Origin of the sequence: Galbibacter sp. PAP.153, from assembly GCF_037029175.1 — a bacterium.
GTDB lineage: Bacteria > Bacteroidota > Bacteroidia > Flavobacteriales > Flavobacteriaceae > Galbibacter > Galbibacter pacificus.
This window is the reverse complement of record NZ_JAZEUN010000009.1, coordinates 57,672-115,342: the sequence shown is the minus strand read 5'-3', so window position 1 is coordinate 115,342 and position 57,671 is coordinate 57,672. Positions and strand designations below refer to the sequence as shown.

Here is a 57,671-nt window from a genome sequence, read left to right as displayed (position 1 = left end):
CCCCCGGTTTTTTCAGCATTAAAAAAAGATGGAAAAAGGCTCTACGAATTTGCCCGAGAAGGAAAGGAGGTAGAAATAAAGCCCCGAAAAGTAACCATTTCGACATTTGAAATAACTCAGATAGAGATGCCCAACATCCACTTTAAAGTAATTTGCAGCAAAGGAACTTATATCCGGTCGCTGGCTCATGATTTTGGAAAACACTTAAATTCGGGCGCCTATTTATCTGCCTTGCGAAGAACCAAAATTGGCAATTTCAACGTAAATAATGCTATAAGCCCAGATGCATTTGTAACAACACTGCAATCTTAAAAAGAATATTTTTTATCTTTAGCATCCAAGTCGTTTACAAATTATGAACTTAAAAGAAATAATAACAAAGCTTAATAACGCTAATGATACCATTATTAGCAAAATCAACGAGCTTAACAACAGGCAACTTTCCCTTATTATTACCTGTTGCACCATGGGTATTTTTCTTTTATTTTTATTGAACATACACCTTGCAGGTCAACAAAAAGAAGAATTCTTATACGAATTGAGTTTTGAAGAAGAATTGCCAAAGGATGTAATCCCGATGGAAGAAGAAATGAAGCTTACCGAGCTCGAAACGCATAAAGCATATAATGAAGCCGAAAAAAGTCAGTATGCCGACGAAGTAGACAACTTTAAAACCCTAGAAGAACTGGAACAAGAGGCCCAGGAAGCTGCTAGTGAAAACCCCAATAATTCCTTGGAAGCCAACAACGATCTATCTTTAAACGATGGTTATGCCAGTGAATATGCAAAAAAACTTAAAGAACAACGCGAAAAAATAGAAGCGCTTAAAAGAAAGGGAGATGCCCCCAAAATAAATATAAAAAGGCGTACCACCATTACCTATTCCTTAATAGACAGGATGCATGTTAAGCTTCCAAACCCCGTTTATACATGCGAAAGTTTTGGCAAAGTAGTTATAAACATAAAAGTAGATGGTTATGGCAACGTAACAGACGCCTCATACAACAAGGGCAGCTCCACTACATCCAACGGGTGCTTAATAGACAATGCCATTACATATGCCCTAAAAGCCCGGTTTACTGCCAAAAATGGCACCCCAGAACAGCTGGGAACCATTACTTATTTATTTCAGGGAGAGTAATTTTAACATATCTTCAACGGTATTTCTTCCTTTGTCTTTATTGTACCATACTTGTAGTTCTTGCTTAAATCCGGGTGTTAATTTACCGTGTTCTGCCTTAAAATTTTTTACCATTCCAGTAGCAATTGTTGGTCTTGGCCCCCAACAATCCAACACTTCAGAGACTTGTTCGTCGACCATGATGAGTTTCGGGATGGAACGGCTCCCCCTTGTCAAGAAATTGTCCATTAACTCTTTGTTTTCATCCCTTAAAACAATTTTCAAGGTAATAAACGGCGATGCTTCCGCTATTTTATTTATAATGGGCAATGTTTGTGCAGCGTCCCCACACCAGCTTTCGGTAATTACCAACCAAGTAAGCTTTTTAGCTGTTTTGCTTATTGCCGATAATTCTTCAGCCGATAACTTGGCAGTTTTATCCAGGCGCTTCATACGTTTTGCGTTCAATAAAGTATAGTGGCTCAATGCCTCGCTCTGCTCGTCTCCCGTAGACTTTTCTGCTTCGGCCAACGTATCTGTTAGCTTCCGGTAGGCTTTATATGTATAAGACTTTGAGATTGCATTTTTTATTAATTTCCTTACTGCTTCTTCCATAAAAATTATTTAAAAACTTTTGCTTTGCATAGATTTTATATCTTAGACAGGAAATTAGTATAACCTTACATTTTTGTTATCTATGAAAAGATGCGGCTGGTGCGAAGGCGACCCACTTTATGAGGCATACCATGACGAGGAATGGGGTGTTCCCGTTTATGACGATGACACTATTTTTGAATTCTTGATGCTCGAAACATTTCAGGCCGGCTTGAGCTGGATTACCATTTTAAGGAAACGCGAAAACTTCAGGAAGGCCTTTGATAATTTTGACTATAAAAAAATAGCCAATTATGGCGAAGACAAATTCAACGAGCTTCTTTTAGATGAAGGAATTATAAGGAACAGGTTAAAAATAAGGGCCACTATTGCCAATGCGGGGCTCTTTATGAAAATCCAAAAAGAATTTGGAAGTTTTAGCAATTATATTTGGGGATTTGTTGATGGAGAACCACTCCAGAATAAAGTTGATTATTATAAAGACGCGCCTGCAACCACCGAAATTTCAGATATGCTAAGCAAGGATCTTAAAAAACGTGGATTCAAATTTGTTGGTTCTACGGTAATTTATGCGCATATGCAGGCCACGGGAATGGTAAACGACCATGAAGTAAACTGTTTTAGGTACCAAGAAGTTAAAAGGCTGGCTTAGTTTTTTTTAAAATATCGATAAATTTTTTCCTTGGGATTTCCCGAGCACCCAAGGTATACAAATGGTTTGTATACAATTGGCAATCTAAGAGTTGGTAATTTTCGCGCTCCAGTTTTCTTGCTAAAAAAATAAAAGCTGTTTTGGAGGCATTGCTCATTTTAGAGAACATGCTCTCGCCACAAAATATATGGCCGAGGTCCACGCCATAAAGTCCGCCGACCAATTCATTATTGTGCCAAACCTCTACAGATTTTGCAATTCCCAAACTGTGCAATTTAGTATAAGCCTCGATTATTTCGGTATGTATCCATGTTCCGTTTTCGCCGGGTCGTTCTATTTTTGCACAATTCTTAATAACATCCTTAAAATTGGTGTTGTAAGTGACCTTAAAAATCCCTTTGTTTAAAACATTTCGCATACTTTTAGAAATCTTCACTTTAGAGGGAGGTAAAACCATCCGTGGGTCGGGGCTCCACCATAACAACAGGGAGTTTTCATCGTACCAAGGAAAAATACCTTCCCGGTAGGCTTCTTTCAATCTTTTTATGGATAAATTTCCGCCAACAGCTACAATTCCATCTTCAGAAGCACTTTCAACAGGAGGAAATCTCATGTCATTAGTAAGAAAAAACATCCTTTTTATTGATTTTGATTAACTTTTTTCTAAAAATTAGCATAAAAATAAAATTTAACTTGGTTTTATGTAATAATTATTACAATTTTGAACTTGCCTTTGCAACCAATTATTTTCATCATTGCTTTTTGAGTTTAATGCATTGGCAAACCTAAAACCACAACATTAAGTCCCGGCTAATAAACCGGGGCTTTTTTATTGCCCAAGGTTTAAAGACTAAAAAAGGCCCCGAAAGGCCTTGGTTATTTATTTTTGTTTATCAAACTCGTTCAATTTTTTCCCGTTTTTAAAAAGGTAGATCATCATGATCGTCCTCATTAAAATTGTTTGCCGGTTCAAAGGCATCTTCGGGTGGCATGGGCGGCATTTCTGGGGCACCTCCGTTTTCAACGGCCAAGTTCTCGATACGCCATCCTTGAATAGAGTTAAAATATTTTGTTTCCCCTTGTGGGTTTACCCATTCCCTTCCTCTTAAATTAATGCTCACTTTTACGGGCTGCCCTACTTGGTATGCGTTTAAAAGATCGCATTTATCCTGTATAAACTCAATCATTATATGCTGTGGATACTGCTCTTCCGTAGTAATTACCATTTCGCGTTTTCTAAAACCATTGTTCCCATAAGTTTTAGTTTCATCAATCAACTTAATTTTTCCTTGTATTTCCATGCTTCAAAATTATTAAAATATATCCAATTATTTTGCCAATAAAACTTTCCATGCAGAAAGCACATCATTTTGGGCTATAAATTCTTGTGCTTTTTTATGTATTTGCTCCGTGTCGTCTGTACTTAATACTTCTCGTATTTTAATAGAACCCTCTATATAGGTATTTATTTCTTCTTTTGTGGGTAATTTATCAACATTTCCCAAAATTCCAAGGTCGTTTCCCGTAAGTATTTTACTGTAACGGATGTGCGAAGGGATATTATCGACCCCAATTCCTATAGAAGACAATGGTTTTGGAACTTCAAACATTCCTAGATTGGCCCTACAGTACCAATTACCGCCCATACGGCTTACCAAATCTATTTTATGTTGATCTATTTTCCCGTCGGTTCCCAGAACGGCTTCGTTTATATGCATTTTTAATACTTCGCATACAATTAAGTTTCCGGCACCGCCTTCATCTCCCAAGGCTATCACTTCATTTACTTTACATTCAAACTGTACGGGCGATTCTGCAACCCGAAAAGGCTTTACCGTATCTGATTTTAGCATGGTCAATCCAGACTTTTCAAATTCGTTTACCTCTTTAGGGTATTCGGTGCTGCTTAAAGATGCCTGCTGGACAATTGCAAAATTTACAATATTTACTACAACTTCTTTGGTCTCCAATACATTTTCCAAGGTGTGTTTTGTAGAGTTGTCCCTCACTCTTCTGTTGGCAGAAAAAATCATTACGGGTGGCTTAGAGCTGTACACGTTAAAAAAACTAAAAGGAGAAAGGTTTACGTTCCCGTCTTTGTCCATCGTACTGGCAAAGGCAATTGGTCTGGGAGCCACGGCACTTAATAAAAAACCGTGGAGTTCGGCCGTTGAGACCGTTTTAGGATCTATTGATAACATAGTGTCATTTTAAACAAAAATAGCTTAAATAAAAGAGGTGCAAAAATGTTTTTATCTTTGGTTGAAAATAAGGCGGATTGTTTTTTGAATGAGAAAAAATTATTCTGTTTATAGAAAACAATAAAATTGAAGCATTTACTTTATATTTATGCAACCAACAAAAGCCATGAACCTTTTTCTTAAAAAATGAAAAAAACCACTCGTTGGATATTAATAGCGTCCTCTTTTATTATAGTTATTTCCATTTTGTGGAACACGTATGTTTTTTTTCAGAAATTCAAGGATGAAGAACGTACCAAAATGAAAATATGGGCCGAAGCCCTAGGGGAATTCCTTCAAACCACCGATCTGGACCGCGATCTTGGCAACCTTACCCTGGCCGTAATAAAAAACAACACCAGCACGCCCATGATATATGTTGGAGACGACGGGGAGATTACCTCCAATAATTTACCTGAAAAAAAAGCAAACGATTCTTTATATATCCAGCGCAAAATAAAAAAGTTCAAGGCCGAAAATGCCCCTATTGAAGTAACCTTTAGAAACGATAAATACGGCACCCTGTATTATGGAAATTCTGATGTGCTAAACAATTTAAAGTATTATCCCGTTGCATTAATCCTGATAATAGTTCTTTTTAGCGCGGTAGTTTATTTTTTTTATAAGACTTCCAAAATAGCCGACCAAAACAAACTTTGGGCAGGAATGGCCAAAGAAACGGCCCACCAAATTGGCACACCGCTTTCTTCGCTTTTGGGTTGGGCAGAATTGCTTAAGGCCGAAGATGTAAACCCGACAATTACCAATGAAATAGAAAAAGATATAGACCGTCTTTCTACCATAACGGAAAGGTTCTCCAAAATTGGCTCTATCCCCAAACTGGAATGCCTTGACATTGTAGAAGAAACAAAAAATACGTTTAACTACATACAAGCTAGGAGCTCTAAATTGGTAAATTTCAGTTTTAAGGCACCATCAGAAAAAATATATTGCTTGACAAATGACCAACTCTATAGCTGGACCATTGAAAATCTTATAAAAAATGCCATTGACGCCATGAAAGGAAAAGGAGATTTAACAATTGAAATCCTTTCAGATAAGAAAATAGCAAAGATCAACGTTATAGATACTGGAAAAGGAATACATAAAAGTGATTATATCAAGATATTCGAACCCGGATATACCACTAAAAAAAGAGGTTGGGGACTTGGATTATCATTGGTAAAAAGAATAATAGAAGATTATCACGATGGAAAAGTTAGGGTCTTACAATCTGCAATAGGAAAAGGAAGCATTATACAGATTGCCCTGAAAATAGAAGATTCGTAAATTAGTAAAAAAATAGCCCCTGTGGAAACCGTACAAAAAGAAATTAAAGAAGCCGCATTGACCAACAATTGCCCCGAATGTTTTTCTAATGAAGGCCTAATACTCACTTTTTACCAAAAACACATAAAAAGTGCCTGGTTTAAAAAAGCAACCGGTGAGATTACCGACAAAATTGTATGCAACAATTGCCATACCACTATTTACCCTGTGCGCTGGACAGAAGATATTGAAAGAGTAAGGGAGTTTTACCTAAAAACGGTAGAAAATCCAAAAACCTATTTTAAGCTCACAAAGCTTACTGTCTTTATATTGCTGGGAATTGTTATTGCAGCTATTGTTGTGTTTGTTTTAATGCAAAAACAACTGTTACTAGTTTAAAATGCCGCCCTTATTTTTTTGGCAATACCGTCCAGTTCTTCAGGGGAAAGACTGACTTTATGCTGAAAGGTCATTTCCGACATCGAGTTTAACGGGATTAAATGCACATGCACATGGGGAACTTCCAGGCCAACAACGGCTATTCCAATACGTTTGCAGTCTATTGCTTTTTCTAATGCCTTGGCTACTTTTCTGGAAAAAGCCATCAAGCCCAAATAAGCATCTTCATCTAGGTCGAATAGTTTGTCTGTTTCTTTCTTTGGGATACACAGCGTATGCCCTTCTGCATTAGGGTTAATGTCCAAAAACGCATAAAAGTCGTCGTTTTCTGCAATTTTATAACTTGGAATTTCCCCGCTGACTATTTTGGTGAAAATAGATGCCATTCAGTACATTTTAATGTTACAATACCTCTAAATTAAAAAAGGTTCGGCCAATTGCCAAACCTTTTGTTCAATTGAAAAGTAAAATTATTTTTTACAATAAAGAATCTATTGCTTCAGAATAAGTATTCTTTGGTGCTACGCCCACTTGTCTTCCTACAACTTCTCCATTTTGGAAAACAAGTACGGTTGGTATGTTTCGCACGCCATATTTGGCGGCAAATTCTTGGTTTGCGTCCACGTCTACTTTACCAACAACTGCTTTTCCTTCGTATTCATCGCTTAGTTGCTCTATAATTGGCGCAACCATTCTACATGGCCCGCACCATGCTGCCCAAAAATCTACCAATACAGGTTTTTCGCTCTTTAAAACTACCTCATCAAAAGTAGCATCTGTTATTTCTAAAGCCATTTTATTTTATTTTTAATGTTTGTTCAACGTTATTTAATACTGCAAATTTAGTCAATTATTTTTCCATTCCTTACAGTAGCCGCATTTGTTTTGACTATCAATCCATTAGGTTTTCTGATAGTTTTATGGACATTCTATTTTTGATTTTTTGAAAAGTTGCCACCTTCAACTAAAAAAATTAAATATCGTTAAACACATCTATAAGTACAAAATGTACGTATAAATTATACAGAAATTTTTTATAGATTTAACTAGATGAAAAAATCTATTTGTTTTTTTATACTCTGTTGTACCTGCTTTTTTACTGAAGCACAGCAAATTGTTTTGACAGACGAAGAATTGTTTGATTGGAAACTTTTAAAGGTAAAAGCATCTGCATATAACTCCACCCATAAACAAACCGTTGGAAACCCATCTATTGGCGCATGGGGAGATACTTTAAAGCCCGGGATGAAAGCAGTTGCCATATCCCGCGATTTACTCAAATTGGGCATATCGAGGGGCACTCCCATAAAAATAGAAGGCTATGATGGAATTTATTTTGTAAAAGATAAAATGAATGCCCGTTACCGGATGAAAATCGATATTTATATGGGCACCAACATTCAAAAAGCTAGAAATTTTGGCAATCAGCGGCTATTGATATGGTATGGTGTGCCAAAAAAACTAGAAGATTGATACTACATATAGAAACAAATACCTCATAAAAAACATTTGCTTTTCGACAAAAAACCTCACATTTTTTTTCGCGTAGAAAAAAATTCATACTTTTAATGATACTAACAAAAGCTTAATCATGAAAACAATAATTTATATATTTTCCATCCTTCTTCTTGTTTCTTGTCAAAGTGAAGCGGGCAAAGAAAACAACCTTAAAATAGGAAAATTAACCCTCAATAACGAAAGGCCAACACCCGGTGACAGCTTAAAAATTTCATACTCCGAAACAGCTCTCGACAGCATTGATGCCTATTTTTATTATATGGTAGATATGCAGGCATATCCTGTAGACATTCATTTTAAAAGTACTCCCGAACTCATTGGCAATGCATATATCCCAGACTCTGCCACTGCCATTGCCTTCAATTTTAAAAAAGGGGACACATACGATTTAAACAATAACAAAGGATACATAATTCCATTATACAACAACGAGGGACATATACTTCCGGGAAGCAAGGCTTCCATGGCAGCTTACGCCATATACAAAGGTTCCAATTTTGGTCTGGAAATCGATAAAGATTCCCTTGTAACCACTATTGAGGACGATATAGCGGCCTCTCCTGAAATTAAAGAAAAATGGAATACCTCTTATATAACCTTGACATACAATCAGAACCAGGCCAAAGGAAAAAAGCTTATTAATGAATACGTTAAATCTATCGTTGCCAAAGAAACACTTACCGAAGAAGACTATCAATCCATAGCAAGGATGTACGGGTTATCCCGTGACAAAAAGAAAACGGATTCAATAAAAATTATAGCTGCCGAAAAATTCCCCAACGGATATTTTGCAAAAGAAAGTTATATGGACAGCTTGTTTGCAACCAAAGATCTGGAAGAAAAAACAAAGGTTTACGAAGCATATGCAAAAAAATTCCCCAACGACAATGGCTGGAGCAAGACATGGGCCTTACAAACCATGGCCCGTTTGAATTATAAAAATGGAAATACCGATAAATTTAAGGCATATGCAAGTCAAATAAAATCAAAAGCAGATAAAGCCGGCATGTACAATGATATTGCTTGGAAAAATGTCGAAAAGGGGGAAAACCTTGATTTTTCTGCCGATATTTCAAAATCTTCCTTAGGGCTTGTACAATCATTAAGAGAAAATCCATCGAGTAAACCAAAGTTCTTATCTGTTAACCAATACAACGAAAGATTGGAAAGCACGTACCAAATGTACGCAGACACCTATGCCCTTATTTTATTTAAACAAGGAAACCTACTAGAAGCCATAAAATACCAAAAAGAAGCTATTGGAGATGGAAATTCGGTAGATGTTAATAAAAGGTATATAGAATTTTTAATAGCCGACAAACAATATGCAACCGTTATCAATACAGCAGAAAACTTTATTAAAAAAGGGAAATCCAACCCAGAAATACTCGATTATTACAAAACGGCCTACAAAGAAGTAAATGGTGAGGAAGGACTTGAAAATAAAATTGCTGAATTAAACGCAATGTCGCATAAAATATTAAAAGAAAACATTAAAAATGCACTCATCAACGAAGATGCTCCTCAATTTACATTAAAAGATATAGACAATAACAATATAACCCTTCCTTCATTAAAGGGAAAAGTAGTCATCCTTGATTTTTGGGCAACTTGGTGCGGCCCTTGCAAAGCCTCGTTTCCTGAAATGCAGGAGCTTGTAACAAAATACAAGAACAACGACAATGTGGCAGTTCTTTTTGTAAATACATTCGAGAATACCCCAAAACGCAAAGAAGATGTTCTAAAGTTTATTTCAAAAAATAAATATGACTTTCAAGTGTTGCTGGACAATCCAATAAAAAATTCCCGTGACTTTGAGGTGGCCAACCAATATGGAATTAGGGGAATTCCTACCAAAATAATCATTGGCCCGGATGGGAACATTCATTATCGTTCGGTAGGTTATGAAGGCGATGGCAAACTTATAGAAGAAATGGATATCTTGATTAATCTGTTAAAAGAAAAAAACGTATAATTTTACTTTCAATATACATTTAATTCAACTTATAAATAACGTCTTGCTTTTTTAATTCGGCCAGCAATTCATTTGAAATTTGCACCTTTTGCTTTCGGCTGGGCATGGTAAGCTTAATTTCATTTTCCATTTCGTATACAACAAAGTTAAGGGTATGGTCTCCTTTATGCATGGAAATTACATCTTTTAACGCATCAATACGCTCTTCCAAAACTTCTTCCAGTTTTAAGTGAATGGTCAATTTTCGGGCATATTTTTCCATTACGTCCTGTAACTGTTCCATAGAATTAAACTGCAACCTTGGTTCCCCCCTTTTCCCGGTCTCTCTGTTTACCCAACCTTCCCGTATGTAAGCTTTTATGTAGATAAATGAATTAATCATTAAAAAGTGACGGAATTTAAGGTATTCTTCCCCAAATATCCTAAACTCATAAGAATCGGTATAGTCTTCCACGGTAAAGGCAGCCCAGCCTTTACCATTTTTAGAGACCCGGTGCTGCACGTCCGATATAACTCCTGCAAAAGAAACCTCCCTATTTACAATTTCTTCCAGATTGTTAAAAGCACCCACTGTTCCGTTACAGAATACTCCTATTTCGGTTTTAAAGTCATCCAAAGGATGGCCGGAGATATAAATCCCGACTACTTCTTTTTCCCTTTTTAATTTTTCCATGGTTCCCCAAGTATCGCAAGGCGGTATTTGCGGTTCAGGAATTTGTACTTCACTGGCTTCTCCAAAAAGGCTTACCTGCGAAGAATTTTGATTTTCTTGAAACTTGGCGCCATACTTAATGGCCTTTTCCAAGAAAGTAACGCCGTCGCCCTCATCGTGAAAATACTGCGCACGATGTGTATTTATAAACGAATCGAAGCCCCCGGCCAAAGCTAGGTTTTCAAAGGCTTTTTTATTTGCGGCCCTCAAATCTATACGCTTGGCCAAATCGAAAACCGACCGGTACTTGCCGTCTTTTCTAATATCCACAATAGTATTTACGGCACCCTTTCCAACTCCTTTTATGGCACCCATTCCAAAACGGATTGCACCATCTTGGTTTACGGTAAATTTGTAGTAAGATTCGTTTACATCGGGGCCCAGCACTTCTATTCCCATTCGTTTACATTCTTCCAGGAAAAACGTAACCTGTTTAATGTCGTTCATGTTGTTGGATAGTACGGCCGCCATATATTCTGCGGGATAATTAGCCTTTAAGAATGCTGTTTGGTAACCAATCCAGGCATAACATGTGGAATGCGATTTATTAAATGCATAACTCGCAAAAGCCTCCCAGTCTTTCCAAACCTTTTCCAGAATATCGCGTGAATGGCCGTTTTTTTCGCCTCCGTCCAAGAATTTTGGCTTCAATTGTTCCAAAAGGGCAAAAATCTTTTTCCCCATTGCCTTACGCAGTACATCGGCTTCACCTTTTGTAAACCCGGCCAATTTTTGCGAAAGCAACATTACCTGCTCTTGGTAAACCGTAATCCCATATGTTTCCTTTAAATATTCTTCCATGGCTTCGAGATCGTACTTAATCTCTTCGTCTCCATGTTTCCTTCGGATGAAGCTCGGGATATATTCCAAGGGGCCGGGACGGTACAGTGCATTCATGGCGATAAGATCGGCAAAAACGGTAGGCTTTAAATCCTTCATGTGCTTTTGCATCCCCGCAGATTCATATTGGAATATCCCCACCGTTTCCCCGCGCTGAAAAAGCTCGTATGTTTTTTCGTCGTCCAAAGGAAATTCATCCGGGTTCAAATCTATATTATGCTTGTATTTTACCAGTTTAACGGTATCCTTGATAAGCGTAAGTGTTTTTAATCCCAGGAAATCCATTTTTAACAAACCGGCACTTTCCACTACCGAGTTGTCGAACTGGGTAACGTACAAATCGGAATCCTTGGCGATGGAAACTGGTACAAACTTGGTAATATCATCGGGGGTAATAATCACGCCACAGGCATGAATTCCTGTATTTCTAAGCGACCCTTCCAGCACCCTTGCCTGATTTATGGTAAGCGCTTCCAAGTCGTCGCCTTCGGCAATGTTTTTTAGTTGATGTACTTTTTCCAGTTCTTCCGAGCGCAAGGCTTCTTTTAGTTTGGCATCATCAAAACCAAAAATTTTTGCCAGCTTCATGTTTGGTATCAACTTGGCTATTCTATCGGCATCGTGCAATGGCAAGTCCAAAACCCTAGCCGTATCCCGAATGGAAGACTTGGCCGCCATGGTACCATATGTAATAATTTGAGCCACTTGATTAGCACCATATTTATCGATTACATAATCCATTACACGACTTCTTCCTTCATCATCAAAATCAATATCGATATCGGGCAGCGATACACGGTCGGGATTAAGGAAACGCTCAAATAGCAAATCGTATTCAATGGGATCCAGATTGGTAATCCCCAGACAATAGGCCACTGCCGAACCTGCTGCCGAACCCCTTCCGGGACCAACCGACACGTCCATTTCCCTTGCAGCCGCGATAAAGTCCTGCACAATAAGGAAATATCCGGGATAACCTGTATTTTCAATAACGCTCAACTCAAAGTCGAGGCGTTCTTTTATTTCTTCTGTAATTTCGGGGTAACGCCGTTTTGCCCCTTCATAAGTAAGGTGTTTTAAATATTTATTTTCGCCCCTTTTACCATTGTCATTTTTATCTTCTTCAACCAAAAATTCTTCTGGTATATTAAAGGCGGGCAATAATACGTCTCTTGCCAATTCGTAAGGTGTTACCTTATCAATAACTTCCTGTATGTTAAAAATGGCTTCGGGCAAGTCTTTAAAGAGCGATTTCATGGTATCGCCATCTTTATAGTAATATTCCTGATTGGGCAAGCCGTATCTATAGCCACGACCACGGCCAATGGGTGTGTCTTTCTTTTCGCCATCTTTTACGCACAATAAAATATCGTGTGCGTTGGCATCGTCTTTAGTGATATAATAGGTGTTGTTTGTGGCAATAAGCTTTACATTGTGTTTATTGGCCAGTTGTACCAACTCGGTATTCACACGGTTTTCATCTTCTTGGTCATGGCGCATAATCTCGACATACAGATCGTCACCAAATTGTTTCTTCCACCATAAAAGGGCTTCTTCGGCCTGTATTTCACCTACATTCAGCAATTTGCTAGGAACTTCCCCATATAAATTCCCCGTAAGTACGATAATGTCCTCTTTATATTTTTCAACTATATTTTTATCGATCCTTGGTACGTAATAAAATCCTTTTGTATAAGCAACCGATGACATCTTTGCCAAATTATGATACCCATTTTTATTTTTTGCCAGCATTACCACTTGGTAGCCATTGTCCTTTACCGATTTATCCAAATGATTTTCGCATACATTCAAGGTACAACCCACAATTGGTTTAATTTCTTTTTCGGTAGGAGCTTCGCCTTTGGCAATTGCCGCCTCGTTTTTGGATTTCACGGCTTTGTTATGGTTGCCCACTTCTTTTACAAAATGAAAGGCGCCCATCATGTTTGCCATGTCGGTAAGGGCCACTGCTGGCATTTTTGCCTTAGCCGTTGCCGCTACCAAATCTGCAATGCTCGATGTGGCCTGTAGGATTGAAAATTGAGAATAGTTATGAAGGTGGGCAAACTCTACTTCTTCTAATTCTTTTATGTTTTGATGAAGCTCTTCTTTTGATATTTCTTCTGAAGGTTCTTCTTTTGCCAACTGTTTTCTAATCTCTTCTGAAGCCTTTTTTAAATTGATGTGCCTCAGCCCGATCAATTCTATTGGCTGTGGGTTGGCTTCAGAAAAATTTCTGAAATAGTCGGGGGAAGCATCCAGTTCTTCAGCAGTAAAAACCCCTTTCCTTATTAATTCAAGAAAACAACGCGTTGTCGCCTCCACATCGGCCGTGGCATTATGGGCTTCGGCAAAAGGCTCGTTAAACAGGTATTCGTGAAGCTCGGTTAAGGTTGGAAGTTTAAACTTTCCTCCACGACCTCCAGGTATGCGGCACATTTCGGCAGTTGTTTCGGTACAGGTGTCTAAAACGGGAAGATCGATTAGATTGCTATTAATGCCGGCCCTGTAAAACTCGGCCCCCATAATGTTTACGTCAAAACCTACATTTTGGCCGACTATAAATTTGGATTTTGACAATGCTACATTAAATTTCCCTAATACTTCTTGAAGTTCAATACCTTCTTGTTGCGCCAATTCGGTAGAAATTCCATGTATTTTTTCTGCGTCAAAAGGAACATTAAAGCCTTCCGGCTTAATTAAATAATCCTGATGTTCTATTACGTTCCCCATTGCATCGTGCAATTGCCAGGCAATCTGTACAGCGCGTGGCCAGTTGTCAACATCGCTTATGGGAGCATCCCAACGTTTCGGCAATCCGGTGGTTTCGGTATCAAAAATCAGGTACATAAAATGCTATCGCTTTAGAATTGAAATAGTTAGTCGTAAGCAGACTCAAACCTTAAAATTAAGCATAATTTAAAGGAGATAAAAGGAGAAGTTTTTACGAGTTATTAACTATTTGGCATAAAAAAACCACCCCCACAACAGGAGCGGCTTTTACACAACTATTTTTTTTAATTTATCAAGAAACTATGCTCTCATAGCGCTTGGCATTGTTTACAGAATTTTTAATGGCATTGCGCTGCCTTAACAACATGGCCTCGGTTGAGCGCGGAAAAGAAGTTTCCTTTAAAATTTTGTCGTAATCTTCCAGGCTGGCCTTCTCGCCACGTTGAACTTCTTCCAAAATAGCTTCTTCATCATTCATGGACAACGTAGACTTTATATCCATCCATGCACGGTGTGCATCCCCGGTAAAACTCCCCGATTTTTCGGGTTTCTGCCCAAAAGAAATAATTTCCCGCTTTAGCTCGTCAACATATACATCTCTCTCTGTAGCCTTGCTTTTAAAATAGGTCTTTAAATTGGTGCTTTCTACGTTTTCGCTCGCATTTAAAAACCCTTTTTGGGCATCAATATTTTTCTCGAGCAACTCATTCATTTTTTTGCCAACATCGTCTGTATAACTCATTTTACTATAATTTAAAGTTTATAATTGTTTTTCCTTAAGTTACTGATACGATGCTCCAACCACAAAAATCCATACATGTTTGTGCCTATTTTAACTTAAACTCTTAAAGGAATTGTAATATTAATCTTTCGTCTTATTTTTATTTTACAGGATAAGTAAACATTCATGGATATATATTGACAGAAAAGACTTCAATTAGTGAAAAAATAGAAAATTTCCATAAAATAATTTAAGGGTTTATTTATCTTTGTGCCCACATTAAAAAATCATATTGATGTCAATTTCAGATTTATATTCTTCTGGTTTTAGAAACAGAAACCGCGATCATTTTGCGGCCATTGTTAGGGTTGCCCTTTCTGATGGTGAAATGACAGAAGAAGAAAAAGCATTTTTAGACCGTTTAGCAAGAAATTTAGATATTTCTCAAGAGCTTTACGACCAGATACTGGAAAACCCTTCGGCCTTTCCGGTAAACCCCCCTTCTTTATACGAAGCACGACTTGAAAGATTGTTCGACATAGCACGGATGATCTTTGTCGACCATATTGAAGACGAAGACGAACTGCGCATTATGAGGCGCTTAAGCATTGGACTAGGGTTTAGCCCCGACAATGTAGACCTCATCAATAAAAAGGCAATGGACCTTATCCATACCGGCGCAGACCTTGACACCTTCATGGAAGAAATAAAACGCATGAACCACTAATAAAATAGTGACAAAACAGAAGACTGCCCGAACAAGGCAGTCTTTTTTTATCCAAAGGTTTCCATAAATTCTTCTGCTTTTTCTACCATATTTTTACTTCCGCAGAAAAAGGGGACCCTTTGGTGCAGTTCGCTTGGCTTTATATCGAGGATCGCCTGAAAACCGTCGCTGGCTTTGCCGCCCGCCTGTTCGGCCAAAAAGGCCATGGGATTGCATTCGTACAGCAAACGCAATTTCCCGTTGGCCGCCTTGCTGCTTTTTGGATATAGAAAGATTCCGCCCTTTATCATGTTCCTATGAAAATCGGACACCAAAGACCCTATGTAACGGGACGTATACGGCCTGTCCCCTTCTTCCATCTGGCAATATTTAATGTACTTTTTAACCCCTTCCGGAAAATGTACATAATTCCCTTCGTTTACCGAATAAATAGTTCCGTCTTCCGGGTACTGCATATCGGGATGCGATAAATAAAAAGTCCCGATTGCGGGGTTTAAGGTAAAGCCGTTAACGCCATGCCCCGTTGTGTACACGAGCATTGTAGAGGTGCCGTATATTATATACCCGGCAGCTACTTGTTTTCGGCCGGACTGTAAAAAATCGTCCATGGTAACCGGGGTCCCGATTGGGGTAACACGCCGGTAAATAGAAAAAATCGAACCCACAGAAACATTTACATCTATATTGCTGGAACCGTCCAGTGGATCGAACAACACCACATATTTATTTTGGTGATTATTGTCCTGACTGTTAATTACCACAAAATCATTTTCTTCTTCAGATGCAATGCCGCATACAATCTCCCTATTGGTCAACGATTGGATAAACTTTGCATTAGCCAGCACATCCAGTTTTTGTTGATTCTCGCCTTGGGCATTAATATCGCCACTTTCACCTAAAATATCTATGAGACCCGCCTTGTTTACCTCATGGTTAACCACTTTAGCCGCTAAGCGGATGGCATTAATAAGCTTGGATAATTCTCCTGTAGAATATGGGAAAGCTTTCTGGTTTTCTATTATGAACTCTCCCAGGGTCTTGTTTTTCTTGGTCATGGTATTTTTTGTGTTTTTTGAGTCACAAATATCGACATTTTTGTGAAACTACAACGTTTTCGTTAAATTTCATTTTTAAATATTTATAACTATAAGTTATATTTGTAACACATATGAAGCATACAATTAGAATAGCAGTAAAAGAAGACATGAAGCAGGTACTGGAACTTATCCAGGAACTCGCAGATTTTGAAAAAGAATCCAATGCCGTGGAGATTACCGTTGAAGATTTAATTGCTGACGGTTTTGGGCCCCGGCCGCTGTTTAAATGTTTTGTGGCCGAAATGGACGGAAAGATTGACGGCATTGCCCTTTTTTACCAAAGGTACTCTACTTGGAAAGGAAAAACCATCCATTTGGAGGACCTTGTAGTTAGGCACACGTCCAGAGGATCTGGAATTGGAAGCGCCCTCTTTGCCGAAGTTATAAAACAAGGCCACAAAGAAGGTGTAAAACGCATAGAATGGGTTGTTTTGGACTGGAACACGCCGGCAGTGGAATTTTATAAAAAAAACGGTGCGATCATTCTAAGAGACTGGGACACGGTACAATTGGACGATCAAGGAATTAAGAATTTTATAGCAAAACATAATTAATGAGAATTTTTAAGTTTGGAGGCGCATCGGTTAAAGATGCCGAAAGCATAAAAAATGTAGTGAACGTATTACAGGTCGTTGGCCATGAAAATACTTTGTTGGTGGTTTCGGCTATGGGAAAGACCACCAATGCCATGGAAGTAGTTGTAAAAAATTACTTTGAAAACAAAGCCGAAATCCATACAGCTTTTGAAGAAATAATAAGCTACCACAATAATATTCTTAACGATTTGTTCCCCAATACCAAGCACCCCATTTACGCAAAGGTAAAAGGGCTTATAGAGCAGGTTCAAGGTTTTTTGGCCTGGAACAAATCTCCCAAATATAGTTTTGTCTACGATCAAGTAGTAGGCTATGGAGAATTGATCTCGACTACCATCCTTAGTGCCTATTTTGAAGAAGTGGGCATCAAAAATAAATGGCTGGATGTAAGAGATTACATTAAGACCAATGACAATTACAGGGAAGGAACCGTTAATTGGGAACAGACGCAAAAAAATATTTCAGAAAAAATAGACCAGAAAAGCCTTAACATTACACAGGGCTTTTTAGGCAGCGACGAGAACAACTTTACCACTACTTTAGGAAGAGAAGGCTCGGATTATACCGCCGCTATCTTTGCTTATTGCCTCAATGCAGATTCGGTAACCATATGGAAAGATGTGCCCGGTGTACTAAATGCAGACCCGCGATACTTTAAAAATGCCGAGCTCCTTAACACTATATCGTACCGGGAAGCCATAGAACTTGCCTTTTACGGGGCTTCGGTAATTCACCCAAAAACCCTTCAACCGTTACAAAGAAAAGAAATACCATTGTACGTAAAATCTTTTGTCAACCCAACCGAAGAGGGTACCGCGGTAATGAAGTGCAAAGGGATTTCCCCTAATATTCCGTGCTTTATTGTAAAAAAAGACCAAATTTTAATGAGACTTTCTTCTTTGGACTTTTCTTTTATTGTTGAAGAAAACATCAGCGAGATATTTAAATTGTTTCACGACAACCGTATGAAGGTAGACCTCATTCAAAATTCGGCCATCAGTTTTTCGGTCTGCGTTGATAATAAATTCAACAAACTTGACGATCTTTTAAAGGTATTAAAGTCTAAATTTAAAGTAACCCATTATGAAGATGTATCGCTTTATACCATACGTCATTTTAATGAAAAGGCAATTGCTTCACTGCAAAACGGAAGAGAGGTTTTATTAGAGCAGCGCACTCAAGAAACCGTTCAGTTGGTAGTAAAATAAAACCAAGGCTAAGTTTAGTTTTTCTATATTTGTATTGATGAGACCAATACAGTTTTAAATGGGATTAGTTACTGCAAAAGAAGTTGCACAAGTAATTAAGGCAGATAAATATGGGTTTCTGGGCACACTGAGCGGTTGGGCCCTCATGAAAATACTCAACATATCTGCACTTAATAAAATTTACGACAAGCACAAGGATAAATCCGACCTTGATTTTTTAAATTCTATATTAGAAGAATTTGAAATTAATTTCGAGATTCCCCAAGAAGATTTTAAAAGGCTCCCAAAAGACGGGGCCTATATTACCATTTCAAACCACCCGCTAGGTGGCATTGACGGAATTTTACTTTTAAAACTGCTTCTTGAACAGCGTCCCGACTATAAAATTATAGCCAATTTTTTACTGCACCGCATTAAACCATTGGTTCCTTTTATCATGCCCGTAAATCCCTTCGAAGAACACAAGGATGCCAAAAGCAGCATTACAGGGTTTAAACAATCGCTAAAACATTTACGTGATGGACATCCGCTGGGCATTTTTCCCGCAGGTGAAGTTTCGACATACCGCGATGGAAAATTAATTGTAGACCGTCCTTGGGAAGAGGCAGCCATGAAACTTATAAAAAGGGCAGAGGTACCTGTTGTCCCCATATATTTTCATGCCAAGAACAGTAAATTGTTCTACCGGCTTTCCAAGATGAACGATACGCTACGCACGGCAAAATTACCTTCGGAGCTTTTAACGCAACGTAATCGTGTAATCCGTGTAAGGATTGGTCGGCCCATTAGTGTAGAAGCACAACAGGAGCATGATAACCTAACTGAATTTACAGAGTTTTTAAGAAGAAAAACCTACATGCTCTCCAATGCTTTTGAAGAAGGAAGGTTGTTCGACAAAGTTCCCACAAGTTTTAAGTTTCCGCGATCGCCAAAAGAAATCATTACCCCGGTAAGCAAAAAACTAATGGACCGCGAAGTAACCGAGCTTCGGGAGCTGGACCTGCGCCTGTTGCAAAGTAAAAACTACGAAGTCTTCCTCGCAAAAGCTAAAAAAATGCCTTACATCCTTCGTGAAATTGGCAGGTTGAGAGAAATTACCTTTCGGGAAGTTGGCGAAGGCACCAATCAAGCCATTGATATTGATGAATTTGATGAATATTACCACCACTTATTTTTATGGGATGACGACGCCAAGGCTATTGTAGGCGCATACAGAATGGGAATGGGGTCGGAAATATTTAAAACGAGGGGCATTGACGGTTTTTATATGCAGGACCTCTTTAAGTTTGAGCCCGAACTGTACAAGATGATGAGCGAATCCATAGAAATGGGGCGTGCATTTATTGTAAGCGATTACCAACAAAAACCCATGCCGCTTTTTCTTTTATGGAAAGGAATCGTGCATACTACACTTAGATATCCCAATCATAAATACCTTATTGGTGGCGTGAGCATAAGCAACCAATTTTCAAACTTTTCTAAGTCACTGATGATAGAGTTTATGAAATCTCATTATTGGGATCCATATGTAGCACAATATATCAGTCCGAAAAAAGAGTTCAAGGTAAAACTCAAAGATGCCGATAAAGAGTTTGTTTTTGATGAAACAGAAGCAGACCTGAACAAGTTCGACCGAATGATAGACGAAGTAGAGCCCGGCAACCTCAGGTTGCCCGTGCTTATTAAAAAATACATCAAACAGAATGCCAAAGTCGTGGCCTTTAATGTAGACCCGCTTTTTAATAATTCTGTGGACGGACTGATGTATATAAAAATAGCCGACCTTCCGGAAAGCACCGTAAAACCTGTTATGGAAGAATTTCAGGCAGAACTGGAACGAAAATTCATGAACGACCAAAACAACGAAGAAGGGGAAAAAGAGCTAGAATAGGTTGCCTGTTTCGGGCAATACGGCAAACCATGGAAAATATCACTGCGTCTCATCAAAAAAAGTAACTACCGACTGTTTAACTTCATATAGCTTATCGATATTGATGTGATAACAGGTTTTTTTCCCTGTATGCTTTCCCTGAATAAGGTCTACTTTCTTTAGTTCGACCAAATGCTGGGATATCGTTGCTTGGGCCAGATCTATGTCCCTAACCAAATCGTTGCATATACAATTGGGATGGTTGCTAATATACTGTAAAATGGAAATCCTGGCAGGATGGCCCAAAGCCTTGAAAATACCGGAAAGTTCATTCTGCTCTAATGTATGTGCCAACTTTTTTGTAAACCCCATGATTTTATTTTTCTTCTTTATGCAATAATAGTAAATAGGGGAATACAGAAAAAGTGCCCAAATGGATATTCAGGCACTTTTTTATGTTAAAACCAAGCTTTTTTACCCACTTGGTATGTGTTGTAAAACTCTTCGTCTGACTTTGTTAAATAGATAATTCCTTCAATCAGGCCAACAATGCCCATCAAACCGGCTCCGGCCCCGCAGGTAAAAGCCCCTAGCACTATACTTACCGCAAGCATTATTACACCTTCTTTGTTGTAGCCTAATATAAATTTATGGATTCCTAAGGCGCCCACTACAATAGCCAAAATACCAGCCAATATTTTTTTATTGTCTTGGTTTAGTGCATCTTTTACGCCTTCTGAAAATTCATTGGCTGTTTTCTTGGCTTCATCTGAAGTTTCTTTGGCAAATTGTTTCGCTTTTCCTTCAAAATCTTTTTCGTTTTCGCTCATTGTATTTTTAAATTGGTTAGTTTGGCTAATTTACTAAAAAAGCAAGATTGATAATAAAATTAATAGCTAAATATAAGGTTTTTCTATTTTCATTTTTGCTTTATATTTTCCTCATATAATGATATCCACTCCGCTACCGTCATTTTAGTTAACAGTGCCGCAACCAGTTTTAATGGTATGCTGTCTATTTTTTTGAACCTGACACAACTTTTCCCCATATCCAGCTTATCGTTGGTGTATAACGGATACTCATTTACAAACCAGCTATAAAGATCCTTATTGGCATAAATCCCCGAGTGGTATAACGCTATAAAATTTTTCTGGCATGCAATGTTAATAAAAGGCAACGGCAAATCGGGATTGCAATGATACCCATTTGGGTATATACTATGCGGAACAACATAGCCTATCATTCCATAACTTATTGTTTCTTCCAGCCCTTCGGGCAAATTATCCAGTATAACACGGCGCAATTCTTTAAATGCGGCTCTTTTATCTACCGGAACGGCATTTATATAATCTTGGACTGTGGCTGCCTGTATTTGCATTTCCTTAAAATTTATGGACATGCATTAACCCCTAACACATGCTTTATAAAGTTAAGAAAAATTCTCCTTAATTTTATCAACAATGGTTTGTGCCAATTTTTCTTTGCTCTCAACGGTCCAACCCGCAATGTGTGGCGTTAACAATACATTACCGGCATGAATTAAATATTTAAACGCATCAGGCATTTCTCCTGTAAATAAATTCTCAAAAGAAGATTTTTCATATTCCAATACATCCAGTCCGGCACCCAGTATTTTTCCAGATTTCAATGCAGCTACCAAATCTTTGGTTACTACGCTTTTACCCCGGGCCGTATTGATAAGCCAAAAAGGTTTCTGAAAACTATTTATAAATTCCATATTGACCATTTCTAAGGTTTCCGGCGTTTGTGGTGTATGCAAACTTACAATATCAGCATTCTTTTTAAATTCCAAAATACCAACTTGCCTTGCATTATCATCGCCTACACCTCCAACTATGTCGTAACAAACAACTTCAACATCAAAACCTTTAAGCTTCTTTGCAAAAGCTTTCCCCATGTTTCCATAACCAATTATACCCACGGTTTTACCTTCTAGCTCCAAGCCTCTGTTTTCTTCTCTTTTCCATATTCCGTTGCGTACTTCCCTGTCAGCACGGTTTAAGTTATTGAACAAAGACAAGAGCATGCCCAATGCCTGCTCTCCCACAGCATTTCTATTACCTTCGGGAGCGTTAAACAGTTTTATGCCGAGTTCTTTGGCTACTTCTGCATCAATATTTTCAAGCCCGGCCCCGACACGGCCTATAAATTTCAAATTAGTGGCTTTTCTTAAAAACTTTTCGTCTATGGGAAAACGGCTCCGGATTATCATCCCGTCATATTGATGTATCTTTTTTTCAATTTCCTCTTTAGGCGAAGTATAATCCGTTTCATTTGTATAACCCGCTTCGTTTAATTGATCTATAAGAAGCTCATGGTTTGTATCTATGTGTAAAATATTCATTTGTGCTATTAACCTGAGTTCGATTATTAATATATTGCTATGCAAAGGTATTATGAAAATTAAAAAACCAAGCCTTTTGGACGCAGTAGTTTACGTAATACAACCTCTTTTTATTGTTGGTCCTTTAAAACTTTTTTAATGGCAGCAATTCGTGTTGCCTGGCTGTCGTGATGATTTTTAAGAATCGGTACAAGGCTCTCGGGCAGGGCACTGGTTTTAAGCAATTTTTTTAAGAGTTCAAAATTGCGCTCTTCCAGTTTTAAAGCTTTTTTAAATAAAAATTTGATTTTATCCTTTTGAAAAATCAATTGAAAAGTAAGGCAACTTATAAAATAGGAAGTCTTTAAATCGGTTAAAAAAAGAACACCTTTGTTCCTAACCTTTAAATAAGAATATAGGTTGTTTGAAAAGTTGTTTTTAGAAAAAAAACTCTTTTCGTAAAATTCCTTTAACTCGGTATGCGACATATAATACTGACATTCGTTGTACACCTCTTTAAGGTTACTGTTTACAGTATATAGTTGCCTGACATACTTCTTAGTAGATATGTTTATTCTTTCTTCTTCTTTCATCTCAAAACCTAAAGAAGCCTAAACGCTCCTTTTAGGATTTAATTTTACGTAAAAATAATATATGCCCCTAAATGTGAGAATATTTTTATTAATATTTAACATTTATCTAGATATTTTTAAGTGTTATAAGTACAAAAAATACGTTAAGGGGATTGTATATAAAAAAAACGGGGGATTTAATATTTATTTTAGGGATAGAATGTTAAATTTTAAAAACCTAAAATAATCTTTGCAATGGTAAAGTAAATCAATATACCAAATACATCGTTGCTGGTGGTTATAAAAGGCCCAGTAGCAACCGCGGGGTCTATTCCCTTTTTATCAAGGAATATGGGTACAAAGGTACCAATAATAGCGGCAATAATTATAACGGTAATTAAGGCAACGCCAATGGTAGCCGAAACCAAATAAGGGGTTTTAAACAAAAAATGGCTTATAATTAAAACTACAAAGGCAATGGCAATACCATTAATAAGCCCCAACATGAACTCTTTTGCCAAACGTTTTAAAAGTTCGCCCCGAATACTATCGTTGGCCAAGGCCTGCACTACAATTGCAGACGATTGCACGCCCATGTTTCCTGCCGTTGCCTGAATAAGCGGCACAAAGCTCAACAAAATCGGGAATTTATTCATGGCTCCCTGAAAGCTCCCAATAATACTGGCCGCACCCAGACCGCCCAACATCCCGATGAGCAACCACGGGAGCCTAGCGCGTGTAAGTTCCCAAATACCGTCATCGGCTTCTACATCTTGTGTAATACCTGCTGCCAACTGGTAATCTTTTTCGGCTTCTTCCCTAATAACGTCCACGATATCGTCAATCGTAATACGCCCAACCAATCTGCCAAGTTCGTCTATTACCGGAATGGCCTCCAAGTCGTATTTCGACATCAAGCGGGCCACATCCTCGGCCTTGTCATTTACTGTAACATAGTCTACTTTTGGTATGTACACACTGCTAATTTCGGCTTTGGTAGAAGTGGTCAATAAATCTTTTAAGGAAAGCCTTCCCTTAAGTTTTTCATCATTGTCCACCACGTAAATAGAATGCACCCGGGTAACATTCTCGGCCTGGCGGCGCATTTCCTTGACACAGGTAAGAACATTCCAGTTTTCATTAACCTTTACCAGTTCCTTTGCCATTAGCCCACCAGCAGAATTTTCGTCGTAACGCAAAAGCTCCACGATATCCCGGGCATGCTCCTTATCGTCTATCTGGGCAATAATTTCATTAACGCGCTCTTCCGGAAGCTCGGCAATAATATCGGCAGCATCATCGGTATCCAGTTTACTAATCTCCTCTGCGATTTCCTTGGCCGAAAGATTGCCTAAAATCTGCTCTCTTATATCTTCATCCAGCTCTGTAAGTACATCCGAAGTTTTTTCACTATCGAGCAGCTTAATAATATACGTAGCTTCGTCCAGGTTCAGTTCATGGATAATCTCAGCAACATCGGCATAATGAAATTCCTCCATCATATGCAATAGGGTAGCATCCGCATTGGTTTCAATGAGTTGCTCTATTTGCTCGATAAGCTCGTCGCTAAGTTTAAATGGAACCATACTTACTTTTCTTTTTGGGCGCACAAGCCTGGCTATCCGCTATAGCCCTTGCGCAACTTACGTTATATCTTTTTCAATTCTAACTGAAAGTACTATAAAGTCTTCTACACTCATCTGTTCCGGTCGTCGGTCAAATATAATATCTTCTTTTAAATTATCGGTCAGATTAAATGCTTTTAAACTGTTTCGCAATGTTTTTCTTCTTTGCCCAAATGCAGCTTTCACTACCCTAAAAAACAGTTTCTCGTTGCACGGCAGGGTATAATCTTCCTTTCTTGATAAACGTAAAACCCCCGATTGTACTTTTGGCGGTGGGTTAAATACTTCCGCGGAAACGGTAAACAAATATTCTGCCCGGTAAAACGCCTGTACCAATACCGAAAGTATGCCATAGGTTTTGTTACCTTCTTTTTCGCATATACGTTCGGCCACTTCTTTTTGAAACATCCCGGTAAATTCTGGGACCTGATCACGAAGTTCCAGTGCTTTAAAAACAATTTGCGATGATATATTATAAGGGAAATTCCCGGTAATGGCAAATGCCTCTTTTCCAAAAATTTTGGACACATCGTATTTTAAAAAGTCACCCTCTATTACTTTAAAAACATTTTTAGTATTTGCAGTACCGGCATGCTCCAACATAAAATTCTGTTGTAAATAAGCAATGGACTCGGTATCCAGATCCATTGCATATACGTCTATGTTTTTTTTCAACAGGCATTTTGTCAACACCCCCATCCCGGGGCCTATCTCCAAAACTTGTTTGTAGTTGGCCAATGTTAATGTATCTCCAATTTTTTGAGCTATATTTTCATCTTTTAAAAAATGTTGACCCAGATGTTTTTTTGCACGGACAGCGCCTTCTTGTTGCTTACTGGGCCTATATGCAGCTTTGTGCTCAAATTTCTTCTTCTTTTTCATTCAATTAATATTTCACGGCCACTTCCTAAAAAAGTCATTACAAAATTTACATATATCCGTAGCCGCTTTGCTTCCTATACATTTATTTTAATGCTCGCTTACAATTTCCAGCTCCGTTCTATAAGCAACAAATTTATCAGCAAATTTTTGCAGTGCTTTATTACGCAAATTTTGGGCATCCTCTTTATAATATCGTTGCAGGGTTTCCCTGTCTTTGGTATAATATTGTACAGAATAGGTTATCCCTCCCATTTCTTCTTCAACCAATACCTTTATTATTTTGGCGCTGGTAAATTTTCCGGTAGCAAGCATGTCGGGAATGTGCTCTTTTTGCATCCAATCCAGCCATTCGTTTTGCGCTTGTTCTTCTATATTAACGGTTACGTTGTATATGTACATTTGTAGTTTTTGTTGTTTAAGGTTAAAATATGTTTTAACCAGTTTTAATTTTTGGGGAAACTTATTTCTTTTACCTATTTGTAAATCATCATTCCACTTGGTCCCCTCTTATGGAACGGTATTCTTTTCTTGCGTCTATAAGGTAGATACTATCCTGATGTTCATAAATAATCCGTTCAAGCAATTGCTTTGCCTCATCTGGTTTAGACAATTCGTTTTTATAGAGCATTGCCAATTTATAAAGGGCATCGTCCATTAATATATCGGTAGGGTAAAAGGTTATTATTTTTTGATAATCAAGAACGGCCTTTTCATAATCGCCATGTTTTTCAAAGAGCGAAGCCTGCTTAAACAAAGCTTCATCTTCAATGGGTTCTCCCTTGTGGTCGCTTAAAATGGTGCTTAATATAGCCATGGCCCCATCATCGTTATTTTGATAGGCCAACAAATCGGCTTCGGCGTAAAGTTTCAAGGCAACTTGTGTGGTGTCTCCCAGCTTATTGTCGGATATTAAAAGTTTTAATTGCAGCGCATCGTTTGCTATAAGTTGGGATGTGGACGATTTTAATACTTTTAACTGCGTCTCGGCCCATTCAAAATCGCCCTTATAAAAACTTGTCTGGGCAACTTTAAAGCGTGCTTCTTGCCCCAATACATCATTTTTAAGGTCTTTTTGCACTTGCGAATAATATATTAAAGCCTGATTAAATTTTTCATCGTATACCAAAATATCGGCCAAGGTCATTCTTATCTGTGCTTCTGCATATTTATTTATAGGAAGTTCCAGCGCTTTTTTTAAACGTGCTTCGGCCATATCGGTTTCTGAGAGCTTAAATGCCAGAAAACGTGCATACGCTATTTGGATTGGTAATGTTTGTGTATTCTCGCCATATTCGGCCAAAAGTTGCTTAAATGCCGTTTCGATTTTAGCATTATCTTTTTTGTGTGCATTTGCAAGGTCGATATTTATCAATTCCAGTTTGGAATGAATCAACAATTGTGTGTCGCGGCTTTCGGCTATTATAAATTCGTATATGCTTTTAGCGGTTTCGGCATCGTTATTTTCCAATGCAATTTTGGCAAGGTCAACAATACTGTTCAACGAAGTTTCCGGAGACCTTTTGTAAATGGCTTTTTCTTGGGCATAGGCACTTTTGTATTGTCCCTGCTGAATAAACAACCAGCTAAGCAGTTCGTTCCACAGGACATTTGGGTCGGTCTGGGCACGTTTTAAGAGCAACTTTTTAAACAGCGCGCTGTTTTCGTTTCCTACATTGCTATCTATAAACCTAGATAGATTTCTTTTTATGTTCCCCACCAAATTTGCCCGCTCAACCATAAGGTCGAGATACATTTCATACATATTTTCAATATCTCCTTTTTCGCCATAGATATAAGCCAGGTCGTAATTAAAATTAAATTCAGGATTGAGCTTCATTGCTTTTTTATAGGTGGCAATAGCATTATCCAGTAATGTTTTGCCTTTAAATGCATTTCCAACGGCATAAGCATAATTTGGGTTTTCGTCCAACGTGGCAATGGCCTTGTTGTAATATGTTTCGGCTTTTTGCATTTTCCCCATTAATTGGTAATTATAGCCCGTTTCTACATACAATACCGGATATACATTCCCATTGTCCAATTTTTGCAGCAATACTTTTTCGGCTTCGACATATTTTTCCGATTGTTGGTATGAAGACACCAACCCCATTAGATAACTTCTGTTGTTTGGGTTTTTTGTATATAATTTTTTATAATAAACAATCGCCTTTTCAAATTCCCCTTTTTCAAAATACTGACGTGCTATTGCCTCATCTTGAGCAAAAAGGGCCATACATTGAAATAAAACAAATATGAATAGAATTGAGCGCTTCACCGGTATACTTTTTATGGTTTGCCGTGTTGTTTTAGATAAGGAACGGCTTATTATTCAAAGATAATGCATTAAAACGAAAAAGAAGTTTAGGAGTCAAGGGAGATTTAAAAATACAGGACCCAAAACAGCATTGCCTGGGCCCCGATTTGATGATAATGCTATTAACCAATCTAAAATATAGGATTATTCCTTAATTCCGATTCTATATCACCACACTAAATATACGATTTTTTACACAAAAATTATTATACTCCCCTATTTTTGATTTAATATTAATAAAATTGTAATATTACTACTACATCATGAAATCATGTCAAAACCTGTATACGGTACCAAAACTTCTGGAATTTTAATTCCCTCCGGGGTTTGGCAATTTTCCAATATTCCTGCCAATACTCTTGGCAAGGCCAAGGAGCTTCCGTTTAGTGTATGTGCCAAAACGCTTCTTCCGTTTTCGTCTTTATAACGCAGTTTTAGCCTATTGGCCTGGTAATTTTCGAAGTTTGATACCGAGCTAATTTCCAGCCACCTTTCTTGCGCCGTTGAATATACTTCAAAATCGAATGTCAATGCTGCCGTAAAAGTAAGGTCGCCACCGCATAACCGCAATATTCTAAATGGCAACTTTAGCTCTCGCAAGATTTCTTTTACATGTTCCAACATCCCGTCAAAAGCTTTGTAGGAATTGTCCGGATGCTCAACACGAACAATCTCGACCTTATCAAATTGATGCAACCTATTTAAACCCCTAACGTGGGCCCCATAACTTCCGGCCTCTCTTCTAAAACATGGCGTATAGGCCGTACAACATATTGGAAAATCGGCTTCGTTTAAAATTTCGTCCCGAAAGAAATTGGTCACTGGAACTTCCGCAGTTGGAATCAAGTACAAATCGTCTGCCCCAACATGGTACATTTGCCCTTCTTTGTCGGGCAACTGACCGGTTCCATAACCAGATGCTTCGTTCACCATATGTGGTACTTGATATTCCTTATATCCCGCTTGGGTGTTTTTATCTAAAAAATATGCGATTAAGGCACGCTGCAACCGGGCCCCTTTTCCTTTGTATACGGGAAAACCGGCACCAGTTATTTTTGCGCCTAAATCAAAATCGATAATGTCGTATTTTTTTGCCAGTTCCCAATGCGGCAATGCATCTCCGTGCAATGTTGGCACGTCCCCTTCTTTATATATTTCCTCATTATCTTCGTCTGACTTCCCGTCAGGAACAGACGGATGTGGAACATTGGGGATTTGATACAGCAACGCCGTTAACGCTTCCGTTTTTTCATTAAGCTGTTCATTATATGTTTTTGAAGCTTCTTTTAATTCTCCCGTCTGTGCTTTTAAGGCATTGGCCTTATCGATGGCCCCACTTTTAAAATGTGCCCCTATCTCCTTCGACAATTTATTGGACTCGGCAAGAGTGTTATCCAGTTTTGTTTGGAGCGATCTACGCTCTTCATCCAAAACAATTACCTGTCCTATCAAAAAGGAAGCATCTATGTTCCTTACTTTTAAACGCTTAATAACCTCTTCTTTATTGTCTCTAATAAATTGTACTTGAAGCATGATAATACTTAAAAATTAAATTAAAAAAAGCCTATGGTTTAGCTTTTGTTTAACCAAAAACCAAGCCACAAATTTACGGGTTTACAAGTGATAAAGAAATCTATTTTAAGTCTTTTTTACCAATATCCATGCACTTAATCTTTATTTGAATCCTGCTTATATGGATATATCCAGTCTTCGTGCTTAAAATAGTGCCACGGCTTGTTGGCAATATCGATATCCGGTTTTACAAAATCCTGCCATGGACCACGGTTTACACTAACTTTACTGGTGGAAACATACACAGAAATACTGTCTCCCTTTTTAGCATATTCTTTCTTCAGGTACTGGGCAAATTGCCAAATCATGTCTGGTTTTGTTGCAATTCGTTGACGTTGTTTAGAGGACAAATAATCATCTAGGTTAACTTTGTACCTATTGCCCGTTGTATGATTTAACACCTGAAAGGAGATCATTCCCGATTTTCCCCGGAGCATCATGCGCCAACTCAAGCGGTGCCCCTCTTCTGTCCAGAGCACGTTGTCTTTTATAAGCCAATGGCGGAGCGGGAGTGCAATTTGAACCATGAAGTAAATACTTCCAAAAATTAAAAGCGGTTTCTTATAATTAGGTATTATAACTTCGTGGTCAGTATACAGTTTTTTCTTCTTAAGAAATAGACTTCTAATAGTTTCAGCTTCAAAAAAGAAAAGAGCAAATGCCATGGACATATACGGAAATATACCGATGTGAAAAACAAACGAATTGAATAAATGAAAGAAAATAGAAGCAATAAAAGCCCATTTTCGGGTTGTTCTGCAAAGCAACAATGGCACAATAAGCAGATCGAACAAAATACCGCTGTAGGTAATAATAATATGTGCCCATTTTTGTTGAAGTAGCCCACCTATTAAAAAATAATGTTCCCGGGGCACCATTAACATTTTAACTACCGATAAATCTAACCAATCGGGATAGAGTTTTGCAACCGCTGCATAGGTATATACAATCCAGACCTGAAGAATAACGATCAATGTACACCATCTTGGCATGGACATTTTTTTATAGGACGGATTGTACTTGGCGTCTAAGGAGAAATATCGGCTTGCGGGCAATAAAAACATTATAAAACAAAGCAAAAGCAATAAATAATAATGATTGTTGTACGAACTCTTCTGCATAAAATAAACGCCAGCCCACATAACCGTATAAGCCCCAATGCTAAAACGGTATTTATAACCAAGCATTACCAGTAATCCAAAAATACCCATAACGGCATAATAAAAACACATCCCATTGCCGGGTAAAGGCTGTAAAAAATCCAACCCGATAAAGTTGAATGTAAATTTTGGATCGACCAATGTTTTTTTTACCCAGCCTGTAAAAATTGCCCCGGTTGCCTCCAAAAAGATGAGCAACCCGAAGATTACCCTAAAAACAACAAGCGGGGAATTGTCTACCCTGGTAAAAAGAAACTTATTGAGCATCGTTTTTAGAAATATAGGCCATGGTCGCCTCTTTATCTTTTACAAGCTGCTTTTTTAAATCCTCAATAGAGTCGAACCGTTTTTCGTCGCGCAACCTTTCAAGCAACTCCACACTAATTTCCTTATCGTACAAATCTTCATCAAAGTTTAAAAAGTGTACTTCAATGGTCTTTTTCTGCCCGTTTACGGTAGGGTTATAGCCAATGTTCATCATTCCGTAAACAACCACATCATTGTAATTGCTTTTTACCACATACACTCCTTTTTTGGGCACCAATTTGTATTTTTCCTTAATAGAAATGTTGGCTGTGGGGAAGTCAATTTGTTTACCGAGCCCCTTACCTTTTGTAATGGTTCCCGACAGCATATAGGGATACCCTAAAAAGGTATTTGCCGTTTCTATATCCCCTTCGTTCAGGGCTTTTCTAATTTTTGTAGAGCTTACGGAAACTTCGTCTACTTCTTCTACTGAAATCTGTTCGACTTCAAAATCGTACTTTTCCCCAAATTTTATCAAATCTTTAATCGTTGCCGTTCTATTTCTTCCAAATCTATGATCATAGCCAATAATAACCTTTTTGGCGTTAATGCTATCCACAAGTACTTCCTTTACGTATTGCTCGGCCGTTAACCTGGAAAATTCTTTGGTAAAGGGATGGATAATTAATTGGTCCAACCTGGTTTCTTTCAATATTGAAATTTTTTCTTCCAAGGTATTCAGTAGTTTCAGGTCTGATGATTGCTGAAGCACCATTCTCGGGTGTGGGAAAAAAGTAAGGATGGTAGATTTTAAATCGTTTGCCTTAGCATTGGCAACAAGTTTTTCTATAATTTTTCTATGCCCCACATGAACACCATCAAAAGTCCCTACAGTTACAACTGTATAATAGTTTTCTTCTTTATCAAAAAGGTTACGCTTTATAATCACTTATAAGCATTTAATGTTAAACTTACATCAACTTCAATAGGTTATATTTCTGTTGAACTTATATAATTTTCGCCCTTCTTTTTATTCTTATCTATGGATTACCTTATACAGCAATCAAAAAAATAAAATGAACATGCAATACAACCATGCATCCATCATCAACTGCATATTTAATCCATTGACGGATACACATCACAAAATAACGAATTTAAAAGTGAATATTTAATTAAATAATAATCGGGATTTATTAATTTTTTAAATATCAGTCGGCAATTTTGACTATTTTTATTCCCAGACTTTTTATAAAAATGATGAAAATTACTCGTTTTCTTATTGTTTTTAGTGCTTTATTATGTTGCTCCACGGTTTTATCGCAAGATAAGTCTATTTGGACTTCTGCTGAAACAAAACAAAAAAACCTTCTTTTAAAAAAAGGAGCGACTGATATTGGCTATAAACTCAATGTTAAAAATTTAAAAACCAAATTAAAAAACAGCCCAAAAAGAAGCGAGTCCCGACAAAGAAAGGTTTCCGATATACTTATTGACTTTCCGGTAGCGGCAAACAAATATGGACAATTTAGGGTAGTTGAAAGCAATGTATTAAATGAGGAGCTGGCAAAAAAATACCCAGACATAAAATCATATGTTGGGGTTTCTGTGGAAAACCCACTTAAAAGAATTTATTTCTCTGTCGATGCATTAGGCTTTCATGGAATGATACTTGACGGAAATAAAAGAACCTATATAAATCCCACAAAAAATCAAAAAGACACCTATTATTTAGCGCAAAAAAGCGATTTTAAAAGCCCAGATTTTCAATGCAAGGTTATCTCCAATAAAGGGGCCATGGGCAGTAAAGACAACAAAACAAACACCTCGTTAAAACCTGTAGACGACAGCCAGTTAAGAACCTACAGGTTAGCTTTGGCCTGTACCGGTGAATATGCCCAATTTCAAATTGCCGAGGCCGGCCTTACCAATGGCACAACAGCACAGCAAAAAGCAGCTGTACTTTCGGCAATGAATACAACAATAACCCGTGTAAACAGTGTGTATGAAAACGATCTTGCCATTACACTACAACTTATTGCCAACGACGATGAAATTGTTTTTCTGGATCCCGACACAGATGGGTTGACAAATAATAATTCTGAAACAATAATAAACGATGAAATACAGGATTTAATAGATGCGGCAATAGGCCCGGCCAATTATGATATTGGCCATGTTTTTACCAAAACAACCAATGGCGGCGACGGCATAGCTCAGGTGGCATCGGTATGTACTTCTACCAAAGCCCGTGGCGTAACAGGCTATGAAAGCCCTGTTGGTGACCCTTTTGATATTGATTACGTGTCTCATGAAATGGGGCACCAATTTGGGGCCACACATACTTTTAACAATTCGTGTAATTCCAATAGAAGTGCCGCAACATCGGTAGAGCCCGGAAGTGGGTCTACCATCATGGGATATGCCGGAATATGCCCCAACGATGTGCAAGGAAACAGCGATGCCTATTTTCACGCCATAAGCATTTCTCAAATCTGGGATAATATTACCGCTGGAAACAGCACTTGTGCTTCTACTTCTACGCTGAATAATCAAGCACCCGTAATTGCATCATTAAATAATTATACTATTCCTGCCGGCACACCATTTGCCCTTGATGCTTCGGTTACCGATGTAGATGGCGATATGCTTACCTATTGTTGGGAACAACAAAACAATGAAGTTTCTGTACAACCACCCCAACCCGATGCAGAAGGCGGCCCTATGTTTAGGTCTAAACCACCATCTTTGTCCTCTAAAAGGTATTTTCCAGAGAAAACCGCTATTTTAAACAACGACCTTGCCTCCATGTGGGAAGTGGTTCCTACAGTTTCTCGAAACCTTAATTTTTCTTTATTGGTAAGGGACAATAATGCAGAAGGAGGACAAACGGCAAGAGCCGATCTTACCGTTCATACAATAGATACCGGAAACGAGTTTGCAGTAACTTCGCAAAACACGCCCCAAAGCCTACAGGGAGGATCAGTTTACACCATTAACTGGAATGTTGCAGATACCGATGAACTACCCATTGGAACAGGTTTTGTAGACATCTATTTAATTATCGACAACAATTTTGAGAACTTAGTTTCATTGGCCCAAAACACTAAAAACGATGGCGTAAAACAAGTTGTAATTCCAGGCGATATTACCACTGCCAACGCCAGGATTATGGTAAAGGCCGTGGACAATATCTATTTTGCACTAAACGAAGCTGTTCTAGAAATTCAACCTTCCAATTTTGCGCTCATCTTCAATACTTTAGAACATAATGTATGCCAACCCGACAATAGGGACATCCCTTTTACGTATAACGCTTATAATGGCTTTAACCAAACCGTTACCTTTACAGCAGAAGACGTTCCAAGCGGTTTAACTGTTACTTTCGACCAAACACAGGCGTATACTTCCGGTACAGTTATAACCGCTAGCTTAAGTGGTTCTGCAAATTTATCGCTCGGGACAAATAATTTCACAATTGTTGCGACCGCCTCGGGCGGCGAGATTAAAGAATATCCCATCGAGCTGTCCATATATTCGTCTACATTTAATCTCATATCATTAAACTCCCCAGCAAACAATGCCATAGAAATCCCCTTAAACACAATTTTAAGCTGGGCCCCGTACAACAATGCAAGCGCATATGAAATTGAAGTTTCCGAAGCCCCGGACTTTAGTGCAATATTATTATCCGATACCATTTCTATCAATCAATTTCAGCCAACCAACCTTGAAGAACTTACAACTTATTATTGGCACATAAAACCTATAAACGATTGCGGTGAAGGAACTTTCAGCAATGCCTTTTCATTTACTACCGTAAATATTACCTGCGAGAGTTTTACCAGCAATGCCAATGTAGCTATTTCAAGTACCGGCAGTAATTCGGCTTCAGCTACATTGAATATCAATGAACAAGGAATTATAAACAGTGCAACCGTAACGGTAGATATTTCCCACACATGGATGGAAGATCTTACTATTTATTTAATATCTCCCTCCGGGACTACTATTACCTTACTTGCCGAACAATGTGGTGATAGGGACAATATACAAGCCACCTTCACGGATGAAGGAAACACACTTATATGCTCGAACTCTTCCCCGACTATTTCAGGCGACATAAAACCCAACCAGCCATTGGCAGGTTTAATGGGTAAGTTAGCCAAAGGAACTTGGAGGCTTCAAGTGGACGACTCGAACGACGGGGACGGTGGAAATATCAACTCCTTCACCTTAAACCTATGCGTTAATGGTGATTTTCAACCAGACACAGATAACGATGGTGTTTTGGATAGCAACGATAATTGCCCCAATACACCACAAGGAACAAAAGTAGATGTACATGGATGTGAAGTTTTTAGTGTCGCCGAAAACAATTATACCATTTCCGTAACCGATCAGCCATGTATAGGCGACATAAGCGGAACCGTTACCATTGAAACCGCAGAAGCCCATAATTATACGGCCATACTAACTGGAAACGGCCTAGTATCTTCAAATCCGTTTACACAAAATACCGAGTTTACCGACTTGCCTACCGGAGCTTATGAGCTTTGCTTTTATGTTGATGAAAACAACGAATACCAGCAATGCTTCAACATTAACATACACGAACCGCAACCATTAACGGTTTTTTCGAGTAAAAACAAGAATGGGAATAGCGTTTCTTTAGAATTATCGGGTAGCGATTTATACGTTATAGAATTAAACGGGGTAATTTCTAAAACAAACAGGGAAAACGTTGAGCTTTCCTTAAAAAAGGGCATAAATACCTTAAAGGTCAGCACCCATAAAAACTGTCAGGGAACTTATCAAGAGCTTATTGTTACACCGGGGAGTATTTCGGTATACCCGAACGCTTTTCAAGACAGGATTACCATATATACAGGGTTGGAAAACGGCAACAACAACATTAGCCTTTTTGACGCCACGGGAAGACTGATAAAAAGCATGAAATATGAAGCCGATTATAACGGAAAAGTAAAAATGAACCTTGGAGATTTAACTTCTGGGATGTATTTAATGCAAGTGAAGAACCAATTGGGCTCTAATACCATGAAAATTATAAAACAATAATCCTGATGAAAAAATACTTTCTATTATATGGTCTCTTTTTGATAATCTCCTTATCGGGTTGTGGAAATAGTGACGATTCCCCTCCTTCTCCACCTACTGCCGTTACCTTGGTTTTTCCGGAAGAAAACTCAGCGTGTACCGAAGGTGTTGTTAACACCTCCAACCCAAGTACAAGTACCATTACATTTGAGTGGAATGCCTCAGAAAATACAGACACTTACCAATTATCCATAAGAAACCTCACAACAAGAAACACCGAAACATATACAAGTAATACTCCTTTTATGGAAGTTGCCCTGGAAAGGGGCGTGCCATATTCCTGGTTTGTTACCTCGCTCAATACCAGCACGAACGAATTGGTTAACAGTAATACCTGGAAATTTTACAATGCAGGGGAAAGAGCCATAAATTACCCACCATTCCCGGCCGATTTACTGGAACCAAAGTCTGGTGCCACTTTATACGAGTCCAATAATACCATATATTTTAGCTGGAACGGCACCGACATAGATAACGACATTAGCGGCTTTGAATTGTTGTTGGGGCCTAACGACCCGCCAACGATAAGCGTTGCCACTAATATTACAGAAGAAAGTTACACATACTCTTTGCTTACGACTCCAGGAATTTATTATTGGCAAATTATATCGACCGATTCCCAAGGAAATTCCTCGATTTCAGAAGTATCTCAATTTAAAATAGAGTAATTATCAAGTATTGTTAAAATGGTTCATGGTGTTGTTAATGCCGGCCGTACCAAAAGATTTTATCAGTTCGGCAGCACGTTCCAAACGTTCTTTAAGTTTTCCGTATTCTTCTTCGCTCCATTCACCCAGCACATAATCAACCTGTCTCCCTTTTGAAAAATCGGCACCGACCCCAAAACGAAAGCGCGCATAGTTTTGTGTGCCCAATTGATTTTGAATATCTTTTAATCCGTTATGGCCGCCATCGCTCCCTTTTGTTTTTAACCGGATTGTGCCAAAAGATAAATTGATATCATCGGTAATAACCAAAAGATTCTCTAATGCTATTTTCTCCTTTGTCATCCAGTATTTAACGGCTTTCCCACTTAAGTTCATATAAGTGGCCGGTTTTAAAAAAATAAATGTCCTTCCTTTAAATTTATAGATTGAAGTTGATCCCAGTTTATTGGCTTCAAAAGTCATGGTTTCTTTTTCAGCAAAAAAATCAAGAACCTTAAAGCCTATATTGTGCCTTGTATTTTCGTATTCAGAACCAATGTTGCCAAGCCCAACAACTAAAAATTTTTTCATGTTATCTATTTCTTCTTCTTTGCCAAATAGTTTTTTAATAAAATGAATCATATGCCGGTACGGTATGATACAAAATTAAAAAAGCATCCCGAAAATGAGATGCTTTTTAATATATATTCGTTTAAGCTGAATTATTCTGCCTTTGGAGCAGCAGCGGCGGCAGGAGCAGCAGCTTTAGTTGCAGCTTTTTCTTCTTTAGCGGCATCTTGAGCAGCTTTCATTGCGGCACGCGATACTCTTACCTGGCATACCACCGTATTGTCCGGGTGCATTATCTTATAATCTTCGCTAACCAAAGAAGTAACATACAGTTTATTGCCTATTTCCAATCCAGAAACATCTGCATCGATATAATCGGGAAGGTTTGTAGGCAACGCCTTTACTTTAAGTTTACGTTGGTTTATACGTAAAACGCCCCCGGCAATTACCCCTGGTGAATTCCCTTTTTTCCTTACAGGAATATCCATTGTAACTTCTTTATCATCAAACAATTGATAAAAATCAATATGCAAGATTTGATCGCTTACAGGATGAAACTGAATATCCTGTAGGATAGCATTGTGCTTACCTCCTTTTTCCAATGAAATAACTACGGTGTGCGCATTTGGAGTGTACACCAAGTCTTTAAATGCTATTTCATCAGCTGAAAAGTGTAATGGCTTATCCCCTCCGTATAATACGCAAGGAACCTTTCCAGCATTACGTAAGGCCTTAGTCGATGCTTTGCCCACGCTTTCTCTTTGAGATCCTTTGATTGTAATTGACTTCATTATATAAAAATTAAATTATTAATTTACATTAAAAATTTAGAGCTGATTGAAGTATTGTGGTGTACTCTGTGCATTACGTCTGCAAACAGTTCGGCACAACTCAATACTTTTACTTTTTCGCTCTGTTTTCTAAGCGGAATAGAATCGGTCACGATCAATTCGGTAAGCTTAGAATTCTCTATTCTTTCATATGCATTTCCTGAAAGCAATGCATGTGTGGATATGGCCCGTACGCTCAATGCTCCTTTTTCTATCATAAGGTCGGCCGCCTTGGTCAAGGTGCCTGCCGTATCGACCATATCGTCTACCAAAACCACATTTTTTCCCGTTACATCACCAATTAGTTCCATGTGGTCTATTATATTGGCTTTTTTACGTTGCTTATAACAAATAACCACATCGCTGCTTAAATATTTAGAATATGCATATGCCCTTTTGGAGCCACCCATATCTGGTGAAGCTATCGTTAAATTGTCCAGCTCCAAACTTTGCAAGTACGGCAAAAATATGGTTGAAGCAAATAAATGGTCTACCGGTTTCTCGAAAAAACCTTGAATTTGATCGGCATGGAGGTCCATTGTGATAATTCTTGTTGCTCCAGCAGACTCTAATAACTTGGCCACCAATTTTGCACCTATCGGCACCCTTGGTTTGTCTTTTCTATCTTGCCTTGCCCATCCAAAATATGGCATTACAGCCGTAATATGCCTTGCCGACGCCCTTTTCGCGGCATCGAGCATAAGCAGCATTTCCATTAAATTCTCAGAACTTGGATTGGTAGAGCCAATGATAAAAACCCTTGTACCTCTTACCGACTCTTCAAATGAAGGCTGAAATTCGCCGTCACTATATCTAGAAAACGATACATTTCCCAATTCTGCTCCAAAGGCTTTTGCAATTTTTTCAGCTAAAACTTGACTTTGTGTACAAGCAAATATCTTTGGATCTGGCACCGAATAAGGCATTCTAATATATTGTTTAATAGTTATTTATCGCTGTAACTCGTAAAACGAGGTGCAAATTTAGAAATTATTTCGAACTCTTAAAGTATAATTGTGACTATTTTTAGTTTGTGGATTAAAAATATTTTATAGTTTTGCATTCCGAATTTGATTGAACATTATAATTTAATCAAATATAAACGCTCGAGTGGCGGAATTGGTAGACGCGCTGGATTCAAAATCCAGTTCTTTCGGGAGTGTGGGTTCGATTCCCACCTCGAGTACGAAACCCCTGTAAAACGTTGTTTTTACAGGGGTTTTTAATTTTTGAGGATACGAATAGGGATACCTTAAGGTATTTTTTGAAATTCCTTTAATATGTAGTCTTACCCAATTTTTTTAAATTTTTACAATCTGAATATCCAGGATTGTTTTCTATTGCTGAGCTTATTGAAAAACTTATCCATGTAGATACTAGTTCTGCATTAGCAAAATTTTGCTTATTTTCTGAAAAACCTTCCCTCACAAATATAAGATTCTGAGCAGTAATATTTAATTTTACTTACATATTACCGAAAGGCAATGATAACTCGGCATATTAAAATACTCAATATAACTCTAATTCAGAAAATCTCTAAAATTATCTCGATGGACAATTTGAATCTCGGCATTATAGGTTTCCATAAATTTCTTTGGTCGTTTTACTTTCGCTTTTGGATTCCATTTCATCTCAAAGCCATCTATTTTTCCTGAATTCACCTCTACATAATCAATCTCCTGTTGCTGCGCCGTTCTCCAGAAATAAGGTTTTGCTAAACTGCCTTGATATTGTATTTGTTTGATGCGTTCAGCAATTAAAAAATTCTCCCAAAGTCCACCTTTATCTTGGCGTAGCTCTAATGGATTGAAGTCTCCTATTACCGTATTCCGAACCCCTGTATCATAGAAATATATTTTCTGATTTGTTTTTATTTCATTCCGTAGATTTCTACTGAAACTTGGAAGTTTAAATACCACATATGCCTGAATAAGAATACTGATATAGCTTGAAACGGTATTTTTATCAACCCCTACCAATTGAGCGAGTTCGTTATAACTCACTTCACTTCCGATCTGGAAAGCTAGTGCCCGCAACAATTTCTCTAAAATTTCAGGTTTTCTAATACCACCAAAAGCAAGAATATCTTTATATAGATAACTATCGGTAAGTTGTTTTAAAACAGCCTGCTCTTCTCCAAAATTATTAATTATATCTGGATACATCCCATAAAGAACTCTTAACTCCAATTGTTGTTCCGCCTTTAAAAATCCTACATGATTCTCGAATTCGCCCCACGAGATAGGAAACAACTTATATTCCCATTTCCTGCCCGTTAAAGGCTCTTGAGTCTGATTGTTTAATTCGAAAGCAGATGAACCACTAATAAGAAGCTGAATCTCCTTTATTTGGTCTGTTATCAATTTTAAGGTGAGGCCTATATTTTCAATCCGCTGTGCTTCATCTATAAATACAACCGTATGTTTTCCAATTATATTTTTAAGTTGTTCGATATTAGGATTTGTTAGGATTTTTCGAACTGTTGGATCATCTCCATTCAAAAACAAAAAATCCCTTCCGTCTAATATCTGATTGAATAAAGTAGTCTTTCCTACCTGCCGAGGCCCTATAAGAAATATAGCTTTTCCTTTCCCGAATCGCTTTTCTATAGATTCTTTAATCGTTCTTTCTATCATATTAAGTGAGTATATTCACCAAATATAGTATTTTTTAATGAATGTATTCACCAAATATTAAAAATATCAGGCTTAGTGATGATGTTCCGTACATTGTTTTTTGCATTTTCTACCTATTATTCGTCTGTTAAGATAATCATCAACCGGTTCCGTTCAACCAATGGTATGAGATAAAAATAGTGATTTTGGTTAAAAACTGAAGAAACCATATTGGCAACAGGCTTTTTTTATATTCCGAATTGCCTTAAATGGTGGTCCGTATGTTTATAAACCAATATACCAATTTGTTCTTTTGTCATTTTGCCAAAGAAGCCATGTATAAACTCTGGATTGTTAAATCTTTCATATTCGTTCAGCAATAAAATCCAGTCGGCTTTTTCAGATTCAATATTTCCATTAGATTCTTTTACTTTGAATTGGGCAGAAGTAGGAACATTTTTGTCAAATGGCTTTTCGTCCTTTATCATTTTTTTCAAAGCTATTTTTCCAAATATCTTTCCCAGAAAAGCTTGCTTGTATGAATGATTTTCTTTCCCGAGAATCCATTTGTTCCAATAAGTATTGTGTTTGAGCATTTGGAAAACGTTCATTTTACCCCATTCGGCTTTATTTTCTTCACTGATTTTGTCAATCCTGTCGATTAATTGTTCCCGAATATTTTTATCAAAGATTGTTTTCATTTGTTCAATTTAAGGCTCTTTATATATAAGTTAATAAGTGTATCTCAACTACTTTTTAGCGAAGACTTTAAATATTGCATGGTTACATCCTTATATATTTCATCAGTATATAGAATGGAAAAAAAAGTATCATAATTATTCATCTTTTTCACATAAACAAGCTGCTTTATAATAGGTTTGTCATCCGGGAATGAAACCATTTGAATTTCATAAATATCATAATCATTTTCTTCTATGTTTATACTGCTCCAGTTTTGTTTGAATGCTACTTTTTGATTTTTTGAATATTTTTTTTCAAGGTTTGCACACAATAATTTTGAATATCTTTTATAATTATTAAATGAATTTTTAATACCCTCCTTCATATCGTTTATCTCGTTCATTTTACCCTCTGTAGAGGATGTTATATTATAAGCTGAAAAAAAAATTATTGTCATCCATCTCAAAGCAAACTAAATAATTGCTTGATAACTCTTCTTTAATCAAATCGGGGATTTCATCATTTTTTTCATTGATAGCTTCCGGATAATAAACCTTATTATTTTGAGGAATTATTATGCTCCAACCAATATCAGTATTTACATATTCGTTATCAATGATTTCCCCTTTATTTTTATCAAATGATTTGTTGTTGTCAATATTAAGATCAAGAGAAGTTGTCTTATTTTTTTGCTCTACATTGTTGCAAGAAACAATTACAATTAATTGTAGAATAAATAAACTCTTTTTCATATCAAAAATAAGTTGAACTGGTTGTTTTTATTTAAAATATTTTACAAACGGAGTATAAAGGTAGTAAAAAATAAAGATGCGATTCGTTGCTTTGTCAAAAACCTATTTTGCATAGAACATACGCGTTAACCTATCAAGAAAAAGACTAAAAACAATTGTTGCATTAAATAAACAACAACAATCGGTTTAGAAAAAACCCTGTAAAATCTAATATTTTACAGGGTTCTTCTTGGTTTCTATCTGTCCTCCTTATTTCAACTTAAAACCGTACCGAAACTTTGCCCCTCAAATAAAAAGGGGTCCCGGGCGTAAAATGAATCTCCTCTACGGGTTCGGGTTCATTGTATAAACGGCTTTCGGTAGCAAATTGCGTTTCGTTCCATTCGGTATCAAAAAGGTTTTCTATTATAATACCATAGGTCCAATTTTTCCAAGTGTAGTTTATGTTAAAATCGGTCACAAAATAACCTTCAGCTACAATAGAATTGTCTTCGTTTGCCGGACGGTCGTCGATATACCGGTATGTTAATGCCCCGGAAAATTTTCCGAGATTGTCTACCATTATACCTCCTGCCGTTGTAAAATCGGGTGCAAGGGGAATGTAGTCTTCTCCTTTTGGTGCACCTACACTCCTGCCTTTTGCAAAATTAGCATCGGCATACACATATAGCCACGGCAAAGCTTGGTAACGTGCCCCGATATCGAGCCCCAAACGCCTGGTCTGCCCGCTTGGCTCCACAACAGCTGCGTCTCCCACATATACAAATTCCTGGTCGAGGTACAGCCACCACAAAGCAGCGTTCAAGGCCAATTTGTCCAATGGTTTCACAATTGTTCCCAAATCCACACCATAAGCCGTCGGAAGAATTTCATAGCCTTTATTGGCCACTACCACCCTTGCATCATTTGAGTGAAAGCCCAGGCCGGTCTTTAAAAAAAGCTGCCAATTTGAATTTACACTATAAATGGTGTTTAATTTAGGACTTATGGCCACTTTATCTTCACTTTTATCATCATAGGTTTCCGAAAGTGCGTTCATGTACTGAAACTGAAAATAATCCAACCGAACAGACGGGTTGAACGCCCATTTGCCAATACGGTACTCTGCATTAAAAAAACCATAAGCATTTACCTCATCAACATCGCCAAAGGCCAATTGCTCTAGTGTTTCTTTTCTGTTTACGGTATGCGAAAGCTCTACATCATCCACATTATCGTACCTAAAGCCGCCACCGGCCTGATATTCAAAACTTCCTCTGCCAAGATTAAGGTTTTCCCTTTCAAAAATACTTTCGGCCCCTACTATTACTCTATTTTCCTTTTGATGGATTTGATCTCCGTTTACAGGGTCGTATAAGTAAAAGGTAAAATTAGAGTACAAATCAAAATTGTATTGAGAAACATATGCTTTGGATTTAACCGTACGGTTTTCGTCCAACATTTTAACATGGTTTACCAAAATATTGGTCCTGCTCGTTTCCCCGCCCTCGGTATCGTCTATGGCCCCAAACCTATCAATCAGGCCTTCATCAACGGCGCGTTGGGGTATTTGACCCGATGCGTTCCAGCGGCTCTGGAAATGAGATGCGGTAAACATCAGCTCCTCGTCATCAGCCACGGCATAGGTATACCTTCCCATGATGTTAACACGGTTAAAATCTTGTGGCGAGTCGAAAGGCCCGTCGGTTAAATACAATTCCGAAGCTATATAGGCATTGCTTTTTTGACTTTCAAGCACTTTTAGCATCCCCATAAAACGCATGGTACTAAATTGGCCCGCTTCTAACGATATTAAATTATCGTCCAGCTTTTTCCTGCGGTGAAGATCAACATAACCGGCCGTTGTAAAATCTCCATGATCTGCATAATACGGCCCTTTGCCAAAATTAATATCTTCAATGGTTTCCGGAATAATAAAATGCAGGTCGGAATACCCTTGCCCATGTGCATGGGAAACCATATTTACCGGCAACCCGTCTACATTAATGGATATATCGGTTCCATGGTCAATATCAAACCCACGCAAAAATATTTGCTCTGCCTTTCCCCCTCCGGCATGCTGACCAATAATAAGGCCTGGGACCTTCCGCAAGATCTCTTGTGAAGATTTTACCGGATTGGTCTTTATGTCCACATCTACCAAACGGCTTAGCGCATTTACCTCTGACACCAACACGACCTGCCCCAAGGAAATACTTGCCTCATTCATGGTTACCAATTTAGCTTCTGAAAGATCCGAAGCCTTTACAACAACCAGAACCGTTTGATAGCCCAAAGATGAAAAATAAACAGAATCGTTTACCGATGTTTTTACCAAACCATAGGTCCCAGATTCATTGGAATGTGTGTGGCTACCCGTTGTTTTGTTAAATATGGCAACGTCCACCAATGGCCCCCCGGAATTATCGACAACTTTTCCCGCCAATGTTTGGGCATATTGCGCATTAATGAGCAGCATAAAGAATGCTGTTAATATATATTTCATAAATTAATCTTTAATTGACATTTACATTCAAAAGAATGTTACCTTATACATTTTAAAATAGTACATAACTATCTTACCCCTAAAAAAGGGGGATATAACTGTTTTATGTAAATTAAAGAAGTTTGGGCGGCGGTGTAATTACCTCTAGCGGACTGGAATTAAAAACCATATGCAAACTCCATACGGGCAAAAAGTCAATAATCAAAACATTTTTGGTATGGATATAGGCCTGCGCCACTATGTGTTTATCTATTGTATGCTGAAAAATAAAATCCCTTTTGTTTTTATCTCCGTCTGAATCATTCAATAATTCGGCAAAAAAAGATATTAATTTATGCGAATGAGATTTTGCCTGGTGTTCGTGAGGGTGCCCGCCATACTGAAAAGAATGGGAATGTGAGTGAGAATGTGCTGCATGCCCCTTAACAATACTTTCCAATTGATGCGATACTACATGGGCAACATCAAGCAATGGGTTGTGCAATGGGGCAAAAATATATACCACAACCATTACAACAACCAAGCTCCTATAAAGAAAACGCTTAATGTTGGCCAGTAAATTCAACAAGATCTCTTATAAAAAATTAGCAATTACAAATCTATAAAAAAGAATGGCCACACTATCTTTTCCAGAGGTATTAAAAAGCAGTACGTTATACCGTTAATTCTTTAATAAACTATAACTGTTTTTAGTGTTTTTACATTGCTACTATAGATTTTATCTTTCGAATCATCAATAAGATAAAATATAACTATTTGACTTTTAACCACATATTCACGTTCTTTGTAGTGTAAACAAAAATTATGGCTTTTATAAAAATTAAAAGAAAAACAAAATTAGAAAAAAGGTACAGTAAAAAAATGGGGAGCATTAGTGTAAAGGTAACTTATGTAAAAAAACATTTTTTTGGTGTACCGCTTAGAACTATTCACAAATACAGGGAAACCTATTATGGCAACATAAAAGATTGTGAAGATTGTGTATTGACTGCATAAAAATATAAACTTTAAAAATAAAAAACCACGCCCAAGGGCGTGGTTTTTGCTTTAAACAATATCAGGTTTCCGATTGTTAATTGTTGTCATCGGTCATGTCATCAATTTCGTCCTCCACTTCTTCTGCACCTTCTTCAATTTTGTCACCGGCATCGTCTGCCGCTTCTTTTACTTGTTCTGCCGGAGTGTCTTTTTTCTCCTTACAGCTAGATGTAAATGCTGTTAACGAACATATTAGTGCAAGTGTTAAAAATATTTTTTTCATGTTGTTTAGTTTTATGGGTTAATAATATGAAATTAAAAAAATTATCGTCTCGCTATCCTACTTATCAATGATATCAAGAATAGCACGATAAATATGAAAAATAAAATTTTGGCAATCCCAGCCGATGCCTCAGAAATACCTCCAAAGCCAAAAACGGCTGCAACTAATGCCACTATTAGAAAAATAATTGTCCAACGTAACATAATTTAAATTTTTTATGGTTATACCTAAATATACGTATATAAAGTTTTTCCCGACTTCTTTTTAATTAACTTTAACTTAACATGTTAAATAGCTGTTAATCAGCCTCTATTATTTTTTTGGAGTTTTTTTAAAAATAAAAAGCCCTGCAAAAAAAGCAGGGCCTTAAAGCATTTATTATTTTATTTTTATGCCGAAGCAACTTCTGCCTCTTTGTTTATTTTCTTTACCAAACCCTGCAAAACTTTGCCCGGGCCTACTTCTGTAAACAAAAGGGCACCGTCTTTAACCATGTTCTGTACGCTTTGTGTCCATTTAACCGGGGCCGTTAATTGTGCTATTAAGTTCTTTTTAATCTCGTCCGGGCTTGTAACGGCGGTGGTTGTTACATTTTGATATACCGGACATACGGGATTATTGAATTGGGTTTGCTCTATGGCCGCCGCCAGTTCTTCTCGTGCAGGCTCCATTAAAGGCGAATGAAAAGCCCCACCAACAGGCAATACCAATGCCCTTCGGGCGCCTTTTTCCTTCAATGTTTCGCATGCCCTGTTCACGGCTTCTATTTCGCCAGAAATTACCAATTGCCCGGGACAATTGTAATTTGCGGCAACGACAATACCTTCGGTTTCATTGCAAACCTGTTCTACAACTTCATCTTCCAGCCCCAAAACGGCTGCCATGGTGCTTGGTGTAATCTCGCATGCCTTTTGCATGGCCATGGCTCTTCGGGAAACCAATTGCAGTCCATCTTCAAAAGTCAGGGTATTATTGGCCACCAAGGCCGAGAGCTCTCCTAATGAATGCCCCGCAACCATAGCTGGCTTGAATGTATTGCCAAGGACCTTGCTCAATATTACCGAATGCAAAAAAACCGCAGGCTGGGTAACTTTTGTCTGTTTTAAATCTTCTGCCGTTCCCTGAAACATGATGTCGGTTATGGAAAAACCTAAAATGTTGTTTGCCTGTTCGAAAAGCTCTTTTGCCAAATCGGATTTTTCATAGAGCTCTTGCCCCATTCCTACAAATTGAGCCCCTTGACCAGGAAAAATATATGCGTTCATAAGTGTTGTTTTTTCAAATTCTGTTCAGCAAAAATAGAAATTATATTGCTTTTTGGCAGTTTATTCATCCATCAATTACTTCGCCAAGGCCGGTCTAGTTAAAAAAACATGGAAACTTGCCACTTCCCGTGGTTATTGGAGCTACCTACCGAGTAAACCAAGAAGCATAGGTTACATAACTATTTGCTATGCGCTCTATTTCGTTTTTACTAAGCTCTTTGCTAATCTCCTTTATTTTTTTGGCGGGAACCCCAGCATAAATGCTCCCAGACTCTACTGTTGTACCTTGTGTAACTACGGCACCTGCGGCTATTATAGAATTACTTTCAACAATACAATTGTCCATTACAATACTGCCCATGCCAATTAACACATTATCCTGTATGGTACAACCGTGCACAATGGCATTATGCCCAATAGATACATTATTGCCTATTGTGGTCGGACATTTTTTATAGGTACAATGAATTACGGCCCCATCCTGGACGTTTACCCTGTTTCCTATTTTTATATAATGCACATCGCCCCTTATTACGGCATTAAACCACACGCTACAATCGTCTCCCATGGTAACGTCTCCCACTATCGTGGCATTTTCTGCCATAAAAACATTGCTGCCCCATACAGGTTCTTTGCCATTAATTGCCTTAATAACCATATATTTTTTCTGAAGATTAAAACCCTATTAATAATTTACCGCCGGGCATTTACATTTATAGCCGCCGTCGTCTTGCAAGAAATCGTATCCAATGGTAATTTGATGAAACCCTCCATTGTCAAATCTAAGGTCCCCACTTTGATAAGAATAATTATAAGAAAACATAAACTTGTTCACGTTTACTCCTATAATCGGGGTAAAAAGCTGTAGTTTTTGGGTCTGCGTACTTCCGGCAATGTCATATTCGGCACCGTCAAAACTTCTTCTGTATGAAAGTCCGCCCCATATTTTACCAAATTCCATTTCCCTGTATACTTTGGCATTTATATCAACCGAAGATTCTTCTGTATATTCTGAAAACTGAAACATTACCGATGGCTCAAACTGCCATTGCGACCGCCCGAACACATATCCCGTTAAAAAAAGATACCGCCTTAAATTATCTATTTCTTCGGCAGAGTATAAGTCCCTACCGCTCCCCAATATATTCTTAACGGCAACATGCGCATAAAATTCAAGAAAATTATAAGACATCCCAACATCCATATTAAAGTAGTTCACATTGGTACTGGTGCCCGTTATAATAGGATCGGGGATAATGGACGTAAATTCCGATTCGTCGAGCCTGCTTTGCAAAAAACCTACGTTAATCCCAAAAGACAACTGGTTTACACCGTCGCGGTATTCCGATAAGGTTATGTGGTGCGCATAAGTAAACTTCATCCCGGTCTGGGAGTGGTACCCATTCCTATCGTTATACAAAATAGCGCCTATCCCGCTTTTCCCCCCAACCCGCACATGGGCGTTCAACGTTTGCAGTGCCGGGGCCTTTTCCACATCAAACCATTGCTTTCTGGCCGTTAGGCGTATCTTCCCGCCATGACCCACTCCCGCCATGGAAGGAAAGATTAAATAATAATTGTCCGATAGGTAATCAAAATATACCGGAATACCTTCTTGGGCAATACAATTTATTGTAAAGAAAAAAGATAAGGCTATAAAGATTCTTTTATATGTCCCCATAAAAAAGTATAATTATTTTTGTAGGTTAATCCTTCAAAGGTATTAAAAGATGCCATAGGTTTTGTAATTTTGCATCAAATTCGATGAAATGGAAGCCTTTAAAATAAAAATACAGCCCACAAACAGGCCCGCTATTATAAAATTTGAAGCCAATAAATTTTTAACGCGGAAACAAAACTACGAGTTTAAAAACGTTGACGAGGCCAAAAACTCGCCCTTGGCAAAACAGCTTTTCTATCTGCCCTTTACAAAAACGGTATATATCTCCGGCAATTTTGTTGCCATAGAGCGTTACGACATAGTAGAGTGGCCGGACGTGCAAAACGAAGTGGCCGAACAAATTGAAAATTATTTAAATTCTGGGGAACCGGTTATTATTGAAGATGAAAACACCCCCTCTAAAATTCCGGTTACGGTATATGCCGAAAGTACGCCAAACCCCGCGGCCCTTAAATTTGTATGCAATAAAAAACTGGTATTGGCTACCTACGAATTCAAGAATATCGAAGAAGCCAAAGATTCGCCATTGGCAACGGGACTTTTCCATTTTCCTTTTGTAAAAGAAGTCTTTATTGATGAAAACTATATTTCCATATTAAAATACGATATTGCCCAATGGGATGATATTGTAGTGGAATTAAGGGAATACATCAGGCTCCACATTGAAGAAGGAAAAGATATTGTTAACGAGGACGCCACCGCAAAAGCAAAATCTACAAAATCGCAAACAACAACGGCAGCCAACAATAAAAGTGTGGACACTGCCAATCTGGACGACACCTCCAAGCAAATTGTAGACATCCTTGAAGAATATGTAAAGCCTGCCGTGGCCAGCGACGGGGGTAATATTTTGTTTCAATCGTATGACGAAAGCTCTAAAACCGTAAATGTAATATTACAGGGTGCCTGTAGCGGATGCCCATCTTCTACCTTTACCCTAAAAAACGGCATAGAGAACATGCTTAAAAGCATGCTTAACGATAAGGTAAACGAAGTTGTTGCCATTAACGGATAAAAAATAAACATCTCATACAAAAAGTCCGGCTTGAGTAATTCTTGCCGGGCTTTTCTTTAACATCTGCACAAAAACCGAGGCTGTTTGTATGCTAAAAGCTACTCCAAATATGCTATAGGTCTATGGTATGGAACAAGCGGTTGATACCAATCTTTATGTGCTACAGCCGCTACATAATGCCTGTTCTTACCTTAATCTTTTAAAATCACTATGGAATTCCTTAAACAAAGACAATAAATTAATGGTAGCTGTTATGAGGTCTTTTGTTTCCAGCAAAATACTAAAATACAGCTTGGTGTTTTTAGGGCTCGTTTCGGTGCTTCGTATCCTTTCAATCTGCTTTTGTATAAGCCCTGAGACATATTCAAGCAGTTCTTTCTTTTCATCAATTATATCGGCTATGTCTTCAAAAGTATCGCCATCAAAATCATCTTTAATCCTTTCATATAAAACATGAAGTTTGTCATCTATCTTTTTTAGATCCCTAATCTGGTTGAACTTAAGGTTTTTATGGTTATTATTAACATGGGCATAGCTGTTTTTACTTATATAACCAATAGACTGTACCATGTCTTGAAGGTAATCCAGTGTTAAAATATAAAACTTACTGGCCTCAACAGATTTCTCATCGAGCGATTTAATAAAATAAAAAATATCGCTTTTCAAGGTATCTACTTCATTTTCAAGTTTGCTCAGCTGTTTTTTAAGTTTCTTGAGCTTGTTTAGATCCTGTAGCCCCAAACTATCGACTACTTCGGTATAAACCTTATTGATTCTTTTAATTACCTTGGATATATTGTCTGAACTTTCACTTATAATCTCGTTAATGGTAATAAGCGATGTCCTGTCTATTTTTTGTGATGCTTCCTTTTCCTTTTCGGTCTTTTTATAAACCATAAAGCTCCGGGCAAGCAACAACACGGCCAGTATTAACAGCAACACCAATGCTATTCCCTCTCCAAAATAGATCAACGTTGCAAACAGGGCCGCGGCAACAAAGGCCACAATGGCGGTTACAAACCATCCGCCAATAACATTAAACACCCCCGCCACACGGTATACGGCACTTTCCCTTCCCCAGGCCTTGTCAGAGAGCGATGTACCCATGGCCACCATAAAGGAGACATATGTGGTAGACAATGGCAGCTTTAAGGAAGTTGCCAGGGAAATCAATATACTGGCAACCATTAAATTTACCGAAGCCCGTACCATGTCAAAGGCCGGCTCGTCATTATGGTGCTTTACGGCCTTTTTATCGTCTGTAGAAAACCTAAGGTCTATTTTATCTTGAATGCTGTTGGGCAGTACCGTTGCTATTGCCCCGTTAATGTTTACAGAAGCTCTAACGATTATCCTTGACAAAAAGTTGGGCTCGAACTTTTCTGCCCCTTCACTGCTCCTTGCTAAATTAATCTCGGTGTACATTACCGAGCGTGCCTTTTTAGAAAGCCATAAAGTTACAACCATAACCAGCCCGGCAAGTATAAGTAAATAGGTAGGTGTCTCTACCTTTCCCGAAAGCCCGCTCATTACAAGCTCATTGGGCAGCACCCCGGTAGATTGGTATGCCCCATGCCATATTTCATAAGATTGATATGCGGCAATAGGAACCCCGATGAAGTTTACTAGGTCGTTTCCGGCAAATGCCAGCGCAAGGGCAAAGGTTCCAATTAAAATTATTGCCCGTAACAGGTTGTATTTGGTATAACTTATAATTGCCTGCGACATTGCCGTAAAAAATATTAAACAAGCAATAACAATAAGTGGTTTGTTGCCATCTACAAAACTTAAAAAGGACTGCGGGATTACGGCTACGCTTTTAATGCCCTTTATCAATATAAAATATACAATAGATGTTATTGCCACACCGCCAAAAACGGCGCCTACATATTTTATTCTCTTTTGATAATGGAATGAAAAAACAAACCTTGAAATCCATTGTACAATGGCACCAACGGTAAATGCTATTATTACCGACAATAATATGCCCACAACAATTTCTCCTGCTTTTGCACCGTTTATGTAGTTTGAAATTTCCCCCAGAGCACCATTGCTGTTTATAATTTTAATAAACGAAATGGCCACCGAGGCCCCTAAAAGCTCAAAAACTATAGATACTGTGGTAGATGTGGGAAGCGCAAGGGAATTAAACAGATCCAGAAGCAGGATGTCCGTGATCATAACGGCCATGAATATGACCATGATTTCGTTAAAATAAAACTGCCCAGGATTAAATATGCCCTTTCGTGCTACTTCCATTAATCCAGACGAAAATATGGCGCCCACGGCCACCCCAATACTTGCTATTATGAGTATTGCTTTTAAAGAAGCTGCTTTAGACCCCACTGCGGAATTTAAAAAATTTACAGCATCGTTACTTACACCAACTACCAAATCTGTAATGGCCAACGCAAAAAGGGCCACCAACATAAAAATATAAAACTGCTCCATAAATACATTTATACTAGGAGCAAAAGTCCATCAAGAAATTAAAAACAAAGTTAACTTAAGGTTACCAAACCATTACATTGAAATTAATAACCGTCTCTTACCCTTATAGTTAAAAGCAACAAAACTTTTAATTGTAAAAAAATTCAGCTATCTTTAAGAAGAAAGTAGTATTAATTATAAACATTAAACATCATGGCAGTATTAAAAGTAATAGAGGTATTGGCAAACTCAGAAAAAAGTTGGGAAGATGCCACTAGAAATGCAGTAAAAAAGGCATCAACATCTGTTAATAATATAAAGTCGGTTTATATCAACGAGCAAAGCGTTACCGTAAAAAACGGCGATGTAGACAAATACAGGGTAAATGTTAAAATAACTTTTGAAATAGATTAAATAAAACGCAATTTGTATAAAATTGCCTGAAAAGAACCACTATTTATATTTAATGACCCTAATTTGGGGAACTGTTTAGTAGGAAAACTATTAAACAGTTTTTATTTTAAGGAAAATCTTTTTTTAATCAAAAAGTAGGTTCTAATTTTGAAAATAAACAAAAAAGAAAATTTTATGGAAACAGATAAGTGGATAGAAGAAGGTTATAAAATGGCCATGGAGTATGCTCCAAAACTAGTTATGGCCATTTTAATATGGATTATAGGAAACATTATTTTTTCGCGCATTCTAAAAATTGTCAAGAAAATAATGGAAAAACGCGACTATGATATTAGTCTGCGTAAATTTTTAGCAAACATGCTCTACTGGACTTTCAAGATAATACTTATTTTGGTAGTTCTTGGCACTTTAGGCATAGAAACCACTTCTTTTGCAGCAGTTTTGGCATCGGTCGGTTTAGCAGTGGGTCTAGCTTTGCAGGGTTCATTATCGAATTTTGCGGGCGGTGTACTTATACTCATCTTTAAGCCCTTTAAAATAGGCGATTGGATTGAAGCCCAAGGACTATCGGGGACTGTTAAGGAAATAGGCATCATCAATACTACTTTAAACACATTTGGCAACCAACTGGCCATTATCCCGAACGGAAAATTGTCTAACGATAATATTGTAAACTACAGTGCCGAAGAAACACGGCGCGAAAACATTACGGCTGGCATTAGTTATGATTCCGACATTAAAAAAGCAAAAGAAATATTGCTCGATATTGTAACCAGCAATGAAAAAGTCTTGAAAACCCCCGAACCACAGGTTATGGTTGCCGAACTTGCGGACAGCTCTGTAAATTTATCTTTAAGGTATTGGGCAACCAATGCAAATTTTTGGGACTGCCGGTGGTATGTAATAGAAGAAATGAAACATAGGTTTGATGCAGAAGGCATTGAAATTCCTTATCCTCACCAAGTAGAAATCCAAAAACAAGGTTAATGTTTACTTAGGTTTTGTAGTAACAAAATCTTTTAAATAATAAGGTTCAAAATAGGCGACATCCACAAAGTCGCCTATTTTGTATTTTTCATTAGAAAGAACAGCCATTTCCCTAGCCGAAGGAAAGCAGACTTCTTCTTGAAAAACAGCATTTTCATGCGTGATGACACCTTTGCATTTTTCGGCTCCATCACCTAAAAAATATACTTTTCCTTCGTTTAAATAAGATAAAAATGATTCTGAAGTAATTATTTCGGCCTTGGTCTCTCTTATTTGTGCATGGTTTTTATATACAGCGGCATATACCTCCATCCTTCTGGCATCTAATAATGGAACAACGGCTATATTATCTTCTTCTGGAGATTGCATCTCTAAAACAGACAATGTAGGTAAAGCTATAAGGGGTTTTCCCAATGAATAGCATAGACCCTTTGCGGCAGACACACCAATACGTAAACCCGTATACGAGCCCGGACCTTCGCTTACGGCAATGGCATCGATATCTAAAAATGACAAAGAAGCACTATCGAGTGCTTCTTTAATAAAAACATGCAGGTTCTCGGCATGTGTATAACCTTTGTCGTTAATTTCTTTTAACGCTATTACTTTATCTTCTTTACTGACACTAACCGAACAGTTGGTTGTTGCCGTTTCTAAATTTAGGATAATTGCCATAATGCAAAAATACCTGCATTACTACCATTCTTCCAAAGGAATTCCGTAATAAAATTTAAGCACCTTTAAACGAAAGATAAAGTCGTATTTAGTTTGAATAAGCGTTGCTTCGGCATCGTCCAGTCTTGCCTGTGCCTGGGTAAAGTCGAAACTGTTCATCAAGCCAACATTATAGCGTTCTTTGGCATAGTCAAAAGCCAAGCGTCTTGCCTCAACGGTTTTTCCGGCAGCCTCATAACTTTTGTAGGCCCCTTTTACATCTACATACGCCTGATTAATATCGGTTTCCAATTGTAATTTGTCTTGCTCCAATTGTAATTTTGCACGTTCTACACCAATTTTATTTCTTTTGATGTTGTTTTCAACACTAAAACCATTCAAAATAGGAACATTTATTTGGGCCCCATACGATATCCCGTCATAAATCCAAAGCTGATCTTTAAAACCGATTAATTCCCCGGTAACAAGGTCCCTGTTTTGATCTGAATAACGTGTATTGTAATTAATAAACGCACTCAAAGATGGGTACCTTGCGCCTTTGGCAATTTTAAGGTCTTCTTTAGACAAGTCTACATTAGCCTGAGAAGCTTGTATATCGTTTCTAAAAGTAAGTGCTTTTTCATAGATTTCCCGGGGTGTTACATTTAGCACGGCATCGTCTGGAATAACATAACCTTCGTCCAGCACATCAAAATTTTCATAATCGCTAATTTGTAGCAATTGTGCCAAGCTTATGCGGGCAATCAATACACTGTTTTCGGCAACAACAATTTGTTGTTCTTGGTTGGCCGCCGTAGCTTCAATCTCTAGTAGGTCGCCTTTTGGCAATACGCCATTATCTACCAGTTCCTTGGTTCTTTCCAAATCCTGTTGTGTAGACCTGTATTGGGCATTGAGCACATTTAAAGTTTCCCTGTTCGACAATATCTGAAGGTATGCATTGGCCACACCCAAACGAATATCGTCTTTAATATCATCGGCTTGGTACTGTGTGGCTATGGCATTTAGCTTTGCCCGGTTTAATTGATGAAAGTTACGTAGGCCATCAAAAAGTGTAATACTGGATGTAATGTCTCCCGAAGCAGTAAATATGGAGGTGTTTACAAAATCGTTGGTTGTTGGGTCAATCGTCAAACCTGAGTTACCCGACGCCCTTAAAGTTCCGTTTAACGTTGGAATAAAGTTCCCAATGGCATCCGACTTATCTATTTTAACGTTCTCCAAATCCAACTCTGCCTGTTGAATGGTTAAGTTATGTTCTTCTGCATAGCGCACGCATTCCTCCAGCGTCCATAGTTTCTTGCCCTGAACTTCTTGGTTCTCCTGGGCTTTAACCGCAATAGCGCACAACAATGTTATAACTAATATTTTAAACTTCATAAAACTTCGTTTTTCTATGTCTATTATTGGACCATTAGTTATTTTCTTCTTTTTCGTCGTCCATAGGCTCGGTTTTGTTCCAAACCTTGATTTTATCATCTTTTGTAATCCCGGACAATATCTCTACGTTAATCCCATCGGAAACGCCGAGCTCCACATCACGCCTCTCGAATTCATTTTCTCCGGTCATTACTTCCACATATGGTTTTTCGGTATCTTTATCAAATTGAAGTATGGCCTCTTTTATTGCCAGTACATTTTCTTTCTTTTCTAAAATAATAGAAGCATTGGCACTATAGCCGGCCCTAATAAACACATCTTCCGGCAAAGTTAGATCGGCTTCAATGGTAAATTGTACCGCCCCTTGGTCTTCAACCCCTTTTGGGGCAATAAACTTAAGTTTGGCATCAAACTCTTTGTCTTGTACCGCACCTAAATTAATAGAAATGGGCATCCCCATTTTAAGTTTGTCCACTTCGGCCTCATCAACTTTTCCTTGAAAAATCATTTTAGACATGTCGGCAATGGTTGCAATAGAAGTCCCATCGTTAAAGTTATTGGCCTCTATTACTTGATCTCCTTCTTTTACGGGTATTTCCAAAACGGTGCCATTTACTGTTGCCCGGATATTGGTATTGGCGGTTGCCGAACCTCCTGCCGAACCTACACGTATTATTTGGTAGTCGTTCCTTGCATTTTCCAGTTCTTGTTTGGCTTGATTGTATTGCAGCTCTACTGTCAAGAAATCCTGACTTGCCACCACCCCTTTATCGAACAATTTTTTATTCCTTTCGTATTCTATTTTTGCATTGCTCAAGGCTATTTCGGCATTGCTTACACGGCCCCTTGCACTTACTAACGATTGTTCGTTTGGAACTACTTTGATTTTTGCTATAAGATCTCCGGATTTTAATTTATCGCCTTCTTCAACAAAAATCTCATCAATAATACCGGATATCTGTGGCTTTATTAATACTTCATCTTCCGGGATTACCTTTCCCGTGGCAATAACTTTATTGGTAATTGACTCTTCGGTTGCCGATGTAGTCTGGAAGGTTACAGCGGGTTTGCTATTAGTTTTTATTATTCTTGCAACAGCATATAGAACTAATATTACTCCTAATGCAATTAGAACATACTTTAAAATTTTCTTCATAGTTATTTAGTTTATTCTTCTCTTAATGCTTCTATTGGTTTTATTTTTACAGCCCTATTGGCCGGTATTAATCCTATTAACATACTTAATCCTACCATTAGGATAAATGAAAATACTATTTGTGGAATACTTACGGTGGGGTTTACAAACGGAAACTCGTCGGAACCTCCAAATTTATAATCCAAAAAGTGCAATGCTGCCACTGATATTACAAAACCTACCAATCCAGCAAAGGTTGTAAGTACGATGGATTCTAATATAATTTGACGTTTAATAATTTTTGGGGTTGCTCCCAGGGCACGCCTCACGCCAATTTCATTGGTTCGTTCTTTTACCGTAATCAATAAGATATTGCTCACGGCAATAACCCCGGCCAGAAGTGTAAAAATTCCAACAAAAAACGAAAAACCTTGAAGCACAAATGTAAATGCGCTTATTCCTTTAAATATTTCAGAAAAATCGAAAGACCCAATAGCCCTTACGTCATCGGGGTGTATATTGTATTTTTGCTTTAAAAGTTTCTTTATTTTGCCTTCTGCCACAGAAACTTGTTTGTCGGGATCTACCAAAATGGCCATCCACCCTATTTTATTGCCACTATTAAAAGCTTTCTGAAAGGTAGTAAAGGGAACAAAAATTGCATTTTCCCCTTCAAAATTTATATTGTCGTTTTTCTTGAAAATTCCCACAACAGAAAAATAA

General features: G+C 37.9%; 57 protein-coding genes and 1 tRNA gene (2 of these 58 cut by a window edge). 18 read left to right on the top strand and 40 right to left on the bottom strand.

Features of this window, described 5'->3' with window-relative positions:
- Both truB and UXI14_RS07670 read left to right on the top strand, forming a co-directional pair.
- A protein-coding gene (truB, locus tag UXI14_RS07675) for a tRNA pseudouridine(55) synthase TruB (RefSeq protein WP_335965640.1) crosses the window boundary here: on the top strand, window positions 1-312 show its 3' end. The gene continues 384 nt to the left of window position 1, outside the view; only the last 312 of its 696 coding nucleotides appear in the window; its start codon lies beyond the left edge, outside the window; its stop codon occupies window positions 310-312.
- Window positions 313-355: 43 nt separating this feature from the next.
- Entirely contained in the window at window positions 356-1,141 is a 786-nt protein-coding gene (locus UXI14_RS07670; RefSeq protein ID WP_335965639.1) for a hypothetical protein, read from the top strand.
- On the opposite strand, the gene UXI14_RS07665 is transcribed toward UXI14_RS07670, so the two are convergent.
- Window positions 1,124-1,735 carry a thioredoxin family protein gene (locus UXI14_RS07665; protein ID WP_335965638.1) on the bottom strand — a complete coding sequence of 204 codons (612 nt, stop codon included), beginning with the start codon at window positions 1,733-1,735 and terminating at the stop codon, window positions 1,124-1,126. The genes UXI14_RS07670 and UXI14_RS07665 overlap by 18 nt on opposite strands.
- 82 nt (window positions 1,736-1,817) lie before the next feature.
- Here UXI14_RS07665 and UXI14_RS07660 point away from each other — a divergent pair, with 82 nt between their 5' ends.
- A complete protein-coding gene (locus UXI14_RS07660; RefSeq protein ID WP_335965637.1) occupies window positions 1,818-2,387 on the top strand; it encodes a DNA-3-methyladenine glycosylase I in 570 nt (189 codons plus the stop codon).
- Here UXI14_RS07660 and aat read toward each other — a convergent pair.
- The 3 genes from aat to UXI14_RS07645 all read right to left on the bottom strand — a co-directional run bounded on the left by aat (window position 2,371) and on the right by UXI14_RS07645 (window position 4,588).
- Window positions 2,371-3,021 carry a leucyl/phenylalanyl-tRNA--protein transferase gene (gene aat, locus UXI14_RS07655; protein ID WP_335965636.1) on the bottom strand — a complete coding sequence of 217 codons (651 nt, stop codon included), beginning with the start codon at window positions 3,019-3,021 and terminating at the stop codon, window positions 2,371-2,373. The two genes, UXI14_RS07660 and aat, sit on opposite strands and share 17 nt — an antisense overlap.
- A 286-nt stretch (window positions 3,022-3,307) precedes the next feature.
- Entirely contained in the window at window positions 3,308-3,688 is a 381-nt protein-coding gene (locus UXI14_RS07650) for a DUF3127 domain-containing protein (RefSeq protein WP_277899663.1), read from the bottom strand.
- A gap of 27 nt (window positions 3,689-3,715) precedes the next feature.
- Entirely contained in the window at window positions 3,716-4,588 is an 873-nt protein-coding gene (locus UXI14_RS07645) for a flavin reductase family protein (protein ID WP_335965635.1), read from the bottom strand.
- Window positions 4,589-4,774: 186 nt separating this feature from the next.
- Between UXI14_RS07645 and UXI14_RS07640 the strand changes: the two genes are divergently transcribed.
- Complete coding sequence (locus tag UXI14_RS07640) at window positions 4,775-5,917, top strand: HAMP domain-containing sensor histidine kinase (RefSeq protein ID WP_335965634.1); 1,143 nt, start codon at window positions 4,775-4,777, stop codon at window positions 5,915-5,917.
- 21 nt (window positions 5,918-5,938) lie between these two features.
- Window positions 5,939-6,295 (top strand): hypothetical protein, encoded by a 357-nt coding sequence (locus tag UXI14_RS07635; RefSeq protein ID WP_335965633.1) that lies wholly within the window; start codon window positions 5,939-5,941, stop codon window positions 6,293-6,295.
- Here UXI14_RS07635 and UXI14_RS07630 read toward each other — a convergent pair.
- Together UXI14_RS07630 and trxA are read right to left on the bottom strand one after the other, a co-directional pair.
- On the bottom strand, window positions 6,292-6,681 hold the full coding sequence (locus tag UXI14_RS07630; protein ID WP_277899667.1) for an HIT family protein: 390 nt from the start codon (window positions 6,679-6,681) through the stop codon (window positions 6,292-6,294). The genes UXI14_RS07635 and UXI14_RS07630 overlap by 4 nt on opposite strands.
- Window positions 6,682-6,772: 91 nt before the next feature.
- The gene (gene trxA / locus UXI14_RS07625) at window positions 6,773-7,090 is read right to left on the bottom strand and encodes a thioredoxin (protein ID WP_277899668.1); all 318 of its coding nucleotides are present in this window, start codon (window positions 7,088-7,090) and stop codon (window positions 6,773-6,775) included.
- 255 nt (window positions 7,091-7,345) lie between these two features.
- Between trxA and UXI14_RS07620 the strand changes: the two genes are divergently transcribed.
- A complete protein-coding gene (locus tag UXI14_RS07620; protein ID WP_335965632.1) occupies window positions 7,346-7,768 on the top strand; it encodes a hypothetical protein in 423 nt (140 codons plus the stop codon).
- Between the two features lie 118 nt (window positions 7,769-7,886).
- Window positions 7,887-9,788: a redoxin domain-containing protein gene (locus UXI14_RS07615; protein ID WP_335965631.1), complete on the top strand. Its 1,902-nt coding sequence runs from the start codon at window positions 7,887-7,889 to the stop codon at window positions 9,786-9,788.
- A gap of 19 nt (window positions 9,789-9,807) precedes the next feature.
- On the opposite strand, the gene dnaE is transcribed toward UXI14_RS07615, so the two are convergent.
- Entirely contained in the window at window positions 9,808-14,190 is a 4,383-nt protein-coding gene (gene dnaE / locus UXI14_RS07610; RefSeq protein WP_335965630.1) for a DNA polymerase III subunit alpha, read from the bottom strand.
- A 175-nt stretch (window positions 14,191-14,365) separates the two neighbouring features.
- On the bottom strand, window positions 14,366-14,815 hold the full coding sequence (locus UXI14_RS07605) for a PA2169 family four-helix-bundle protein (protein ID WP_335965629.1): 450 nt from the start codon (window positions 14,813-14,815) through the stop codon (window positions 14,366-14,368).
- 274 nt (window positions 14,816-15,089) lie between these two features.
- Between UXI14_RS07605 and UXI14_RS07600 the strand changes: the two genes are divergently transcribed.
- Window positions 15,090-15,521 carry a TerB family tellurite resistance protein gene (locus UXI14_RS07600; RefSeq protein ID WP_277899673.1) on the top strand — a complete coding sequence of 144 codons (432 nt, stop codon included), beginning with the start codon at window positions 15,090-15,092 and terminating at the stop codon, window positions 15,519-15,521.
- A 47-nt stretch (window positions 15,522-15,568) separates the two neighbouring features.
- Here UXI14_RS07600 and fbp read toward each other — a convergent pair whose 3' ends face one another.
- Window positions 15,569-16,576, bottom strand: coding sequence for a class 1 fructose-bisphosphatase (fbp, locus tag UXI14_RS07595; RefSeq protein ID WP_277899674.1), 1,008 nt, complete (start codon window positions 16,574-16,576; stop codon window positions 15,569-15,571).
- Between the two features lie 113 nt (window positions 16,577-16,689).
- Between fbp and UXI14_RS07590 the strand changes: the two genes are divergently transcribed.
- The 3 genes from UXI14_RS07590 to UXI14_RS07580 are packed head-to-tail and all read left to right on the top strand — an operon-like array spanning window position 16,690 to window position 20,313.
- Window positions 16,690-17,172 carry a GNAT family N-acetyltransferase gene (locus tag UXI14_RS07590; protein ID WP_335965628.1) on the top strand — a complete coding sequence of 161 codons (483 nt, stop codon included), beginning with the start codon at window positions 16,690-16,692 and terminating at the stop codon, window positions 17,170-17,172.
- Window positions 17,172-18,422, top strand: a complete 1,251-nt coding sequence (locus tag UXI14_RS07585; protein ID WP_335965627.1) for an aspartate kinase — start codon at window positions 17,172-17,174, stop codon at window positions 18,420-18,422. Before UXI14_RS07590 ends, UXI14_RS07585 begins: the two co-directional genes overlap by 1 nt.
- 58 nt (window positions 18,423-18,480) lie before the next feature.
- Window positions 18,481-20,313: a lysophospholipid acyltransferase family protein gene (locus UXI14_RS07580; protein ID WP_335965626.1), complete on the top strand. Its 1,833-nt coding sequence runs from the start codon at window positions 18,481-18,483 to the stop codon at window positions 20,311-20,313.
- Window positions 20,314-20,352: 39 nt separating this feature from the next.
- Here UXI14_RS07580 and UXI14_RS07575 read toward each other — a convergent pair whose 3' ends face one another.
- From UXI14_RS07575 to UXI14_RS07520, 12 genes are all read right to left on the bottom strand, one after another.
- Complete coding sequence (locus UXI14_RS07575; protein WP_335965625.1) at window positions 20,353-20,664, bottom strand: metalloregulator ArsR/SmtB family transcription factor; 312 nt, start codon at window positions 20,662-20,664, stop codon at window positions 20,353-20,355.
- 86 nt (window positions 20,665-20,750) lie between these two features.
- Window positions 20,751-21,122: a TM2 domain-containing protein gene (locus UXI14_RS07570; RefSeq protein WP_335965624.1), complete on the bottom strand. Its 372-nt coding sequence runs from the start codon at window positions 21,120-21,122 to the stop codon at window positions 20,751-20,753.
- 89 nt (window positions 21,123-21,211) lie between these two features.
- Window positions 21,212-21,670, bottom strand: a complete 459-nt coding sequence (locus tag UXI14_RS07565; protein WP_335965623.1) for a DUF1801 domain-containing protein — start codon at window positions 21,668-21,670, stop codon at window positions 21,212-21,214.
- A 51-nt stretch (window positions 21,671-21,721) separates the two neighbouring features.
- Window positions 21,722-22,657, bottom strand: coding sequence for a 2-hydroxyacid dehydrogenase (locus UXI14_RS07560; RefSeq protein WP_335965622.1), 936 nt, complete (start codon window positions 22,655-22,657; stop codon window positions 21,722-21,724).
- A gap of 110 nt (window positions 22,658-22,767) precedes the next feature.
- Entirely contained in the window at window positions 22,768-23,229 is a 462-nt protein-coding gene (locus tag UXI14_RS07555) for a hypothetical protein (protein ID WP_335965621.1), read from the bottom strand.
- A gap of 209 nt (window positions 23,230-23,438) precedes the next feature.
- Window positions 23,439-24,794, bottom strand: a complete 1,356-nt coding sequence (gene mgtE, locus UXI14_RS07550) for a magnesium transporter (RefSeq protein WP_335965620.1) — start codon at window positions 24,792-24,794, stop codon at window positions 23,439-23,441.
- Between the two features lie 57 nt (window positions 24,795-24,851).
- A complete protein-coding gene (rsmA, locus tag UXI14_RS07545) occupies window positions 24,852-25,715 on the bottom strand; it encodes a 16S rRNA (adenine(1518)-N(6)/adenine(1519)-N(6))-dimethyltransferase RsmA (protein ID WP_335965619.1) in 864 nt (287 codons plus the stop codon).
- 87 nt (window positions 25,716-25,802) lie between these two features.
- On the bottom strand, window positions 25,803-26,114 hold the full coding sequence (locus UXI14_RS07540; protein WP_335965618.1) for a DUF4286 family protein: 312 nt from the start codon (window positions 26,112-26,114) through the stop codon (window positions 25,803-25,805).
- A gap of 88 nt (window positions 26,115-26,202) precedes the next feature.
- On the bottom strand, window positions 26,203-27,990 hold the full coding sequence (locus UXI14_RS07535; RefSeq protein ID WP_335965617.1) for a tetratricopeptide repeat protein: 1,788 nt from the start codon (window positions 27,988-27,990) through the stop codon (window positions 26,203-26,205).
- A gap of 300 nt (window positions 27,991-28,290) precedes the next feature.
- Window positions 28,291-29,562, bottom strand: a complete 1,272-nt coding sequence (gene serS / locus UXI14_RS07530; protein ID WP_335965616.1) for a serine--tRNA ligase — start codon at window positions 29,560-29,562, stop codon at window positions 28,291-28,293.
- Window positions 29,563-29,696: 134 nt separating this feature from the next.
- Window positions 29,697-31,028 carry an HTTM domain-containing protein gene (locus tag UXI14_RS07525; RefSeq protein ID WP_335965615.1) on the bottom strand — a complete coding sequence of 444 codons (1,332 nt, stop codon included), beginning with the start codon at window positions 31,026-31,028 and terminating at the stop codon, window positions 29,697-29,699.
- Window positions 31,018-31,956: a bifunctional riboflavin kinase/FAD synthetase gene (locus tag UXI14_RS07520; protein WP_335965614.1), complete on the bottom strand. Its 939-nt coding sequence runs from the start codon at window positions 31,954-31,956 to the stop codon at window positions 31,018-31,020. The genes UXI14_RS07525 and UXI14_RS07520 overlap by 11 nt, the downstream gene beginning before the upstream one ends.
- A 308-nt stretch (window positions 31,957-32,264) precedes the next feature.
- Between UXI14_RS07520 and UXI14_RS07515 the strand changes: the two genes are divergently transcribed.
- On the top strand, window positions 32,265-36,086 hold the full coding sequence (locus UXI14_RS07515) for a reprolysin-like metallopeptidase (RefSeq protein ID WP_335965613.1): 3,822 nt from the start codon (window positions 32,265-32,267) through the stop codon (window positions 36,084-36,086).
- Window positions 36,087-36,091: 5 nt separating this feature from the next.
- Window positions 36,092-36,793, top strand: a complete 702-nt coding sequence (locus UXI14_RS07510) for a hypothetical protein (protein ID WP_335965612.1) — start codon at window positions 36,092-36,094, stop codon at window positions 36,791-36,793.
- A gap of 3 nt (window positions 36,794-36,796) precedes the next feature.
- On the opposite strand, the gene pth is transcribed toward UXI14_RS07510, so the two are convergent.
- The 3 genes from pth to UXI14_RS07495 form a co-directional block, all read right to left on the bottom strand.
- Window positions 36,797-37,414 (bottom strand): aminoacyl-tRNA hydrolase, encoded by a 618-nt coding sequence (gene pth / locus UXI14_RS07505; protein ID WP_335965611.1) that lies wholly within the window; start codon window positions 37,412-37,414, stop codon window positions 36,797-36,799.
- 80 nt (window positions 37,415-37,494) lie between these two features.
- Complete coding sequence (locus tag UXI14_RS07500) at window positions 37,495-38,133, bottom strand: 50S ribosomal protein L25/general stress protein Ctc (protein ID WP_335965610.1); 639 nt, start codon at window positions 38,131-38,133, stop codon at window positions 37,495-37,497.
- A 23-nt stretch (window positions 38,134-38,156) separates the two neighbouring features.
- Complete coding sequence (locus UXI14_RS07495; RefSeq protein ID WP_335965609.1) at window positions 38,157-39,098, bottom strand: ribose-phosphate pyrophosphokinase; 942 nt, start codon at window positions 39,096-39,098, stop codon at window positions 38,157-38,159.
- A 178-nt stretch (window positions 39,099-39,276) separates the two neighbouring features.
- Between UXI14_RS07495 and UXI14_RS07490 the strand changes: the two genes are divergently transcribed.
- Window positions 39,277-39,358: transfer RNA gene (locus UXI14_RS07490), tRNA-Leu, on the top strand.
- 334 nt (window positions 39,359-39,692) lie between these two features.
- Here UXI14_RS07490 and UXI14_RS07485 read toward each other — a convergent pair.
- From UXI14_RS07485 to UXI14_RS07460, 6 genes are all read right to left on the bottom strand, one after another.
- Window positions 39,693-40,808, bottom strand: a complete 1,116-nt coding sequence (locus UXI14_RS07485) for an ATP-binding protein (protein ID WP_335965608.1) — start codon at window positions 40,806-40,808, stop codon at window positions 39,693-39,695.
- Between the two features lie 227 nt (window positions 40,809-41,035).
- Window positions 41,036-41,488, bottom strand: a complete 453-nt coding sequence (locus UXI14_RS07480; protein ID WP_335965607.1) for a DUF1569 domain-containing protein — start codon at window positions 41,486-41,488, stop codon at window positions 41,036-41,038.
- A gap of 44 nt (window positions 41,489-41,532) precedes the next feature.
- On the bottom strand, window positions 41,533-41,871 hold the full coding sequence (locus UXI14_RS07475) for a hypothetical protein (RefSeq protein ID WP_335965606.1): 339 nt from the start codon (window positions 41,869-41,871) through the stop codon (window positions 41,533-41,535).
- Window positions 41,872-41,896: 25 nt separating this feature from the next.
- Window positions 41,897-42,220 carry a hypothetical protein gene (locus UXI14_RS07470; protein ID WP_335965605.1) on the bottom strand — a complete coding sequence of 108 codons (324 nt, stop codon included), beginning with the start codon at window positions 42,218-42,220 and terminating at the stop codon, window positions 41,897-41,899.
- A gap of 259 nt (window positions 42,221-42,479) precedes the next feature.
- Window positions 42,480-44,705 carry a TonB-dependent receptor plug domain-containing protein gene (locus UXI14_RS07465; protein ID WP_335965604.1) on the bottom strand — a complete coding sequence of 742 codons (2,226 nt, stop codon included), beginning with the start codon at window positions 44,703-44,705 and terminating at the stop codon, window positions 42,480-42,482.
- A 112-nt stretch (window positions 44,706-44,817) separates the two neighbouring features.
- A complete protein-coding gene (locus UXI14_RS07460; protein ID WP_335965603.1) occupies window positions 44,818-45,270 on the bottom strand; it encodes a hypothetical protein in 453 nt (150 codons plus the stop codon).
- Between the two features lie 239 nt (window positions 45,271-45,509).
- Here UXI14_RS07460 and UXI14_RS07455 point away from each other — a divergent pair, with 239 nt between their 5' ends.
- Window positions 45,510-45,701: a hypothetical protein gene (locus UXI14_RS07455; RefSeq protein ID WP_277899766.1), complete on the top strand. Its 192-nt coding sequence runs from the start codon at window positions 45,510-45,512 to the stop codon at window positions 45,699-45,701.
- Between the two features lie 76 nt (window positions 45,702-45,777).
- On the opposite strand, the gene UXI14_RS07450 is transcribed toward UXI14_RS07455, so the two are convergent.
- The 5 genes from UXI14_RS07450 to UXI14_RS07430 all read right to left on the bottom strand — a co-directional run bounded on the left by UXI14_RS07450 (window position 45,778) and on the right by UXI14_RS07430 (window position 48,912).
- Entirely contained in the window at window positions 45,778-45,966 is a 189-nt protein-coding gene (locus UXI14_RS07450; RefSeq protein ID WP_277899767.1) for a hypothetical protein, read from the bottom strand.
- A gap of 41 nt (window positions 45,967-46,007) precedes the next feature.
- Window positions 46,008-46,169 carry a DUF1328 domain-containing protein gene (locus tag UXI14_RS07445; RefSeq protein WP_277899768.1) on the bottom strand — a complete coding sequence of 54 codons (162 nt, stop codon included), beginning with the start codon at window positions 46,167-46,169 and terminating at the stop codon, window positions 46,008-46,010.
- 186 nt (window positions 46,170-46,355) lie between these two features.
- The gene (gene fabD, locus UXI14_RS07440) at window positions 46,356-47,231 is read right to left on the bottom strand and encodes an ACP S-malonyltransferase (RefSeq protein ID WP_335965602.1); all 876 of its coding nucleotides are present in this window, start codon (window positions 47,229-47,231) and stop codon (window positions 46,356-46,358) included.
- A gap of 145 nt (window positions 47,232-47,376) precedes the next feature.
- A complete protein-coding gene (locus UXI14_RS07435) occupies window positions 47,377-47,889 on the bottom strand; it encodes a gamma carbonic anhydrase family protein (protein ID WP_335965601.1) in 513 nt (170 codons plus the stop codon).
- A gap of 27 nt (window positions 47,890-47,916) precedes the next feature.
- A complete protein-coding gene (locus UXI14_RS07430) occupies window positions 47,917-48,912 on the bottom strand; it encodes a type IX secretion system membrane protein PorP/SprF (RefSeq protein ID WP_335965600.1) in 996 nt (331 codons plus the stop codon).
- 88 nt (window positions 48,913-49,000) lie between these two features.
- Here UXI14_RS07430 and UXI14_RS07425 point away from each other — a divergent pair, with 88 nt between their 5' ends.
- Window positions 49,001-49,927 carry a NifU family protein gene (locus UXI14_RS07425; protein ID WP_335965599.1) on the top strand — a complete coding sequence of 309 codons (927 nt, stop codon included), beginning with the start codon at window positions 49,001-49,003 and terminating at the stop codon, window positions 49,925-49,927.
- A gap of 186 nt (window positions 49,928-50,113) precedes the next feature.
- Here UXI14_RS07425 and UXI14_RS07420 read toward each other — a convergent pair whose 3' ends face one another.
- Complete coding sequence (locus tag UXI14_RS07420; RefSeq protein WP_335965598.1) at window positions 50,114-52,378, bottom strand: inorganic phosphate transporter; 2,265 nt, start codon at window positions 52,376-52,378, stop codon at window positions 50,114-50,116.
- Window positions 52,379-52,570: 192 nt separating this feature from the next.
- On the opposite strand from UXI14_RS07420, the gene UXI14_RS07415 reads away from it, so the two are divergent.
- The gene (locus tag UXI14_RS07415) at window positions 52,571-52,771 is read left to right on the top strand and encodes a dodecin family protein (protein ID WP_277899774.1); all 201 of its coding nucleotides are present in this window, start codon (window positions 52,571-52,573) and stop codon (window positions 52,769-52,771) included.
- A gap of 174 nt (window positions 52,772-52,945) precedes the next feature.
- The gene (locus tag UXI14_RS07410; protein ID WP_335965597.1) at window positions 52,946-53,758 is read left to right on the top strand and encodes a mechanosensitive ion channel domain-containing protein; all 813 of its coding nucleotides are present in this window, start codon (window positions 52,946-52,948) and stop codon (window positions 53,756-53,758) included.
- 3 nt (window positions 53,759-53,761) lie between these two features.
- Here the strand turns inward: UXI14_RS07410 and tsaB are convergent, their stop codons facing one another.
- The 4 genes in view from tsaB to UXI14_RS07390 are tightly spaced (at most 34 nt apart) and all read right to left on the bottom strand, a layout consistent with a single transcriptional unit that may run on beyond the window.
- A complete protein-coding gene (gene tsaB, locus UXI14_RS07405) occupies window positions 53,762-54,433 on the bottom strand; it encodes a tRNA (adenosine(37)-N6)-threonylcarbamoyltransferase complex dimerization subunit type 1 TsaB (RefSeq protein ID WP_335965596.1) in 672 nt (223 codons plus the stop codon).
- A 21-nt stretch (window positions 54,434-54,454) separates the two neighbouring features.
- A complete protein-coding gene (locus UXI14_RS07400) occupies window positions 54,455-55,813 on the bottom strand; it encodes a TolC family protein (protein WP_335965595.1) in 1,359 nt (452 codons plus the stop codon).
- Window positions 55,814-55,847: 34 nt separating this feature from the next.
- Window positions 55,848-56,969, bottom strand: coding sequence for an efflux RND transporter periplasmic adaptor subunit (locus UXI14_RS07395; protein WP_335965594.1), 1,122 nt, complete (start codon window positions 56,967-56,969; stop codon window positions 55,848-55,850).
- An 11-nt stretch (window positions 56,970-56,980) separates the two neighbouring features.
- Window positions 56,981-57,671 carry the 3' portion of an ABC transporter permease gene (locus UXI14_RS07390; RefSeq protein ID WP_335965593.1) on the bottom strand. Its footprint extends 566 nt past the window's final position, so only the last 691 of its 1,257 coding nucleotides appear in the window; its start codon lies beyond the right edge, outside the window; it ends in the stop codon at window positions 56,981-56,983.

What these genes read in the sequence shown, in the direction of transcription:
- UXI14_RS07450 (WP_277899767.1), bottom strand. Translation starts at nt 45,966, where the DNA reads ATGAAAAAAATATTTTTAACACTTGCACTAATATGTTCGTTAACAGCA.
- fbp (WP_277899674.1), bottom strand. Translation starts at nt 16,576, where the DNA reads ATGACCAAGAAAAACAAGACCCTGGGAGAGTTCATAATAGAAAACCAG.
- UXI14_RS07555 (WP_335965621.1), bottom strand. Translation starts at nt 23,229, where the DNA reads ATGAAAGAAGAAGAAAGAATAAACATATCTACTAAGAAGTATGTCAGG.
- UXI14_RS07615 (WP_335965631.1), top strand. Translation starts at nt 7,887, where the DNA reads ATGAAAACAATAATTTATATATTTTCCATCCTTCTTCTTGTTTCTTGT.
- UXI14_RS07570 (WP_335965624.1), bottom strand. Translation starts at nt 21,122, where the DNA reads ATGAGCGAAAACGAAAAAGATTTTGAAGGAAAAGCGAAACAATTTGCC.
- UXI14_RS07560 (WP_335965622.1), bottom strand. Translation starts at nt 22,657, where the DNA reads ATGAATATTTTACACATAGATACAAACCATGAGCTTCTTATAGATCAA.
- UXI14_RS07575 (WP_335965625.1), bottom strand. Translation starts at nt 20,664, where the DNA reads ATGGGGTTTACAAAAAAGTTGGCACATACATTAGAGCAGAATGAACTT.
- UXI14_RS07605 (WP_335965629.1), bottom strand. Translation starts at nt 14,815, where the DNA reads ATGAGTTATACAGACGATGTTGGCAAAAAAATGAATGAGTTGCTCGAG.
- UXI14_RS07670 (WP_335965639.1), top strand. Translation starts at nt 356, where the DNA reads ATGAACTTAAAAGAAATAATAACAAAGCTTAATAACGCTAATGATACC.
- UXI14_RS07640 (WP_335965634.1), top strand. Translation starts at nt 4,775, where the DNA reads ATGAAAAAAACCACTCGTTGGATATTAATAGCGTCCTCTTTTATTATA.
- UXI14_RS07580 (WP_335965626.1), top strand. Translation starts at nt 18,481, where the DNA reads ATGGGATTAGTTACTGCAAAAGAAGTTGCACAAGTAATTAAGGCAGAT.
- tsaB (WP_335965596.1), bottom strand. Translation starts at nt 54,433, where the DNA reads ATGGCAATTATCCTAAATTTAGAAACGGCAACAACCAACTGTTCGGTT.
- UXI14_RS07540 (WP_335965618.1), bottom strand. Translation starts at nt 26,114, where the DNA reads ATGTACATATACAACGTAACCGTTAATATAGAAGAACAAGCGCAAAAC.
- UXI14_RS07590 (WP_335965628.1), top strand. Translation starts at nt 16,690, where the DNA reads ATGAAGCATACAATTAGAATAGCAGTAAAAGAAGACATGAAGCAGGTA.
- UXI14_RS07515 (WP_335965613.1), top strand. Translation starts at nt 32,265, where the DNA reads ATGATGAAAATTACTCGTTTTCTTATTGTTTTTAGTGCTTTATTATGT.
- UXI14_RS07435 (WP_335965601.1), bottom strand. Translation starts at nt 47,889, where the DNA reads ATGGTTATTAAGGCAATTAATGGCAAAGAACCTGTATGGGGCAGCAAT.
- UXI14_RS07465 (WP_335965604.1), bottom strand. Translation starts at nt 44,705, where the DNA reads ATGAAATATATATTAACAGCATTCTTTATGCTGCTCATTAATGCGCAA.
- mgtE (WP_335965620.1), bottom strand. Translation starts at nt 24,794, where the DNA reads ATGGTTCCATTTAAACTTAGCGACGAGCTTATCGAGCAAATAGAGCAA.
- UXI14_RS07480 (WP_335965607.1), bottom strand. Translation starts at nt 41,488, where the DNA reads ATGAAAACAATCTTTGATAAAAATATTCGGGAACAATTAATCGACAGG.
- UXI14_RS07445 (WP_277899768.1), bottom strand. Translation starts at nt 46,169, where the DNA reads ATGTTACGTTGGACAATTATTTTTCTAATAGTGGCATTAGTTGCAGCC.
- UXI14_RS07495 (WP_335965609.1), bottom strand. Translation starts at nt 39,098, where the DNA reads ATGCCTTATTCGGTGCCAGATCCAAAGATATTTGCTTGTACACAAAGT.
- trxA (WP_277899668.1), bottom strand. Translation starts at nt 7,090, where the DNA reads ATGGCTTTAGAAATAACAGATGCTACTTTTGATGAGGTAGTTTTAAAG.
- UXI14_RS07510 (WP_335965612.1), top strand. Translation starts at nt 36,092, where the DNA reads ATGAAAAAATACTTTCTATTATATGGTCTCTTTTTGATAATCTCCTTA.
- aat (WP_335965636.1), bottom strand. Translation starts at nt 3,021, where the DNA reads ATGTTTTTTCTTACTAATGACATGAGATTTCCTCCTGTTGAAAGTGCT.
- UXI14_RS07475 (WP_335965606.1), bottom strand. Translation starts at nt 41,871, where the DNA reads ATGAACGAGATAAACGATATGAAGGAGGGTATTAAAAATTCATTTAAT.
- UXI14_RS07470 (WP_335965605.1), bottom strand. Translation starts at nt 42,220, where the DNA reads ATGAAAAAGAGTTTATTTATTCTACAATTAATTGTAATTGTTTCTTGC.
- UXI14_RS07645 (WP_335965635.1), bottom strand. Translation starts at nt 4,588, where the DNA reads ATGTTATCAATAGATCCTAAAACGGTCTCAACGGCCGAACTCCACGGT.
- UXI14_RS07410 (WP_335965597.1), top strand. Translation starts at nt 52,946, where the DNA reads ATGGAAACAGATAAGTGGATAGAAGAAGGTTATAAAATGGCCATGGAG.
- UXI14_RS07600 (WP_277899673.1), top strand. Translation starts at nt 15,090, where the DNA reads ATGTCAATTTCAGATTTATATTCTTCTGGTTTTAGAAACAGAAACCGC.
- UXI14_RS07400 (WP_335965595.1), bottom strand. Translation starts at nt 55,813, where the DNA reads ATGAAGTTTAAAATATTAGTTATAACATTGTTGTGCGCTATTGCGGTT.
- fabD (WP_335965602.1), bottom strand. Translation starts at nt 47,231, where the DNA reads ATGAACGCATATATTTTTCCTGGTCAAGGGGCTCAATTTGTAGGAATG.
- UXI14_RS07395 (WP_335965594.1), bottom strand. Translation starts at nt 56,969, where the DNA reads ATGAAGAAAATTTTAAAGTATGTTCTAATTGCATTAGGAGTAATATTA.
- pth (WP_335965611.1), bottom strand. Translation starts at nt 37,414, where the DNA reads ATGATTCATTTTATTAAAAAACTATTTGGCAAAGAAGAAGAAATAGAT.
- UXI14_RS07660 (WP_335965637.1), top strand. Translation starts at nt 1,818, where the DNA reads ATGAAAAGATGCGGCTGGTGCGAAGGCGACCCACTTTATGAGGCATAC.
- serS (WP_335965616.1), bottom strand. Translation starts at nt 29,562, where the DNA reads ATGCTTCAAGTACAATTTATTAGAGACAATAAAGAAGAGGTTATTAAG.
- UXI14_RS07665 (WP_335965638.1), bottom strand. Translation starts at nt 1,735, where the DNA reads ATGGAAGAAGCAGTAAGGAAATTAATAAAAAATGCAATCTCAAAGTCT.
- UXI14_RS07455 (WP_277899766.1), top strand. Translation starts at nt 45,510, where the DNA reads ATGGCTTTTATAAAAATTAAAAGAAAAACAAAATTAGAAAAAAGGTAC.
- UXI14_RS07415 (WP_277899774.1), top strand. Translation starts at nt 52,571, where the DNA reads ATGGCAGTATTAAAAGTAATAGAGGTATTGGCAAACTCAGAAAAAAGT.
- UXI14_RS07630 (WP_277899667.1), bottom strand. Translation starts at nt 6,681, where the DNA reads ATGGCATCTATTTTCACCAAAATAGTCAGCGGGGAAATTCCAAGTTAT.
- dnaE (WP_335965630.1), bottom strand. Translation starts at nt 14,190, where the DNA reads ATGTACCTGATTTTTGATACCGAAACCACCGGATTGCCGAAACGTTGG.
- rsmA (WP_335965619.1), bottom strand. Translation starts at nt 25,715, where the DNA reads ATGAAAAAGAAGAAGAAATTTGAGCACAAAGCTGCATATAGGCCCAGT.
- UXI14_RS07650 (WP_277899663.1), bottom strand. Translation starts at nt 3,688, where the DNA reads ATGGAAATACAAGGAAAAATTAAGTTGATTGATGAAACTAAAACTTAT.
- UXI14_RS07430 (WP_335965600.1), bottom strand. Translation starts at nt 48,912, where the DNA reads ATGGGGACATATAAAAGAATCTTTATAGCCTTATCTTTTTTCTTTACA.
- UXI14_RS07485 (WP_335965608.1), bottom strand. Translation starts at nt 40,808, where the DNA reads ATGATAGAAAGAACGATTAAAGAATCTATAGAAAAGCGATTCGGGAAA.
- UXI14_RS07425 (WP_335965599.1), top strand. Translation starts at nt 49,001, where the DNA reads ATGGAAGCCTTTAAAATAAAAATACAGCCCACAAACAGGCCCGCTATT.
- UXI14_RS07620 (WP_335965632.1), top strand. Translation starts at nt 7,346, where the DNA reads ATGAAAAAATCTATTTGTTTTTTTATACTCTGTTGTACCTGCTTTTTT.
- UXI14_RS07565 (WP_335965623.1), bottom strand. Translation starts at nt 21,670, where the DNA reads ATGCAAATACAGGCAGCCACAGTCCAAGATTATATAAATGCCGTTCCG.
- UXI14_RS07420 (WP_335965598.1), bottom strand. Translation starts at nt 52,378, where the DNA reads ATGGAGCAGTTTTATATTTTTATGTTGGTGGCCCTTTTTGCGTTGGCC.
- UXI14_RS07585 (WP_335965627.1), top strand. Translation starts at nt 17,172, where the DNA reads ATGAGAATTTTTAAGTTTGGAGGCGCATCGGTTAAAGATGCCGAAAGC.
- UXI14_RS07525 (WP_335965615.1), bottom strand. Translation starts at nt 31,028, where the DNA reads ATGCTCAATAAGTTTCTTTTTACCAGGGTAGACAATTCCCCGCTTGTT.
- UXI14_RS07500 (WP_335965610.1), bottom strand. Translation starts at nt 38,133, where the DNA reads ATGAAGTCAATTACAATCAAAGGATCTCAAAGAGAAAGCGTGGGCAAA.